The organism is Amycolatopsis halotolerans (genome assembly GCF_042647905.1).
Classification (GTDB): Bacteria; Actinomycetota; Actinomycetes; order Mycobacteriales; family Pseudonocardiaceae; genus Amycolatopsis; species Amycolatopsis halotolerans.
This window is the reverse complement of record NZ_JBHRWI010000012.1, coordinates 55,872-111,786: the sequence shown is the minus strand read 5'-3', so window position 1 is coordinate 111,786 and position 55,915 is coordinate 55,872. Positions and strand designations below refer to the sequence as shown.

The following is a 55,915-nucleotide window of genomic DNA, read 5'->3' as shown; positions in this document are numbered from 1 at the left end:
GGCGATGGCGCTGGCACGCGGCTGTCGGTCGTTGATCAGGGTGACCGAGGCGGCGGGTGGCGACCGGCCGGCGATGGCACCCGCCCGCACGCTCGCCGCAGTCTGGCGCGATGAGGGAGTAGTCGCGGGTGTTTTGCTGCCAAATCACCTGGGTAATCCCATGATCTGCAGCGCTGCCCCAGTCCCCGGCGGCACGATTCCGTGCGTACCTGTGGGGGCGGCTGTGGCAACCATCAGCGACAGGTCGAGGCTTTGCCAGACGCTGCTGCAGCGGGCGGGGCAGGGCGACACCGCAGCGTTCGCCGAACTGTACGACTGCACCGCACCGGCCGTGTACGGGCTGATCCGCAGCATCCTGCCGAACCTGCGACAGGCCGAAGATGTCACCTGCGCGGTGTACCGGCACGCTTGGCAGACGGCCTCCCGCTACGACCCGGGGCGCGACGACGCGTCCACGCTGCTGATGACCATCGCTCGGCGGTATGCGCTCGACCGGCTCCGGACCGTCCTGCCCCGCGATGACGCGTCCGGCCGGCCGGCGCCAGACGATGACGTCGCCGATCTTCTGAGACGGCTGTCGGGCGCTCAGCCGGTCGCTGCGTTGCCTGCCGCGTCGGGTGCGGCGCTGGTCTTGATCTACTTCCGTGGGCAGACCCTGACGGAGGCCGCCGAACTGCTCGGCGTCCCCGCGGACGTGGTGATCTCTCGGTTGAACGACGCCTTCTCATGTCTTCGTCAGCCTCGCCGCAGCCATTCTGCCGATGCACCGACCTGTGCCGGGCAAACACACCTGCCCCGCCAGCGGGACAACGGGCGATGACCGCCGCCTCCCGGCCGACCGGGGCCGCAACGGCAGAACCGCCCTTCCGTTCCGCTCATACGACGTTGCGTTTCGAACGGCGTGCGCTCTCCGCGATCCGCCACGCCGCCCGCTACGGGCTGTTCACCGCGCACGAGGCCGCAGTCCTGACGAACCGCGTTCGCGCCGTGACCGCCGAGACGTTCGCCTTGCTGACCGCACGCACCGAAGACTCGGAAGGCTCCGACGGATGAGTACACCGGAATCCGGCTCCGCGAGCGACCTCGTCGCGACCCGTCCCGCACGCGGCACCGTCCATTCCGGACCGGCGGGATTCGACGGCGCACTGACCGGCGACGCCGATCACCTGGAGCTGACCGATGGCCGCCGCGTCCGCATCGCGGTGCGACGCTGGCACGGCGAGGCCGACCACGGTGACCGGCGCCTGCTGGACTGCTGTCACGGACCCGCCATCGACCTGGGCTGCGGACCCGGGCGGCTCGTGCGTGCGCTGGCGGCGCGCGGCCTCCCCACGCTCGGAGTGGACGTGTCGCCGTGGGCTGTGCGGTACTGCCGGGCCAGGGGAGCGCCCGTCCTTCAGCGCGATGTCTTCGGGCCGCTGCCTGGAGCCGGCTTCTGGCGGCATGTCCTGCTCGCGGACGGCAACATCGGCCTCGGCGGCGACCCGGTGACGCTGTTGCGCCGCTCGGCCGCGCTGCTGCGGCCGGCGGGCACCGTGCTGGTGGAGATCGCCCCCGCCGACAATGGCCTCTGGCGCGGAGCCGCACGCGTGGGCAGCTCGCCGAAGTCCGGAGAATGGTTCCCGTGGGCGATTGTCGGGCTCGACGCGCTCGACGCGGTGGCCTGCGCGGCCGGATTGCGGCTGCGCGAGAGGCACCGATGCCAGCACCGTAATTTCGCCGTACTCCACCGTGAACGCTGGTGAACGCGCATGACGACGCCGAGCCCGCCTCCCGATCCCCTCCAGAAGCAGCACTCCAGTGCGCAATCCCGCGTGGACAGCACTTCCACCGCGGAACAATCTGCGAAGGACAGTCCGGCCGAGCCGTCGTACGGATTCCCCGCCGTGCTGTGGAGGGCATTGGAACGGCATCGGCCGCCGGGTCTGGGCCGGAGCCGGGTGTGGCGCAGCCCGCTGCGCGGGCCCTGGCTGACGTCGGTGTTCGGTGCGGTTCTGCTGGTGTCGCTGCCGATCGTGATCGTCACCGGTCTGTTGTCCTATATCGCCTATGGTCCGCAGTTCGGCCAAGCCATGCCCGCCGGTGTCGGCTGGCTGCGGCTGCCCGGCTTCGACTGGCCTGCCGAGCCGTCCTGGCTCTACCGGCTGAACCAGGGACTGCACGTCGGTCTCGGACTGGTGCTGATCCCCGTCGTGCTGGCCAAGTTGTGGTCCGTGGTGCCGAAACTGTTCAGCTGGCCGCCGGCCCGGTCGATCGCCCAGGCTCTCGAACGGCTGTCGCTGCTGCTGCTGGTCGGCGGGATCCTGTTCGAGATGGCCACCGGCCTGCTCAACATCCAGTACGACTACCTCTTCGGATTCAGCTTCTACACCGCGCACTACTACGGCGGCTGGATCTTCCTCGGCGCGTTCGTCGTGCACGTCGCGATCAAACTGCCGCACCTGATCCGGGCGTTGCGCTCCCGGTCGCTGCGCACCGAACTGCGCACCTCCCGCGCCGAGACCCGCCCGGAACCCGCCGGCAGCAGCGATCTGGTCGCGATCGACCCTGCTCCGGCGACAATCAGCCGTCGTGGCGCTCTGGCCGTGGTCGGCGGCGGCGCGGCCCTGATCGCGGTAATCACCGCCGGGCAAACCGTCGGCGGCTTCACCCGCTACGCCGCGCTGCTGCTGCCCCGAGGCCGCGCGCCTGGGGACGGACCCAACGGCTTTCCCGTCAACCGGACCGCCACCGCGGCGGCGATCGCGCCCGCCGACACCAGGTCCGGGTGGCGGCTGACGCTGACCGGAGGCCCGCGCCCCGTGCTGCTGGACCGGGCAGCGCTCCTGGCGATGCCGCAACACACTGCCGGGCTGCCCATCGCCTGCGTCGAAGGATGGTCCACCACCCAGACCTGGACCGGCGTGCGGCTGGGCGACCTCGCGGCGCTCGCGGGAGTGCCCGCGCCGGGATCCACCCGCGTGCGATCGCTGGAACGAGCCGGCGCGTTCGGCCAAGCCACCTTGCAGGCCAACCAGACGCTGCACCCGGACGCGTTGCTGGCGCTGAAGGTCAACGGAACCGACCTGTCGCCCGACCACGGCTACCCGGCGCGGATCATCGTCCCCGCGTTGCCGGGCGTGCACAACACCAAGTGGGTTCGCTCCCTCGCCTTCCGGAGGGCGTGACATGCGCACCGTTATCTCACGTGTCAAAGGTTTCTACGGGGCGCACCCGCTGCATCTGCTGGCACTGCTGGGTTGTTTCGCCCTGGCCGGATACGCCGCGCTGCAGACCGCCGCCGACCGGCAGTGGCCGCTGATGCTCGTGTGGTTCCTCGCCGCGGTCATCGGCCACGATCTCGTGCTGTTCCCGATCTACGCCCTCGCCGATCGCTCCCTCACCACCGTCCTGCACGCGATCCGCCCCGCCCGGCGCACGGCTCCGCCCGTGCCGGCGGTGAACTACCTGCGGCTGCCCGCGCTCGCCGCGGGCCTGCTGTTCCTGCTGTTCTTCCCCGGCATCATCGAGCAAGGCCAGGACACCTATCTCGCCGCGACCGGCCAAACCCAGCAGCCCTACCTCGCCCGATGGCTCCTGCTCGCCGCGGCGCTGTTCGCGATCAGCGCCATCGCCTACGCCGTCCGTCTCGGCCGCGAGCGCGACCGGAGGACCCGCGGCCGGAAGCGGCCCAACGTCGAGGCACCGCCGAACGAACCACCTGGGAACGCGTCGCATCAGCGCCGCGGCGGCAGCGCATCCGCACGCCCTGGGCGCACCCGGGCACCCGGCCAGTCCGAGGAAGCTCCATGACCCGGCACGCCGAAACTGTCGCGGCCGCCAGCCGGACGGCGACCGCGGCAACGCGCGGTCTCGATTCCCGGCGCCCCTGTGCCGTCCTGCAGGTGCGGCCCGGCGAGGGCATGGCCCACGCCTTGGACCTCTATCTGGCCAGCGGTTACGACATCGAGAGCGCCGCCGACGGCTGGGTGCTGCTGCGCAGCCCCCGCGGTCGTGTCGCTCTCACCACCGGTCGACCGCCGCATACACCGTGAAGCGCCACGGAACGCGCTGGTGGCCCGCACTCGTGAGAGCGCGGGCCACCAGGACGGCACTACGGCGGGTCACCCGGTCTTGAGTTTGCGGGCCAGTCGTTCCGGTTTCGGCCACCGGACCTGGGACGCCCAGCCGAGTTTCTCGAACGCCCAGATGACGCGGGCGGAAATGTCGAGCTGGCCGCGTCGCACCCCGTGGCGGGCACCGGTGGGGTCGGCGTGGTGGGAGTTGTGCCAGGACTCGCCGAAGGACAGGATCGCCAGCGGCCAGAAGTTCGCCGACTTGTCCCGCGCCTCGAACGGCCGGTGACCGATCATGTGGCAGAGCGAGTTGACCGACCAGGTCACGTGGTGCAGCGCGGCGACCCGCACCAGGCCGGCCCAGAAGAACCCGGTCAGCGCGCCCCACCACGACATCGTGATCAGGCCGCCCAGCAGCGCCGGCATGAGCAGCGTCACGACCGTGAGCGCGGGGAAGAGGCGGTCGACCATCGCGATGTCGCGGTCGGCGAGCAGGTCGGGGGCGAACCGGCGGGGGTTGGTCTTGTCCCGGTCGAACAACCAGCCCATGTGCGCGTGCCAGAATCCCTTGGCCAGCGCCGCGGGGGTGGTGCCGAAACGCCACGGTGAATGCGGGTCGCCGTCGCGGTCGGCGAAGGCGTGGTGGCGGCGGTGGTCGGCGACCCAGCTGATGACCGGGCCCTGCATCGCCATGCTGCCCGCAACGGCGAGCGCGACCCGCAGGCCACGGCCCGCCTTGAAAGCGCTGTGGGTGAAGTACCGGTGGAATCCGACCGTCACGCCGAGCCCGGACAGGCAGTAGAAGAACACCGCGAGACCGACGTCGAGCCAGCTCAGGCCCCATCCCCACGCGAGGGGGACGGCGGCTAGGAGAGCGAGCAGGGGCACCACGGCGAACAGCTTGACCAGGAACGTTTCCGTGCCCGACTTGTGTCCTTCGAGAACGGGCTCCGGCGGGCGAGACGGCTGAGATCGGGGAGCCGGGCGCGGGCGCGTCGGCTGGAGTGTGTCGGCCACAAGGTTACCTCCGGTAACTCGGTTGTCCTGCGGATGCCGCCGGGGCCGGGGCGATCGGGTGCCGGACATCGTCTGATCGACGGCCGGGGCGAGAAACCCTCTGCCACGAGGAATACGCACGTGGCAGAGGGCATGCGGTGCGGGCCGGAGACCCGCACAAGGAGAGACGATGACGATCAGACGGGGCGTACAGCGCTGGCCTGGAGGCCCTTGGCGCCCTGGGTCAGCTCGAACTCGACCTGCTGGTTCTCGTCGAGGCTGCGGAAGCCGCCGCCGTCGATCTCGGAGTAGTGCACGAATACGTCCGGGCCGTCCTCGCGGGCGATGAACCCGAACCCTTTTCGGCGTTGAACCATTTCACGGTGCCGTGAGTCATGGGTGGATTTCCTCACTGGAGGTTGGAGAGTCGGAGGCGGGCAGGTGCCCGGGCCTCGCGGCCGTACTGTCAGACGGCTACTTCTCCACCTTGTCCGGCAAGAAAAAGAACCAGCGCCCGCATCGTTCTTCGCGGGGCGTGTCACACACACGTACACACCAAAAATCTACGACCACTCCGTACAACGACCGCGGCGCCAAAATTGTTCCATCGCCGGGTTCTGGTGTGCCGGGTCGCCCGCCCCGGTGTTCAAGCCGGTGAAGCTGTTGCGCGCGGGCGTGCTGGAGGACGGGGCAGCGCGCCGCAGGACGGTCCGGCATTGCCGTTGCCGTGCAACGCATATCCGCGCGAGTGCGGCATCTCACTTGTCCCAATCTTCGGCCGGGCCGGTTCCGAATCCCCGGTGAACGCAAGAAACCCGTGGCAGCGCAAGAGTGTCTGTCACTCTGCCGGCGAATGGAACCCCGATGACCTTCATGCAGTCGATTGTCAACCTGATCATCACGTTCGGGAACATCAGCATCTTCTGACCTCCGCTGAGCGCAGCGGAATCGCAGGGGCCGCGGCCGCCTCGTCACCGACGGCCGCGGCCCTCGGCATGCGGAAAACAAATCCAGTGAGGACTAGCAGCACTACGATCTCGGGTCATCCCATGGTGTGGCATGTCACCCGGACCAGTCCAACCGGACGGGCGACACGAATCCCCGGTGCACCCAGGTCCTCGGTGCGCTCAGGCAGGAGATCACCGCGGCGGCGACGCCGTCGCGGGTCATGCCACTCGACTCCCATTGCCCGGCTGCCACGGCCGCCGCGAACGGGGGGTATCCGATCGGGAAAGTGGGGAACTGTGGTTCTTCGACGCGAGGAACACCTGGAGCTGTCGGCCGCTCAGCGCGGGATCTGGTTCGCGCAGCGGATCGCGCCCGGCAATCCGATGTTCACCATCGCCCAGTACCTCGACATCCGCGGCCTGCTGCGAGCGGACCTGCTGGAGCAGTCCGTCCGGCAAGTGCTGCTGGACACCGAGGCGTTGCGGCTGCGGTTCACCGCGACCGACGAGGAGCCTCGGCAGTCCGTCGCACCGCTGGGCGAATGGTCCCTGCCGGTGATCGACCTGGGCGGCGAGCCGGATCCCGAACGCGCCGCGCGGGCCTGGATGCGCGCGGACCTCTCCGCGCCGGCCGACGTGCATGGTGACCGGCTGTTCTCGGCGACGCTGCTGAAGCTCGGCGCCGGCCGGTCCTTCTTCTACCAGCGCGTCCACCACCTCCTGGTCGACGGATACGGCGCGACGCTCGTGGTACGCCGGATCGCGGAGAACTACCACGCGCTGCGGACCGGCGGGCCGGTCGAGCCTGCCGGGTTCGGCCCGCTCGCCGAAGTGCTGGCCGAGGAAGAGGACTACACCGGCTCCGCACGCCACCGCACCGACGGCGACTACTGGCGCACGCGGTTCGCCGACGTGCCCGAGGCGACGGCGCTTACCGGCTCCGCGGCGGCGACGGACACCCGCTTCCTGCGGCACACCGCCCGGCTCGACGCCGCCGAGGCCCAGAAGCTGCGCGCGACGGCGCGGGGGCTGGGCACCGACTGGTCTCCGTTCGTCATCGCCGCGGCGGCCGCCTATCTGCACCGCAGCACCGGTGACCGGGACATCGTGCTCGGCCTGCCGGTCACCACCCGGCGGACCGCGCTGCTGCGGTCGACCCCGGCGATGGTGTCCAACGTGGTGCCGCTGCGCCTGCGGGTCACGCCCGCGACCACGATGGCCGAGCTGGTGGCGCAGACCTCCCGCGCGGTCCGCGGCGCGCTCAAGCACCAGCGTTACCGCGCCGAGGACCTGCGCCGCGACCTGGGTCTGTCCCGTGCCCGGCGGCTGCACGGCCCGGCGGTCAACATCCTGCCCTTCGACCCGCGGATCGAGTTCGGCGAGCACGACGCGACGCTGCACAACCTGTCCGTCGGTCCGGTCGACGATCTCTCGATCGTCGTCCAGGGCTCGGCCGACCACGGGCTGCGGATCGACTTCGACGCCAACCCGTTGCGCTACAACGAAAAAGATCTCGCCGGCCACCACGAGCGATACCTCCGGCTGCTACGCGCGGCCAGGACCGCCCCGGCCGCTCCGGTGGGCAAGCTCGACCTGCTCGGCGACGACGAGCGCGAGCTGGTCCTGCGCACGTGGAACGCCACAGCCGCCGAGGCCGAGCCGGCCACCTTGCCCGAGCTGTTCGCCCGGCAGGCCGCCCGCACACCGGCGCGTCCGGCGGTGTCCGACGGCACCACTGCGCTGACCTTCGCCGAACTCGGCGATCGCGTGGACCGGCTCGCCCGGATCCTCGCGGGCCGGGGCGCGGGTCCCGGCAAGGTCGTCGCCGTCGCGCTGCCGCGGTCGGCCGACACCATCACGGCGCTGCTCGCGGTCAGCCGGACCGGTGCGGCCTACCTGCCGCTCGACGTCAGCTACCCCGCGGACCGGCTCGCCTACCTGATCCAGGACGCGCGGCCCGCGCTGGTGCTCGCCGACGGCACGACCCGCGGGTTGCTGCCGGGCAGCCCGCTGGTCCTCGACGACCTCGACCTGGCTTCGGCGCCGCCGGTCGAGCTGGCTTCGCCGCGGCCGTCGGATCTGGCGTACCTGATCTACACCTCGGGTTCGACCGGCCGCCCCAAGGGCGTCGCGGTGGAGCACCGGTCGTTGAGCAACCTGTTCGGGAGCCATCGCCGACGGCTGTTCGCGGCGGGACGCGCGGCCACCGGCAAGGACGTGCTGCGCGTGGCGCATCTGTCCGGCGTGGCGTTCGACGCCTCGTGGGATCCGGTGCTCTGGCTGCTCGACGGGCACGAGCTGCGGATGGTGTCCGACGTCGTCCGCCGTGATCCGGAGGCCTGCGCCCGTTATCTGGCCGAGGAACGCATCGACTCCATCGAGACGACGCCCTCCTACGTCCGCCAGCTGCTCGCGGCCGGCGTGCTCGACCAGCCCGGCGGCCACCCGAAGCTGTGGGCACTGGGCGGCGAGTCCGTCGACGCGCGGTTGTGGGCCGAGCTGACCGAAGGCGACCGGCTGGTGGCGGTCAACCTCTACGGCCCCACTGAGTCCACTGTGGACTCCGTGATGGCCGTGCTGCCCTCGCACGCCGAGCCGGTGATCGGCGCGCCGGTCGACAACGCCCGTGCCTACGTGCTCGATGCCGCGCTGCGCCCAGTTTCGCCTGGCGTCACGGGCGAGCTGTACCTCGCCGGCGCGGGGCTGGCTCGCGGCTACCACGACCGGCCCGCGCTGACCGCGCAGCGGTTCGTCGCCAATCCGTTCGACGGTCCCGGCGAGCGGCTGTACCGGACGGGCGATCTCGCGCGCTGGACGCGCCGCGGCGCACTGGCGTTCGCCGGCCGTGCCGACGACCAGGTCAAGATCCGCGGCTTCCGGATCGAACCCGGCGAGGTCGAGGCCGCGCTGACCGCGCTCCCTGGCGTCGCCCAAGCCGTCGTGCTGGTGCACGGCTCCGGCGACGCGGCCCGGCTGGTCGCCTATGCCGTGTCCGGCACGGACGGCGCCGAGCTGCGCTCGCGGCTCGCCCGCGACCTGCCCGAGTACCTCGTGCCGCAGATCGTGGTCGTGGTGCCGGAACTTCCCTTGACGCCTAACGGAAAACTCGACAAGGCGCGCCTGCCCGTACCCGGCGCGTCGGTGTCCGCCCGCGGTCGGGCCCCTCGTACCGAGGACGAGCGGGTCCTGTGCGCGATCTACGCCCAGACGCTCGAGCTGGCCGAGGTCGGGGTGGATGACGACTTCTTCGCACTCGGCGGGCAGTCGTTGCTGGCCACCCGGGTCATCGGCCGCGTCCGCGCCGACCTGGCGGCAGAGGTCGCCATCCGGGACCTGTTCGAGGCACCCACTCCGGCCCTGCTCGCGGGGCGGCTCCGGCACCATGACGCGTCGGACCGTCCCGTGCTCCGGCCGCGCTCGCGCGCCGGGCGCGTGCCGCTCTCGCCGGCCCAGCAGCGGCTCTGGTTCCTCAACCGGCTCAACCCGCTGGCCGCGGACTACACCATGCCCGTCGTGCTGCGCCTGAGCGGCATCGTGGACGAGCCGGCGCTGCGGCTGGCTCTGGCCGACGTGGTGGGCAGGCACGAAAGCTTGCGCACGATCTTCGCCGAGTCCGACGGTGAGCCCGCCCAGCGGATCCTGCCTCCCGAGGCGGCGGGCGCCGGCCTCGACACCGCCGACGTTCCCGCCGCGGAGCTGGACGAGCGGCTGGCCGCCGAAGCGACGCGCGGGTTCGACCTGTCCATCGAGGCGCCGCTGCGCGCCACGCTGCTGCGGGTCTCGGCGACCGAGCACGTGCTGCTGCTGGTGATCCACCACATCGCCGGCGACGGCTGGTCGTTCGTCCCGCTGGCCCGCGACCTCACCGCCGCCTACCAGGCACGGCTCGCCGGCGACACCGCCGGCCTGCCGCCGCTGCGGATCCAGTACGCCGACTACGCGCTCTGGCAGCGGGAACTGCTGGGTTCGGAGAGCGATCCCGCCAGTCGCGCGTCGACGCAGCTGGACTACTGGACCTCGGCCTTGCGTGACCTGCCCGCGGAACCGAACCTGCCGGCCGACCGGCCGCGTCCCGCCGTGCCGAGCGGGGCCGGCGGCAGCGTGCCGGTCACCGTGCCCGCCCGGCTGCACGCCGCGCTGGCCGGGCTGGCCGCCGAGCACGGCAGCAGCCTGTTCATGGCCCTGCACGCCGGGTTCGCGGCCACGCTGGGCAAGTTCGGGGCCGGCCGGGACATCGCGATCGGCACGCCGGTCGCCGGCCGCACCGAATCCGGGCTCGAGGACCTGATCGGCTTCTTCGTCAACACCTTGGTGCTGCGCGCCGATCTCGGCGGCGACCCGAGTTTCACCGGCTTGCTCGGGCAGGTGCGCGACAGCGACCTCGCCGCGTTCGAACACCAGGACCTGCCCTTCGAGCGGATCGTGGAGGAGCTGGCACCGGACCGCGTTCCCGGGCGCAACCCGCTGTTCCAGGTCCTGCTGACGCTGCAGAACAACCCGGCCCCGGTGGCAGAGCTGGCCGGGCTGCGGATCGAGGCCGGAGCCGCCGCGACCACCACGACCGCCAAGTTCGACTTGTCCCTCACCCTGACCGAGAACCACGAGGCCGGTGGCGCACCCGCGGGCATCACCGGAGAGCTGGAGTACAGCCTCGACCTGTTCGACGCACCGACCGCGCAGCGGCTCGCCCAGGGTTTCGTGACGCTGCTGGAGGCAGTGCTGGCCCGGCCTGACGCCCCGCTGCGGACGGCGAGTGTGCTCACCGGCGCCGAGCGCGCGCAGCTGGTGAGCGAGTGGAACGGCGCGCGCAGACCGGTGCCCGCCGCGACACTGCCCGAACTCTTCCGCGCTCAGGCCGCTCGCCGTCCGCACGGGAGAGCCGTGACCGCGGCGGACGGCACGCTCACCTTCGCCGAGTTGGACGAGCGCGCCGACCGGCTGGCCCAGGTCCTCGTCGAGCGGGGCGCCGAGCGCGGACGCCCGATCGCCGTCGCGCTGCCCCGTTCGACCGGCACCGTCGTCGCGCTGCTGGCGGTGCTCAGGTCCGGGGCGGTCTACCTGCCGGTCGACGTCGAGTACCCCGCTGACCGGATCGCGTACCTGCTCGACGACGCGGCACCCGCCCTGCTGGTCAGTACCACGGAGATCGCCGCACGCCTGGCCGCGCCGCTGCCCGCGGTCCTGCTGGACGAGCCGGGCCTGCTCGACGTCGTCGGCCGCGCGGAGCTGCCCGGCCCGCGGGCCCGCGACTTGGCGTACCTGCTCTACACCTCGGGCTCCACCGGACGGCCGAAGGGCGTCGCCGTCGAACACGGCAGCCTGGTGAACCTGCTCTCCAGCCATCGCACCGAGGTCTTCGGACCGGCCGTGGCGGCCACCGGTCGCGACGCACTCCGGATCGCGCACACCGCGGGCGTGTCGTTCGACGCCTCCTGGGACCCGATCCTGTGGCTGGTCGACGGGCACGAACTGCACCTGCTCGACGACGGCACCCGCCGGGACCCCGAAGCTCTGCTGGACTACGTGGCCGGTCAGCGGATCGACGTCATGGAGACCACGCCGACCTACGTGCGGCAGCTGCTCTCGCTCGGCCTGCTGGCCGAGGGCCGCCACCGCCCCGCCGTGCTGGGACTCGGCGGCGAGGCCGTCGATCCGGCGTTGTGGTCGGACCTGGCCGCGCTGCCGGACCTGCTGGCGTTCAACTTCTACGGCCCCACCGAGTCCACAGTGGACTCGGTGGTGGCGCGTATCGCCGACCACCGCGCGCCGGTGATCGGCACCGCCGTGGACAACGTCGGCACGCGCGTGCTCGACGCCGGACTGCAGCCGGTCCCGCCGGGTGTGACCGGCGAGCTGTACCTCTCCGGCGCAGGGCTGGCGCGCGGCTACCTCGGCCGCCCCGGTCTGACCGCGCAACGGTTCGTCGCCAGTCCCTTCGACGATGCCGGTGCGCGGATGTACCGCACCGGAGACCTGGTCCGCCGGAGCACGGCGGGCTTCCTGGAGTTCGTCGGGCGGACCGACGACCAGGTCAAGATCCGCGGTTTCCGGGTCGAACCCGGCGAGGTCGAGGCCGTGCTCGCCGCGGCGGAGGAGGTCTCCGCGGCCGCCGTGGTGGTCCACACCGGACCCGACGGGACCGAACGGCTCGTCGGCTACGTCGTCACCGGCGGCACCGACGTCGCACACCTGCGGGCGCGGGCGGCCCGCGCGTTGCCGGACTACATGGTGCCGCAAGCGATCGTCGCGCTGCCCGCGCTGCCGCTCACCCCCCACGGCAAGCTCGACAAGGCACGCCTGCCCGGACCCGGCGCCGCCGCGGGCACCTCCGGCCGCGCCCCTCGGACGAGGACCGAGGCCGAGCTGTGCACCCTGTTCGCCGACACACTCGGCCTGCCCGATGTCGGCGTGGACGACGACTTCTTCGCCCTCGGCGGCCATTCCCTGCTGGTCACGCGGCTGGTCAGCCGGATGCGCAGCCGTCTCGGCGCGGAGGTCGCGATCCGCACCGTCTTCGAGGCGCCCACCCCCGCGGCGCTCGCCGCGCGCTGGACCGGCACGCACGCGGTGCGCACCCCGCTGCGGAAGCGGACCCGCCCCGACCGCATCCCGCTGTCCTACGCGCAGCGGCGCATGTGGTTCCTCAACGGCTTCGAGGGCACCGGCGCCGGCTACCACATCCCGATGGCGCTCCGGCTGCGCGGCGAACTCGACCGGGAGGCACTGCGGGCGGCATTGGGCGATGTCCTGGCGCGGCACGAAAGCCTGCGGACGGTCTTCCCGGTCGAGGACGGCGTGCCCTGCCAGCGGATCCTGCCGATGGCCGAGGTGACCGCCGAGCTACCGCTGCTGGAGGTCAGCGGTGACGGCCTCGCCGACGCGATCACCGCTCACGCGGCGAAACCCTTCGCCCTCGAAACCGACTTGCCCCTGCGGGCCGCGCTCCTGCGCGTCGCCGACGACGAACACGTGCTGCTGCTCGTCGCGCACCACATCGCCAGCGACGGCTGGTCGACCGCGCCGCTGGCCCGGGACCTCGCCAGCGCGTACTCGGCCCGCCTCGGCGGAACCGACGCCGGCCGGCCGCCGCTTCCGGTGCAGTACGCGGACTATGCGCTGTGGCAGCACGAAGTTCTCGGCGACGAGGACGACACGAGCAGCCTGCTGCGCCGCCAGCTCGACTTCTGGCGCCGGTCACTGGCGGGGCTGCCCGAGGAGCTTTCGCTGCCCTGCGACCACCCGCGTCCCGCCGAGTCGAGCTACACCGGCGGCACGGTGCGTCTCGACCTGACCGAGCGGCTGCACGCGCGGCTGGCCGCGTTCGCCGCTGAGCGTGGCGCGAGCCTGTTCATGGTTCTGCATGCCGGGCTGGCGACGCTGCTCTCGCGCCTCGGCGGCGGCCCGGACGTGCCGATCGGCACGCCGGTCGCGGGCCGCACCGACGAACTGCTCGACGAACTGGTCGGGTTCTTCGTCAACACGCTGGTGCTGCGCGCCGACCTGTCCGGCGAGCCCGGTTTCGCCGAACTGGTCGAGCGGGTCCGCATGAGCGACCTGGCCGCGTTCGACCATCAGGACGTGCCGTTCGAACGGGTCGTCGAGGAGGTCGCGCCCGCCCGCACACTCAGCCGCCACCCGCTGTTCCAGGTGATGCTGACGCTGCAGAACACCCCGCCCGTCGAGCTGGACCTGCCCGGGCTCGACGTCTCGGTCGCCGGGTACGACGACGTCGCCGCGGTGAAATTCGACCTCTCGGTGTCGCTGAGCGAACGACGGCACCTCGACGGCCGCCCGGCCGGACTGTCCGGCACCGTCGAGTACAGCGCCGACCTGTTCGAGCCGGAGACTGTCCAGCGGCTGGGCGGCTGGCTGACCCGGCTGCTCGAGGCCGCGCTGGACGACCCGGCCCGCCCCGTCACGCAGCTGGAACTGCTCTCGGCCGGCGAGGCCGAGGCCGTTCTGGAGACGTGGAACGACACCGCGCGGACATTGCCCGCCGAGACGATCGTCTCGGCCTTCGAACGGCACGCCGCCGGTGCCGCGGCCGAGGACGACGCGGTGGTCGCGGGCGGCCGCAGCGCCTCGGTCGCGGCGCTGAACGCCGATGCGAACCGGCTCGCCCGGCTGCTGCGCTCCCGCGGCATCGGGGCGGGGAAGACCGTCGCCGTCGCGTTGCCCCGGTCGGTCGAGACGATGGTGGCGCTGCTCGGGGTGCTGAAGTCCGGTGCGGCGTACCTGCCGATCGACCTGAGCTACCCGGCCGAGCGGCTCGCTTTCATGCTCGACGACGCCGCACCCGCGCTCGTCCTCACGGCCGTCGCGGCTCAGGCGGAACTCCCGGACACGGCCGCGCTCATGCTGGACGACCCGGCGGTCCGCGCCGAACTGGCCGCACTGCCGGCCGGCGACCTGACGGACGCGGAACGGCTGCGCCCGCTGTCGGCGCGGCACCCCGCGTACGTCATCTACACCTCCGGCTCCACCGGGCGACCGAAGGGCGTGGTCGTCGAGCACAGCTCACTGAGCAACCTCCTGCGCCAGCACGAAGAGAACGTGTTCGCCCCGGCGACGGAGCGCCTGGGCGGCCGCCGGTTGCGGGTCGCGCTGACCGCGGCGGTCGCGTTCGACGCGTCGTGGGACCCGGTGCTGTGGATGATCGCCGGGCACGAGCTGCACATCGTCGACGACGACACCCGCCGGGACGCGAGCGCGCTCGTCGCCTACCTGCACGACCACGCCGTGGACGCCGTCGAGACCACGCCGTCCTACCTGCGGCAGCTGCTGTCCGCGGGGCTGCTGGACGACACCGCGCACCGGCCCGCGGTGCTCGCGCTCGGCGGCGAACAGGTAGACGAGGTGCTCTGGGCACAGCTGCGCGCCGTGACCGGACTGACCGCGTACAACTTCTACGGCCCCACTGAGTCCACAGTGGACTCAGTGGTGGCGGACCTGGCCGACGGCACGCGGCCGGCGATCGGCAAGCCGGTGCACAACACCCGGGCCTACGTGCTCGACGCCCGGCTCCGCCCGGTCCCGGCAGGAGCGCCGGGAGAGCTGTACCTCTCCGGTGCCGGCGTGGCCCGCGGGTACCTCAACCGCACTCGCCTGACCGCCGAACGGTTCGTCGCCGACCCTTACAGCGGCACTGGCGGGCGGATGTACCGCACCGGCGACCTCGCGCGCTGGCGCGACGACGCGAGCCTGCAATTCCTGGGACGCGCCGACGACCAGGTGAAGCTGCGCGGATTCCGGGTCGAGCCCGGCGAGATCGCCGCGCTGCTCGAAGCCGACCCGGCGGTCGCCGGGGCGGCCGTTGTGGTCCACGACGGTCCCGGCGGCCAGCGGCTGGTCGCCTACGTCGTCCCGGCCGCGGGCGCGCCCACCCGGGCAACACTGGCCGCGGCTTTGGCCGGTCAGGTGCCGGACTACATGGTGCCCTCGGCGTTCACGCTGCTGGAGCGGCTGCCCCTGACCCCCAACGGCAAGCTCGACCAGCGTGCGCTGCCCGAGCCGGAGGAAATCGCCACAGCCGCCTTCCGCGGTCCGCGCTCACCGCGGGAAGACCTGCTGTGCAAGCTGTTCGCCGAGGCACTCGGCCTGCCGCGGGTCGGCATCGACGACAGCTTCTTCGAACTCGGCGGCCACTCGCTGCTCGCCAGCGGCCTGATCACCCGGATCCGGTCCGCGCTCGGCGTCGAGCTGCCGATCCGGCGGCTGTTCGAGACCCCGACCGTCGCCGGGCTGGCCGCGCAGCTGGACACCGAATCGTCCGGCAGCGACCTCGACGTGCTGCTTCCCCTGCGCACCACCGGGAACCGGTCGCCGCTGTTCTGTGTGCACCCGGCCAGCGGGCTGTCCTGGACCTACTCGGGGCTGCTCAAGCACCTCGCACCGGATCAACCGCTCTACGGCTTGCAGTCGCGGAAACTGACCGACCCCGGCTACACGCCGGCGGGCATCCCCGAGATCGCCGCCGACTACGTCGAGCACATTCGCTCGGTCCAGCCGCACGGTCCGTACTACCTGCTCGGCTGGTCGTTCGGGGGGAATCTCGCCCAGGAGGTCGCCGCTCAGCTGGAGGCCGAGGGCGAGGAGATCGGGCTGCTGACCCTGCTCGACGCCTACCCTGGCGTCCCCGGCGACGGGCTCGAAGCGGGCAGCGAAGCCGAGATGTTCGCCGCGCTGCTGCGGAATCAGGGTTTCCCGCTTCCGCCGGACGGCGAGCTCGACCGGGCCGCGGTGCTGGCGCACTACCGCGCGATCGGCAACCCGATGGGCAACCTCACCGAAGACGCGCTGGGCGGCATGATCGGCGCCTTCGTCAGCCAGGCCGAATTGATGCGCGAGTTCGCACCCAGCCCGATCCGGGCCGACGTGCTGTTCTTCACCGCCACCCGCGACCGGGACGCCGGCGGCCCCGTGCTCACCGATTGGCTGCCCTACCTGGGCGGGCAGGTCGGCAACCACGACGTCGACGTGCGGCACGCCCAGCTCACCCAGCCCGGCGCACTCGCCCGGCTCGCACCGATCCTCGCCGAGCGCCTCACCCGGCGTCAGGCGCGCCCCACCGACCAGCCACAAGCCAGAACAGGGAATCGACCGTGACCAACCCCTTCGAATCCGCCGACGAGTCCTACCTCGTCCTCGTCAACCACGAGAACCAGCACTCGTTGTGGCCGGCCTTCGCCGACATTCCGGACGGTTGGACCGCGGCGTTCGGACCGGACTTCCGGCTCGCATGCCTCGAGTTCGTCGAGCGCAACTGGACTGACATCACCCCGCGGAGCCTGCTCGACGAGGAGACCCCCCGATGACCGTCGGCCCCGCCATCCGGCTCGAAGGACTACGGAAGTCCTTCGGCGCCAAGAAAGCCCTCGACGGCGTCGACCTCACCATGGCGGCCGGGCAGGTATTCGGCCTGCTCGGCCCCAACGGAGCCGGCAAAACGACGGCCGTGCGCATCATCACCACCCTGCTGCGCCCGGACGGCGGTCGCGCGGTCGTCGCCGGCGCCGACGTCGTGGCCGACCCCGACCGGGTTCGCCGCTCGATCGGGCTTTCCGGGCAGTACGCCGCAGTCGACGACAAGCTGACCGGCTTCGAGAACCTCTACCTCGTCGCGAAGCTCTACGGCATGCGCCGGCGGCGGGCCGCGCGGACCGCGCGGGAACTGCTGGAACGGTTCCGCCTCGACGACGCCGCCGACCGCGGCGCCGGCACCTACTCCGGCGGCATGCGCCGCCGGCTCGACCTGGCCGGCGCCCTCGTCGCGGCCCCGCCCGTGGTCGTGCTCGACGAGCCGACCACCGGCCTGGACCCGCAGAGCCGGCTCAACACCTGGGACGTCGTCGCCGAGCTGGTCCGCGACGGCACCACCGTCCTGCTCACCACCCAGTACCTCGAGGAAGCCGACCAGCTCGCCGACCGGATCGCCGTGCTCGCTGACGGCCGCGTCATCGCCGAGGGCACCAGCGACGAGCTGAAGAGCGCCACCGGCGGGGAACGGCTGGAACTCGTCGCCGCCGACGAGGCCGGACTGGCCGCCGCGCACCGTATCCTGGCCGGTATCGGCGGCGTCCCGCCGACACTGGACCGGCGCGCCCGCCGTCTCGAAGTCGCCGTCGGCGCCACGCAGAGCGGCCAGCACGCCCTCGCCGCCGCGGCCGCGCGGCTCAACGCCGAACACGTACGAGTGCTCGACCTCGGCCTGCGCCGCGCCACCCTCGACGACGTTTTCCTGTCCCTGACCGGCGCCAGCACTCCCACGAGAGACTCCGAGGAGACCGTGATCCTGCCACCGATCACCGACTGGCCCCGCCACTCGGGCCGCCTCGACCGGACCGAGGCCGGCGCGTGACCGCACTGGCCCAGGTGGCCCGCGACAGCAGCGCTCTCGCCTGGCGCAATCTGCTCACCATCCGGCGCACCCCCGGCTCGATCTTCGCCAGCGTGCTGCAGCCCATCATGTTCGTGCTGTTGCTGGGCTACGTTTTCGGCGGCAGCCTCGGCGGCGACGCCTACCGCGAGTTCATCATGGCCGGCATCTTCGCCCAGACCGTGACGTTCAACGCCTCGTTCACCACCATCGGACTGGCCAACGACCTGCAGAAGGGGATCGTCGACCGGTTCCGGTCCCTGCCGATGTCGAGGGTCGCGGTGCTGCTCGGCCGGACCACCTCGGACCTGACCACCAGCGTCGTCAGCCTGCTCATCACCAGCCTGTGCGGGCTGGCCATCGGCTGGCGCATCCGCGGCAACCCGCTCGACGCCGTGCTCGCCTACCTGCTCATCCTGCTGTTCGCGTTCGCCATGTCCTGGGTCGGCGCCTTCATCGGACTGGTCTCCCGCAGCGTCGAAGTCGCCCAGAGCCTCGGCCTGATCTGGCTGTTCCCGGCCACCTTCATCTCCGCGGGCTTCGTCTCCGTGGCCGCCCTGCCGGAGCCGCTCGCCACGATCGCGGAATGGAACCCCATCACCGCACTCGCCAACGCCGCCCGCCGCCTCTTCGCCAACCCCGCCCCGGCCGCCGTGGCCCAACCCCACAGCTGGCCCGCCGAAAACGCCATCTTCTACTCGGTCCTGTGCTCGCTCGGTCTCATCGCCCTGTTCATGAGCCTCGCCGTCGCGCGCTACCGCCGCGTCGCGAGTCGATAAGCCAGATCGGCACCGAGAAATGCGGTCCGCGGCACCGCAATCGCGGCCGCGCAACGACCCGCAGGGCTTCCCGGGGCATGGACCGCTCCGGCGGACGGCACTGCTGTGCCCGAGCACCGCTGGCCGCGGACGGCCTTGGCCGGTGGGCGCGGGCTGGGGGCGGGTTCGGGGGCTTCGGCGCGCTGCGCGGCTTCCTCGAACGCGGCCGACTCGACGGCGGCATGTTCGACCCCGCGGGCCCGCCTGGCACCGGGGCGGCAGCCCGGGCTGGCGAAGTCGCGCGTCCGAGGGGGTCCCACCCTGTGACCAGCCATCGCCGCCTGGTGCCACACCGCGTGCCAGCGGGACGAGGCATCCGGCGAGAGCGCCTGATGTCCGGCCTCTTTCGCGGCGTCGGCGATGTGGGAGCCGATGAATCCGGTGCTTGCGGGTGAGCAGGACCCGCATGATGTCCTTGCCGGATCGGCTTCCGGTCGGCTCACCAATTGGTGAGCACGAGATGATTGACGGCCAGCGCCGTGACCGCTTGTGCGGCCAGCCACCATCGCCGGGAACCGGGCGGCAGCAACGCCGTCCCCGCGATCAGCCAGGTCCCGAAGGGCAGCCAGATGCGCTCGACCTCGGCTTTGGACAGGCCGGACACATCCGAGCAGATCACCGCCAGGAGGGCACCGGTCACCAGCAGGAAAACGGGATCCTCGAGCAAGGAGCGTTTCGGGACCGCCAGCAAGCCCGTCGCCACTGTGCGGCGGGTTCCGGCGAGGACGGCGGGACCGCACGCGATCAGGAAGGCCGCGATGTCGGCCCAGACCCAGTAGGAGTACGGCCTCAGGTTCGCGATGCCCTGGTAGTAGCGCTGAACCACCAGTTGGTAGCCGTCGAACCACCAGAACCCGGCCAGCGCGAAGACCGCGGCCACGAGCAGGGCGGTGGTGATCGCCATCGCCGCGATCTGCCATCGTTTGCCGAGAATCAATGCGGCTACGGCGAGGAAGCCGAACAGAACCAAGCCGTAGGAAAGGAAAACGCCGAAGCCGAGCAGCAGGCCGCCGGCGCAGGAGGCGAACGCCGCGCGAACACGGCTTCGCGTGAACACGGCCGCGGCGAGCGCGAGAAAAGCGATGCCGGTGGCGGTCACCCCGGCGAACAGCCCGTCGGCGGAGGCGCCTATCCAGATCACGCCGGGCGTGAGGACCGCGAACGGCAACGCGGCGCGGGCCGCGTCGCCGCGTCCGAACAAGGACAAGGTCGCGGGAACCGCGACCGCGCTCAGGCAGCCGACGACGACACAGGCGGTCGCCGCCCACGCTCCGCCGCCGAGCCCGATCCGGTTCAGCCAGACGAACACGAGCGTCGCACCGGGCGGGTGCCCGCTGACGTGGGTGGTCCAGTAATGCGGAGTGCCTTCGAGGATGCGTCCGGCGAACGAGCGCAGCATCTCCGGGATGTCGGGAATGTTGGGCACCTCGTGCAGATACTCGTTGTCGGAGGTCAGCCGGGAGGTGAATCCCCGGGTCCAGCCGTCGACCATGACCAGCGCCATCGTCCAGCCCAGCGACAGGACATAGCCGAGGGCGAGCAGTGGACGCCACGCCATCCGTGCGGCGACGGCCGGCCCCCACAGCCCGACCAGCACCGCGATCAGGACCGCGAAGAGGGAGCCGGGACCGACATGCGGCAGCCAGTCGCCGAAGATCGGCGGCGCGTACGCGTAGATGACGACACCGGAACCCGGTTGGTTGTAGTACAACCCGACAACGATGGCCGCGAAGACCAGCCCCAGGGCCAGCGCGACACTGATCAGATCGGCCCGGTGTCCTGACGACGACGCTCGAGGAGGCACCGCGTCCGGCTTGTGCCTGATTCCGCTTTCCTTCATCCGACCGTGCCCACCGCCGCGGCGAACATCGTGCCAGGCATGGTCTCGGCCACCGCCCGCGCGTCGGCCATGGTGTCGACGTCCCGCAGTCCGGGTGCCGTGGCGACGTGCAGGCCGTGGTCGATCAAGGCCTGTCTGGTGCGGAAGCCGGTGTCGGATCGGGACGTGGTCACGCCGCTGACGACCGCCGCTTTGAGCGGATCGCGCAGTCCCAGCAGCCACCAGCCGCCGTCGTCGGCCGGCCCGAGCACAGCCTCGGCCGCAGTTCCGAGCAGCCGGTCGCGGCACTGCTCGAGAAGCTCGGCGCTCACTTGCGGGGTGTCCATTCCGATCTGCAGGACCGGGCGGCCGGGCGCCAGCGCGGCGGCGTCCGCGTGCGCGGCGGCGATCCGCTCGCCCAGCGACGATCCGCGTTGCGGCAAAACGGGAATGTCTGCCGTCACGGCGCACAGCTCCACGGCCGATATCCCGGTTTCGAGATCTCCTTCGAGTGCGACCACCGCGTGCGCTCCGGACACACTGCGCACGGCGCGCACTGTTTCCAGCAGGGCGGCCGCCGCGATGTGCGCCGCCTGTTCGGAGGTCGCGGGCGGGCACAGCCGGGTCTTCACCCGGCCCGGCAAGGGCGCTTTGGCGAGAATGAGGATCGTCGTCGAGGTCATCGGCGGGCCAGCACTGCCGTCATGTCGAAAGCCGCCCGCACCGTTCCCCGCACGGAGCCCGACACCTTGGAGCGTCCGCCGGCGCGCGCCCGGTAGGGCACATCGAACTCGACGATGCGCCACTCCGCCTCCGCGGCTCGCAGCAGCAGTTCGAGCGGATATCCGAAGCCCCGGTCGCCCACTTCGAGGCGGAGCAGTGCGTCCCGGCGCGCGACGCGGATCGCGGCGATGTCGTGCACCGCCGCACCCCGCCTGCGCAGCAGCCAGGCGACTCCCGAGTTGGCGGCGCGCGCGTGCCAGGGCTGAACTCCGCTCCGCACCGGCCGCCGCCGTCCCACCGCGAGGTCGGCCTCGCCTCGGGCGACCGGGTCGAGCAGCATCGGCAGCAGAGCCGGATCCAGCGACCCGTCAGCGTCGAGCACTCCGGCGAAGGTCCGCCGGGCATTGACCAGCCCAGTGTGCACAGCGGCCCCGTAGCCGGGCTTCGGTTCGTGCACGACAAATGCCCCGTGTGCCCGGGCGACCGCGGCGGTCTCGTCGGTCGAGCCGTTGTCCACGACGAGGGGATGGCAGCCTCGAGGAAGCGCCGAGAGCACGTCGGGAAGCGTGCTCGCCTCGTCCCGGCAAGGCAGAATCACATCCAGATCCAGATCGACGACTCCTGACATCTTTCCTCCCGTGACCTCTCGGAATACCGGATACCCGCACAACGAAGCAATTACCCCTCGCCCTCTTGCCCAGTCGATTCGCTCGGTTCTGTTTCCTGCGGGCCGCGATGGACCGTCCGGCAGACATCAACGATGGTGCTGGCGGTGAACAGACTTGCGGTCACCAAAGGCCACCGCGAGTCAGGGGGTCTTCGTTCTGTCCGGTGGCCGCGACGAAGGCGGTGACCTTTGTTCGACAATGCCGGGGAAGAACAGCCCGGCGGCGTACCAGGGAAACAGCATCAGTTCGTGGGCGGAGGCTGGCAGTCGCAGCCGTCCCGACCCAGCACCTCAACGGCTGTCGGGTGAACGGGGCGAGTGCCTGTTACGCAAAAGGTTTCCGGTGTGGACGGCCGGGTAACTCCGGCAGGACGGCGACGGCGCGATCGCGCCGGGACGGAGCGAAGCTGTGATGCGATGGGTGCACTTGTGGCTGGCCGGCCTCCTAGTCGCGGGCTGCTCCGCCCCGGTCGAGGACAAGCCCGCGAAACTCCCCCCTCCAGCGGAACCCGCGGCGGCACCCGCGCTGGCACGGCCGCCGGCCGGGCGCGTGGTTCCGGTCGGAACGGCTCCCGAGGGCATCGTCGCCGACGGCGCCACCCACACGGTCGCTGTCGGAGTCCGGGAGCCCAACGCGCTCGCGCTCGTCGACGCGCGGACGGGGACCGTCGGCAGGCGGGTCCCGTTGCCGGGCTGGCTGCGGCACCTGCAGCTCGCGGGCCCCGGCGGCCCGGTGCTGGTACCCGACGAAACGTCCAATTCTTTCCTGACCGTCGCGCTGCCCGGCGGCGAGGTGACCTCGACGGTCCCGACCGGCGTGGTGCCGCATGACGCGACGCGTGCCGCCAACGGGTCGTACTTCGTGGCGAACGAACTCGGCAAGAGCGTCGTCGTGGTGCGTGGCGGCCGGGTCGTGCACACCTTCGCCGATGTCGCCCAGCCGGCCGGGCTCGCCGCGGTGGGCGATACCGTCGGCCTCGTCGACGTCCGGCGAAACGACCTGACAATTTACGACGTGGCCACCGTCCGGCAGGTCGGGCGAGTGCCTGCCGGTGCCGGGCCCACCCATGTGCTCGCCGACAAACGCGGCCGCCTGGCCGTCGCCGACACCCGCGGGAACGCCATCGTGATCTTCGAACTTTCCCCACGGCTCGAGCAGATCGCCAAGCTGTCACTTCCGGGAACGCCGTACGGGATCACCTACGACGCCGTACGGGATCGGATGTGGGTGACGCTGACCGCCGTCAACGAAGTCGTCGGGCTCGACCTGTCGGCTGGGACGCCGAAGGAGATCGCCCGGTTGCCGACGGTGCGCCAGCCGAACACGGTGGCAGTGGACCCGGGCACCGGACGGGTGTTCGTCACCGGCACCGCGGACGGTGTCGTCCAGTTGATCGATCCCTGACTGGGCCGCTGCACGGTGCGCCGCCACCAGCGCCGTGCAAGGGGCGGCTCGGTGCGTCGCGCCGACACGAGGCAAACGGCTGCCGGCGGGGCAGCGCGTAAATGATCGCCGCGGATCATGCGAGGACGGGGCTACGCCGCCAGTGTGATGAATGGTGTCCGCTGGGCCCGTTGGCGAACGCTGTAGGTACACCGAGTTTTCGCGTCAGGTCTCGTTCAGGTTGGTGGCGATGGCGTGGCGGACGTCCTTGCTGGTGCGGAAAGCATGCGGAAGGTGAAGGGTGTGGATCTGCCCGTCCGCGGTGATCAGGAAGAAGATCGGGGCCCGCACCGCAGCGCGGTGTGCGCGTTGCTGGCCGGCGCCGACCGAGGCGTGGCGGTGCCGTAGGACGTGGCGCTGGTCGGATTCGACGACATTGAAGACGGCCGGTTCAGCGTCCCGGCGCTGACCTGTGGGGCTCGGGAAGTCGTCGCCGCTGGTGGGAGCCTATGTCCGCAGCTCCTCTTCGGCGGCTGAGATGCTGCCCTGATGGTCATTTCGTTGCTGTACCGGACAACTCGTGCGTTGCTGTCCGTCCCGGCGATTCTGCTGCGCCGGGATGCCGGCAAGGACGCTGAGTTGCTCGTTCTCCGGCATCAGAACGCGGTGCTGCGGCGACAGGTTGACGGTCCGTGATGAGTTCGCAGACCGGTTGTGGCTGGCCGCGTTGTGGTCGCTGCTCCCGCGCTGCCGGTGGCGCGGCGTATTCCTGGTCACCCCAGGGACGCTGCTGAGCTGGCACCGCAGGCTGATCGCCAGAAAGCGGGACTGCACCGCTCGACGTCGACGCACTGGGCGTCCACCTGCGGCGGCTGCGTTGAAGAGACTGGTGCTGCGTGTGGCGCAGGAGAACCCACGGTGGGGACACCGCGGAGTCCATGGGCGAGTTGACCCGGCTGGGGCATCGGATCGCGCCGTCCACAGTCTGGGAGATCTTGCATGCGGCCGGCATCGACCCCGCTCCGCGCCGCGCCGTTCCGAGCTGGCGCGGGTTCCTCGCCGAGGGAATCATCGCCGCGGACTTCTTCCGCGTGGACACGATCACCGGCAGACGGTTGTATGCGCTGGCGTTCCTCGAGCATCGCACCCGCAAGCTCCACATCGCCTGCGTCACTGCGCACCCCACCGCGCAATGGGCGACCCGGCAAGCTCGTAACCTCGCCAGCGACCTGGGCCGCCGTGTCGAGTCGCTGCGTTTTGTCCTTCGCGCTCGCGACAGCAGGTACACCGGCTCCTTCGACGCGGTCTTCGAAGCCGAGGAGATGAAAGTGCTCCTCGCTGCGCCCCGGGCTCCGCGGATGAATGCTCACTGCGAAAGAGTGATCGGGACCATTCGCCGCGAGGTCCTCGACCACATTCTGGTCATGTGCGAGGCGCACGCCGGACGGGTCCTCGCCGATTATCAGGAGGATTACAACAGGCACCGACCGCATCAGTCCCGAGGTCAGCTGCCTCCCGATGTCCGGGATCAGCCCGATGTCGTCCAGGACGCCGGGACCCGCAGACTCTTGCGCACCCGGGTCCTCACAGGAGTCATCAACGAGTACCGATACGCCGCCTGAGCTGCAGCGACGACTTTTCAAGCCCCACAGGGTGGTACTGCAACGGGGCCGACGGCGACGGAGGGGAGCGAACGACTGCGCTGGCCCGCTGGTACCGGGAGCTGCCACGAGCGGCTGGTGGCCCGCCGCTGCGCTGGTGCGGATTGTCCGGGCCTGTCCTGTGGTCGGCGGGTTCTTTCGGCTGTGAGCTGATGTCGACGTTGCCGTCGCCGAAGTCCTGCAGCTGCCCGTAGTCGATCTTCAAGCCTTGGCCGGCGGACTTCGCGGTGCCCGCGTAGGTGTTGTACTTGTACTGGTTGATTTTCGCTTCGGTGTCGGTGGTCCGCCAGAACTGTGCCTCGTCCAGGAACGTCCGGTGCGGCGGAGTCTCGGGCATCGGCCGCAGCGACGCCTTCAGCTGGTCGAACCCGTGCGCCAGGCCGCTGGCGTTCTGCGAGTTCGCGGTGAACGTGTGCGACGCGGCCTGCGACACGTCCGCAAGCGGCTTGATCCGCGCCTGCGCGGTGTCCGCTCCGCCGCCGGTCCAGGACGATTCCATGCCCGACATCAGCTGCTGCACGCGGCCGCTGACCTGCGCGTGCTGTTCGGCCAGTTCCGCGGCCTGGTCGGCGCCGCCGTGCCAGTCCGGCGCGCCCTTGCTCGCCATGATCTGCTTGACCAGTTCCGACTGGGGCACGGCCTGCTCGCCGAGGTTGCCCTCGAACAGATCGCCGAACCATCCGCCGACGTCGCTGGCCCGGTCTCCGACCCACTCGACGGCGCCTTCGACGGCGTGCCCGACGGCTTTCGCCGCGTCGCCCAGAACATCGAAGATCGACATCACGAACCCGCTTTGTGCTTCAGATTCGTCATCACCCGCTGGGCGGCGACGTTCGCGACGTAGCAGGGTCGACGGTGCCCTTCTTCGCCGAGCTGAGGCCGATGGAGACGTCCCACGGTCCGCTGGTCGTTGATCCCGAAGGTGACCTGGCAGGACTCGTCAGGTGATTCGCTGCTCTGCGTGTCGTGGTCGTGTGTCGCCGCAATGGGTGAACTCACGCTTGCTCTTAGCGCGGGGTAAGGATCGGACCCAGCAAAGGAGACGCAGTTCGTTCAGAGGGTCGGGCGAAGCAGCCACGACTTGAGGAGGAACTGCGATGAGTTCACAACATGCAGATGGAATCCGGGAAAGCCCGTTGACGGCATTGCAGAGCCGTCTTCGTCACCCGCGCGTGATCGGGAGGTTCGACCGGGCCTTGGAGGCGTGGTCGCGGTCAGATCTCGCGTTGGTCGAGACATCGAGTCGAGACCGTCTTGCACGGGTGCTGGCGACGCGAGAGTACGAGACTCACGACCGGGTCTTGCACGCGTTGCTTGAGCGCGCTGCGGTGTCTGGACGAGACGGTGCGACGGCAGCGGAGATCGTGCTCTCGGCGATGTTGCCAGCGGTCCCGGGCGTGACTGGCCGGGTGATCCGGGCGGCGCGGGCTTCGACCGGCGGGGGAGGTGCGCGGAGGGGCGTAACCGGCGGGGGAGCCTCGGCAGACGAGGCGAACGCTGACGTGCAGGCCACGGTGATCGGACACCTGTGGGAGCAGGTCCGGTGTTTCCCGTTGCGCCGCCGGCATCACGTGGCGGCGAATCTGGTCCGGGAAACGCAGCGGGCGGCGTTGCGCTCGTTCGGGGTGGACCATGTTCAGGCCGCGGCTGAGGTGTCGAGTGTGGACGACGACGCGTTCCGCGGCGCGTTGGCACAGCCGGAGCGCGAGGTTGCCGCGTCAGAGGAGTTGCTTTCAGTGCTGTCGTGGGCGGTGGCGCGTGGCTTGCTCGACGAGCGGGGCCAGGCGGTGCTGACGCGCCGGTTCTTCGGTGACCGGGCCGGTCGGGACGGAGTGGCCACGGATCGCCAGGTCGGTGAAGAATTGGGGGTGAGCCAGCCGACGGTAACCCGGTGGCGCAATCGGGCGATCGCTGCGCTTGCGGACGCCGCGGAGGAGTACCCGGGCGGAGACCTGCCGTGGGCGAGTTGAACAGGGCCGCATCAAGCCGAACCGCAAGAGCCATGCCTGGGAGGCCAATGTCCGGTGGGAGGCGGGAGAGGGCCATGGCGCATAGCTCGAAGCCTGTCGGTCCGGCTGTGCGTAAGCCGGGCGAACGACGGAATCGCGCGTTGGCAAGGGTGTTGCCGGACGCCGCGGTCGAGCCCGCACTCCGCGCGATGACCGGCAGGGCCGGACGAACGGTGGCGTGGTTGGTCGTCGTGGCCAGCCCGTTGGCGACGGTCGGAGGGCTGGTCGTGTTGCGCTCCGGTGCAGCTCCGAATCCGGTGACTGCGGCTGAGAGAGTCCAGCGGGGTCCGCAGGGGTGGGCGGAGATGTATGTGCGGTCGTGGTTGTCGGCCAGCCGCGACGATTCCGCGGCCCTGATGGCTTTCTATCCCGATGGGATGCGGTCGGAGCGAGAGGTCGGGTCGCAGATCCCGGTGGCCACTGCCACCGTCTCGGCCGTCTCGCCCGAGCCGGGGGTGTGGTCGGTGGTCGTCGCGGCGAACCTGCTTACCCTGCAGCCGGACGGCACGCGTCCCGCAAAGATCACCTGCGAGCAAGTCAGCTTCGTCGGGGACGGCAGCTCGTACGCGGCGACGTCGCTTCCGTCCCCAGTGACCTGCCCCGCGACGGCAGTGCAGCCCGAACTCGCCTACGGCCAGCCTGCTGATCCGGCGGGCCCGGTCGGGCAATCGGTGATCGGGTTCCTGACCGCTTATGTGGTGGGGCAGGGGCAGCTTGACCGGTATGTCAGTCCGGGGACCGGCGTCGCACCCGTGTCGCCGCCGCCGTTCGCTTCGGTCCGGCTGCAGGACTTGAGGACCCACGAGACGTTCGAGCCGGGCCAGGCCGCGCGGCCGTTGGACGGGACGCAGGTCCGGGTGCTGGCGCGGGCGAAGTGTTTCGACGCGACCGGGCAGAGCACGCTCGCTGACTACCCGCTCACTCTGACCGCGCGGTCAGGCCGGTGGGAGCTGACCCGGATCGACCCGGTCCCGCTGCGGGAACCGACTCCAGGGAGGCGTTGAGGATGGGAATGCTGCTGGCAGCGGATGTGAAGTCCTGGCTTGACGCGAATCTCGCCTGGGGCGGCGAGGCGGTCCGGCGGCTGATCCTGCTGGTCGCTGTGGTCGGCGGGATCAGTCTGCTGATCGGCACCCGCGGTAATTTCACCAGGGCGATCAAGTACGGGGTGATCGCGGCGGTGTTCCTCGGGATCCTGCTGAACCTCGATGCCGTGTCGGGGATGTTCGGTTCCTGGTTCACCCACTAGCCGTGCCCGCACCGAAACCCCGCAGCGAAACGCTGATCGGCCGATCCTACACGCGGTCGCGGCGGTATCCGCGGATGTTCGGCCGGATGCCCGGCCGCGACGGCGGGTATCTGCCGGGCGGGCCCTATACCCTGACCCAGGGCGTCGTGTTCCTCCTCCTGTTGCTCGTGGTGTGGAAGCTGCCGCTGCTGGACTGGCTGGGTGCGGCGCGCTGGTGTGTGCCGCTGTCGGCGGTGTTCCTGCGCCGCGCCCGGATCGAATCGCGCACCCCGCTCGGCTGGTTGTGCGGCTTGATCTCGCACGTTCTGGCACCAGCGTCCGGGATGCTCGGCCGTCGGCCGTATCGGCCCGCCCGTCCTGTGTGGACACAGCACCGGATCCATCTCCATCTCGGTGCGCTGAAGGACGAGTCACGGACTGCGGTGGAGACGAAGGAGCCGAGATGGAGCAGATCCTCGACCTGAGCGGAAACCTCGTGTTCTGCGCGGACGGCTCGACTTGGGCCGTGTGGCGGGTACTGCCGGGGGAGAGCGCGCGTTCGAGCGGACGGCAGTTGCGCACCTTGTACGAGCGCACGGTGACCTTCATGAAGTCCCTGCGCGGCGAAGCGCTGATCGTGTCGCTGTGCGAACAGGCCCAGCCGCACTCGATCGTCCGCCGCTGCCTGGCCGGGATCGACGTCGAGACGAACCCGCACTGGGCCGAAACCGTGCACAACGCCTGGGATCAACTCGACGCCCTCGACCTGCTCGGCCGGACCTACTGGATCGCGCTCCCGCTGACGGGCCACGGCTGGCGGGACACCGCCGGCGGCCTGCTGCGTGCGACCGGTGCCGCGCTGGCGGCCAGTCTCGGTCTCCCCACGAGACCAGCGACAACCGCAGCCGTAACGCAGGCCAAGGAACGGGCCCGAGTCGCGGGACAGGAACTCGGCGGAGCGTTGCCGCTGCGGCCGGTGACGGAAGCCGAACTGCTGTGGTGGCTGGGCCGCGCACCGGTTCGCGGCGTGAACGAGCCGCAACTCGAGACCAGCGAGACCGTCCACAACACGCGAGTCTCAGTCTCGCACCAACGGAGAACTGCTTTCGCGACATTCCCGGCGACCGTCCTCGACGAAGGCGGCCGCACTGACCACAACGGCCGCGGGCTCGTCGCGCCGCTCGCGACCCTGAATCGCCGGTTCCTCAAATGCCTGACCCCGTCCGACGACGGCGTCCTCGCGAGCTACCAGGCCTACCTCGTCCTCGCCGAGATGCCGCGAGCCTTCACCTTCCCCGGTCACGAAATCCTCGCGCGGCTGGCCGATCTCGGGTTCGGCATCGACTACGCCCTTCGGTTGACCGCAAAAACCAACGAGGAAGCCCGAGCCGCCAACCGCCGCCGCACCCGTGACCTGATGGGACAGGACGAGGAGCATGCTGCCGACAGCGCCGGCGTGCCCGCCGACGTGCATTCCGCGCAGGAGGAGATCCAGCACAAGAACGCCCGCCTAGGTGCCAGTTCCACCGAGGTCGACCTCGAGGTCGGCGTCATCGCCTGTGTTTGGGGCCAGACCGCGGACGAGTGCGACGTTGCTGCGAAAACGCTGCGGCAAACGTTCCTCGGCGGCGAATATCGATGGGAACGCCCGCTCGGCGGACAACGCCAGCTCTACCAAGCGATGCTGCCTGGCTACCGCACCCCGATGGTCGTGCGCGAATGCAGCCAGAATCTCCTCGCGACCGACGCCGCCATGCTCCTGCCCTTCTCCGCCACCGACTTCGGCGACCCGACCGGCGCGCTGTTCGGGCTTGCCCTTGACGGCGGGGCACTTGCCCCGTTCCTGCTCGACCCGACCTACGGGCCGACCCACGACTCCTCCGGCGGGATCGCGGTGGTGGGGGAGCTGGGTGCTGGGAAGTCGGTGGTGCTCAAGAACGTCGCCGCCATCGTCCGGCTCATGCTCGACGGACGGGTCATCGCCATCGACCGCACCCGCAGCCGGGAATGGGTCCCGGTCGCCGATGCCTTGCCCGGCAACACCCAGGTCGTCGACATCGTCGACCCCGCGCTCGACGGCGAACGCGTCACCAGTGCCGAACTCCGCTACTCCTGTGACCCGCTGCGCGTGTTCCGCGGCAAGACCAGCACCGGCATCGCCGAAATCTTCTTCGCCGCCTGGCTCGACCTCGAATCCACCTCACCTGAACGAGACGCGCTCGGCCGCGGACTCGACACCGTGACCTCCACAGCCGAGGCCTCCAGCAACCGGCTTATCGACGTCCTTGCGGTGCAAGGCAAACAAGACGTTGCCGCGCGTGCGTTGGCGTCGCGATTGGACCGGCTCCGGCGCGACCCGATCACCCGCACGATCTTCGACCCCGACCTCCCTCCGGTCGATCTGCACACTGCGGACTTCGTCGCGTTCTGCACCCACGAAGTCCCGCTGCCCACCACACTGGAAATGAGCAGCGAACGCATGGCCGCCCGCATTCCGCCGCGGAAACTGTTCGGCCGAGCCTTCCACCTGCTCATCGCCGCTATCGCCAAAGAAGTCTGCTTCGGGACCACCCGCTGGGGCGAGTTCATCTGCGACGAGGCTTACAACGTCACCGGCACACCGGAAGGCCAGCAGATCGCCCTGGAATTCGTCCGCGACGGCCGCAAACACGGTGCCGACGCCGCATTCGGGTCGCATGCGCCGCAAGACCTCGGCGACGATGTCCTGCGCGGCTTGATTGCCGTTCGCCTGGTCGGCCGTCACCGCGACGACAGTCTTGCGCGGCAGAGCCTGGCCTGGCTCGGCGTCGACCCGGCCGACCCGCGCTACCACGACGCTGTCACCAAGGATCTCTCGCCGCTCAATCCCGCCGGAGGGGAAGCGGAGCGCAAGGCCCGTGCGGGGGAGTTCCTCGTGCGGGACCACTTTGGACGGATCGGCAAGATCAAGGTACTTCCGCAGCCATACCGGACTTTCCCGAAAGCCGTCCTGACCACGCCCACGGTCACGCGCAGCGCGAAAACCCCGCATTCCTGAATCGGACGCGCCGGGGCGTGTGCGTGTCCAGGATGTGCCCCGTCCCAATGTCACGGTCGTGTGTACGGCTGTTCTCCTGGTGCTGCTGACTGCGGCACTGGCGGGTGCACCACGTGCGGCTGCTCAACAATCGTCGCCGAAGCCGCATTCCTGCGAACCGTATCCGTACTGCGTCACCAACCCGGACGTTGTCGCACCATCTCCGGCTCTGCCGCCGGGCAAGCCCGCGTCGCCGACCGAACCGCCGCCGCTTCCGCTGCTCGACCAGCAAGGGCACGAAGGGCACGGCAACGGGCTGTTCAGCATCGACGACGGCTACGGCCGCGATCTGCACAACTACGATCTCTTTGCGAACCTCCCGTCGCTGCTGAGCGATCCGATGCCCACGATCTGGTTGTGGCTGGGGAACATGGGTTTCGCGGTCGGCAAGTACTCGGTGGGTTTCTCGGTGTGGTTCACCGAATGGTCGATGACCGCGGGCGTCGTGGACTGGGTGAAAGCCCCGGCCGAAAGCCTCGAACAAGTCTGGCAGACCTCGATCATCGGAGACCTCCACCTGCGGCAGATCGCCTTGCTGATCGCGGTGTGCTACCTCGGTTTCCTGTTCGTGCGCGGGTTCACCACCCGGGCGTGGCGCGAGATGCTTTCGACGATCGTGATCAACGCGCTCGCCGTCTCGGTTATCACACACCCCGTCGGGTTCCTGGTGGGAGATGACGGGGTGTTGAGTCTCAGCCGCGCGCTCGGCACGGACGTCAGTGCCATAGTGCTGGGCCAGCAGCCGGGCGGAACGGGGAACCCCGCGGCACCGATCGGACAGGCGCTGATCGACAACCTTCTCGTCACGCCGTGGGAACTCCTGAATTACGGCTCCGCGATCACGGGCGACCACAAAGTGGACGGAGCCTGCCGGTATTCGGTGAAGAAGGTGCTCGACGACGGCCCGTGGTCGGGCAAGGACGACAGCACCAAGGCCCGCGAGCTGGACGGCTGCCCCGACCGATACGGCAAGTACAACGAGGTCGCCGACGCCGACCGCGCGTTTGGCGCGTGGGGCTACGCGATCGCGATGGTGCTGTTCGCCATCCTGACCGTCTGCCTGAACGCGATCCAGGTGCTGGCCCCGTATCTCTTGTTGTTTGAAGGACTCCTGCTGGCGCTGGCGCTCGTCGTCGCGGTGGTCCCGGCCTGGCAGCACCAGCTCGCCTACCGGGTCAGCTCGATCGCGGCGACTGTTGCCAAAGTCTTGATGGGCATGCTGTTCCTGGCTGTGATGACGGTGATCGTGCGGTCGTTGATGACCGCTGACCTCGGCCCCGCGCTGGTGCGGTTCTCGGTGATCGACCTGGTCGTGTTCTCCGGTTTCCTGTTCCGCAAACGACTTGCCGCCAATGTCGCGCGCGTGCGGTCGCGGGTGAGCGCGGGCGTGCAGCGGATCGGGCAACCGCGCACCGCGCCGAAATCACTGCCGGAACCCATCGTGGCACCCGGACCGCATCGGATCTCCCGGACGGTCAAAGCGGGGACAGACGCGTTCGCCGAGGCCGTTGCTCCGGTCGGGGAGCTGAAGAACCGGCTTGTGACAGCGGGAAAAGCGGGCGGCAAGGCAGGAAGCAAAGTGCTGTCCTACACGATCGGCGCGCCGGTGTCGTGGCCGCGAGCCGCGCACCGGGCCAGCACGGCGCTGACCTCGAAGGGCAATGCCGCGAAAGCCGCGCTCGGACGGCAGGCCGCCGCAGCCAAGGCTTACGGCGTCCGCTACGCCAGCGGGCTCGGCACGATGTCGGGTGCGAGACCGGCTTGGCACGCCGTTACGACAGCGGCGGCTGCGGTGCAGGCGAGACACGGCGAGGCGGGGGAGAAGCCATACCTGGCCGACGAAGTCGCTGCCCACTTCCCCGCGCGCATCGCGGCGGCACCGACGTTCACCGGCACCAACCACGCAGCACCGGCCGAGCCGAAATTGCCTCCTGACGCGACGTCGTTGCCGCCGGGCATGCTCTCGCCACCCGTGTCCTGGAGCCAACGCCTGCGCGACCGCATGAACCAGATCAAGGGGGCATGACATGAATCCGTTGCTGGCGCTACGCGTTGCCGAATACGCGCGCGACGCCTACCGGCAACATCCGTGGCGATGGCGCATCCTGGCCGCGTTGCCTCTGGCCGCGCCGCTGCTCGCTGCGCTTCTGCTCGCCGGGGTCCTGATCGCGATCGCCGACGATTCGAGCGGGTCACCCGAGACCCCCGCAGACGTGCCGGGAATCCCCGCTGTCATGCTCGCCGCCTACACCCGCGCCGCACAGCGGGTCGCGCAGCTCCGGCCAGACTGCCGCGGGATGCACTGGGCCGTCTTGGCCGGCATCGCGCAAGAGGAATCCCACCACGCCACCGGCCGGGCGATCGCACCGAACGGCGACATCACGCCGCCGATCCTCGGCCCGCTCCTTGACGGCAGCGGAACCGGCGGAAACCGCACGCCGATCCGCAACCTCGACGGCACCTTCGCCCGCGCCGAAGGACCCTTCCAATTCCTCTCGACCACCTGGAGCACCGTCGCCCAAGACGGCAACGACGACGGCATCCGCAACCCGCAGAACGCCTTCGACGCAGCATTGACCGCTGCGCTCTACCTCTGCGGTCGCGGACCCCTCGACCTCGGCAAGGAATCCGACCTGCGCGACGCGATCTACTCCTACAACGCCAGCCAGGTATACGTCGACCAAGTGCTGGCCGACATCCGCAACTACGACGCGCTCCAACTCCACCCCGCAGCGGCGCACTCCCCGGCGAGCGGGCAAGCGAAGCAAGTCATCGACGCGGCGATGTCCCAGCTCGGCGTCACCTACGCCTGGGGCGGCGGCACCGCGGCCGGGCCAAGCCGCGGCATCCGCGACGGCGGCGAGGCCGACCGGCATGGCGACTACGACAAGATCGGCTTCGACTGCAGCGGACTGACCCTCTACGCGTACGCCCGCGTCGGGATCACCCTGCCGCACCAAAGCGGAGCCCAGTTCGCCCTCGGCACTCGCCTGTCGCGGGCCGCGGGCTTGGCCGCGCTACGTCCAGGCGACCTTGTCTTCTACAGCCCCGGCATCATCCACCACGTCGGGATCTACCTCGGCTACGGCCAGATGGTCAACGCTTTCGCCTCAGGCACTTTTGTCCGCAAAGACCCCGTCAACCTCCACGAGTACGCCGGCGGCGTGCATCTGCTCCCGTAGCGCCATGTCGAAACGCGGAACTGTCATGCTCTGCCTCGGCGGAGTCGTCGCGACCGGAAGCATTGTCGTTTTGGTCCTCGGATTGACCGCTTCCACTGGCAATCCATCTCGTCCCGTCGCTTCGCCAATCGCCCCTTCTTCCCGTCCTTCGTCGTCACTTCCAGCACGTGATCTCCCCGTCGGCCAACTGAGCGACGAGTCCCTCAACCGGGCTTTGCGCACGGCCAGCCCGAGCAACCTCGATCCGCAGCTCGAAAAGCCACTTCTCGTGCTCGCGACAGCGGCGCTGCTGGCGGATCTGACGGGTGCCGGCAGAGAACGCTTTTCAGACTATCTCCCGGGCGAGCCGCTGACCTGGATCTATCGAGACGTCCGCGTTCAAGGTGCCGTCGCGTGCCGTATCGACGACGTCAGGGTCGAGACGCACCTGCTCTGGGCTGGGGTGAGCCCGGATGGTCAGCACCTGGAGCGTCAAACTGCGCTGATTCGGTTGCGCTACTTCAGACAATCATGGAGACCACTGCGCTCTTGAGCGGGCTGGTGACGACTGCGCTGTCGACTCCGAGCGCCGCTCCGCGCAGATAAGGTGCGGCGCTCGGTCTCGAAAAGAGTCGGTCGCGGAATTTCCTGCCGTGGCGGTCTCGCGAAAGCTCGGCAGGTTTTGCTAGGTCAGCAGCTTGGTGAGCCGCTGTTCGACGAATCCTGAACCGGCGAGACCGTCTTCGGGCAGTGTCGCTGCGTCCTCGGCGCTGATCCGTTGTTGGGTCGAGTGGATGCCGGGGTCTTCGTTCGGGTATTCGCGGCGCACATAGCGGTCCGGGATGAGCGCGTCCTTGTGCGCGAAGGCTGGCATCGGCCAGTCGGCCCGGTCCCAGCCGGGAGACTGGCCGAGAACCGGCCAGGTCCCGTCGTGGAGGCCGATGTCTCCGAACTGGCTGAGCCAGATCGCGTCGTCCGGTCGCAACCCTTCGATGTCGGAGAGCGAGGGAACCGCAGCGCGGGCTGGGCCGAAGAAGTACCCGAAAAAGATCGAATGTGACTTCTTGGTGCTTCGGGCGATCAGGCCGACCGCGTACTTGCCGCTCTCGAGCGGTACTGCGAACCAGTCTCCCTCGCGGTACTTCTGTTTCGCGCCTCGCCGCGTCATCCGAGCTCCCCGATGAATTTGCAGGCCGCTTCCAAGTATCTTTCGATGTTGCCGTTCCTCAGGCTGATGGGGCGGATCTCGTTGAGGATCGGGCTGTGGACATCGTACAGGTACTGCTCGAGTCCTCGGACGGTCTCGTAGTCCTGTGTCTCGAATTCTGGTTGGAGCCTCAGATTCTCCTTGCCGGGTGTGCGGGAGTGAGCTGACTTCCTCTTGTCGAAGTTGTTGGTTCGTCCGATGTACTGCACGTTGCCGTCGCGTAGGCGGTGAATCGAGCCGCGTCGTTCTTTGGCCTGTCTCCCGCGTCCGTTTGAAGAGGGGAGCCGCGCGTGTCGATCTTTGCCGTCGGGGCCGACATTGGCCCGGTCGTTGGCCATTCGCCGGACTTGATCCCGAAATCAGCGGAATCGGCAGGTCGGTGGCAGTGGGGCAGGGTTGCCCATAAAGCCGACATGTTCTCCCGCACGCATGGCCGTCAGGCCATGCAGGAGAACGGTGCGCCGCAGGCGCTCGATACGGACCACCTGCTCACTAGCGCCGCGCTGTGGTGGGTGACCGCAGCGGTGGTCGCGAGCTTGATCGCGGTCTTTGCCCTCCACCGACACATCCGTTCCCGCCACCTCCGCTCTCGTGTCCGCTACGACCTGCTGCCGACAGCCGCCTTCGACCCGTCGCTGCCTGCCGTTCTGGCTTTCGCGCACCAGTTGGGCCGGGCGCGCCCGGTGCACGGCTGGGTGCCGCGCTCAGTGGTCGGCGTCCGGGTCCGGTTCGGCACCGATCCGGAATTCGGGAAGATGATCATGAGCATCGAAGGGCGGGAGTCCATCGCCGGTGTGCTGAACAAGCTCAGCTATCCGCAGGTGGAGATTCGGCGCGCGACGGCGTCCGGTGATGGAGAAACCACCCCCGTCGACGGGGGAGAAGCCACCCCGGGCGGCGTGCCGGAGAAATGACCTCGACGGCCGCCGCCCCTGGCTTGCCGAGGGGCTATTTCGCGGCTGCTTTTTTCGCGGTGCGCTTGCGGCGGGGCTTATCGTCCTGCTTCAGGCTCTCTTCGTAGGCGGCGACGACGTTGGTCGGGATGCGCCCGCGTTCGGAGACGGCCCAGTTGTTCTCGATGGCCCACGCCCGGATGGCTTTGGAGCGCTCGCGGTCCTCAGCAGTGGGTGCGGTCGAGGTGGGGCCGGCGGTCTTGCGGCCCCCGGTGCGGCGGGCGGCGGCGATGAACGAGGCGAGCTGGTCGCGCAGGGCGGCGGCGTTGTCGTCGGAGAGGTCGATTTCGTAGTGGGCGCCGTCGAGTCCGAAGGGGACGGTCTGGCTGGCTTCGGTGCCGTCAAGGTCGTCGATCATCTCGACGAGGACTTTCTGTGCCATGGCGGTGTTTTCTCCTGAGATCGGGAAGCAAGCGACCCAGACCATAACAAGCGGCCCACTGTGGCTGGTCCGCGGCAAGAATTATTGCGGCCGGTTGCAGCCTTGTCTCCTCAGCGAACCCGCGCCGGTGGAGGGACTTGACATGGCTGAGGGAGCGTTGTGAGTACGGCATGAGCCGGGACGACGTACACGTCGCGCGTGCTGAGTTGGTGCTGGCGCGACCGCCGCAATTCGCGTTGAAGGCGTTGCCGGTCCGGCCGGATGATCCGTTGCAGTCGCTGGCGAATGCGCTGGGCGACGTCCGCCCGGATCTCGGCGAGTCCGTCGACGTGTGCCTGGACTTGGTGCCGCTGACCCCGGCGCGGATCCGGCATGTCTCACGGAAGCACCAGCCGTCGGACGATTCCGCAGGTGTGTTGCGCGCGGTTGGTGAGGGGCTCGCGGAGATTGTCGGCGAGTTCCTTCCGGCAGCACGCGGGCAGGGACGGTTCTCCTCCCGGCAACCGGCGCGGAAGCCGTTGCAGCAGAACAAGTTCCATACTGACGAGCCGGTGTTCGCGATTCAGCTGCTATTGCGGTGCACGTCGGAGATTCCCGGGCGGGCTGAGGCGCACCTGCGCAGCGTGATCGGCGCGTTCGACGTCTACCGGGGCGAGAACTACTGGCGTTTGCGCGGTATTCGGTTCCTCGGTCGGCATCTGGGTGCGGACCTGCCGGTGGTGAGGTGGTTGTTCGACTGGCGGTTCACAAGCGGACTGGCGAAGCCGCGATCGGGCGCACTGGTCACGGCGAGCGAAATCGCCGCGTTGCTCAAGCCGCCGTCGGGCCGGTGCTTGTCGCCGGTGATAGCACGGAGCCGGGGCTGGGTGCTGCCTGCACCGCGTGAGGTACCGACGTACCGGCCGGACGCCGGTCTGGTGCGGCTGGGCTACGTGACCGACGTCAACGGCGAGGAGCGGCTGGTCGGCATCCCGAAGCGAGAGCTGTTGTTCTCCGCGCGGTTCGGCAAGGCAGGGTTCGGCAAGACGGAGGAGGCACTGGCGCAGGCGATCGAGATCGCCCGTGCAGGCGGCGGAATGTGGTTTCTCGACCCCCACGCGGACGGCTGGCAGCGCGCGAAGCCGTATCTGTCCGACCCCGGGCTGCGGAATCGGCTCTGGGAGATCAACCTCGACGTCCGCGGGCGCGGGAAGCGGTTGCCGGGCTGGAACCCGTTGAGCATGCAGGGCTACGACGAAACCGACATCGAAGACCGCGTCGACGCCGTGGTCACGTCGTTCGCCGCGGCGTTGAGCTGGGGCGATGCGGCTCCGCGGGCGAAGTCGATCCTGACGAAGGCATGCGAGGCGCTCTGCTACGTAGCGATGAGGGTGCCGTCTGAATGCGCACCGACGATCTTCCAAATCCCCACATTGCTGGACGACGCAGAATGGCGCGAGGAGATCCTGGGGTGCCTGCGGCCGAGCGTACGGCGGTACTGGACCGATTCCTTCACCAGACTTACTCCGGACGCGACGACGGTGGTCACGAACATCATCAACCGGCTCCGGACCAGCCCGACCCTGTCGGCATTCCTGGGCTCGTCGGTCACCACGTACGAGGTGCGCAAGGCGATGGACGCGAGCCGGATCGTGTTCGTGTGCACTAGCGGGGCCGGTGAGACGAGCAAGCTGATCACCTCGTTCATGATCTACGACCTGTTCCGGGCCGGACGGTCCCGCGCGGACATCCCGGTGGAGAAGCGCCGCCGGTTCGATGCGTTCATCGACGAGTTGGCCGCGGTGGACGGCGCGGCCAAGGGCTATGTCGCGGCGATCCTCGAGCAGATGCGGAAGTTCCAGGTCCGGCTGCACGTGATGAACCAGATGCCCGACCGTCTCGCCGCCGAGACCCGTCGCGCATTGCTGCAGAACCAGTCGCTCCTGATGACCAGCGCTGCGGCGATCGACGGTGCCCGTACGGTCGCGCGCGAGTTCGGCGGTCTCGTTCAACCGTCCACGATCACCGAACTGGAGCAGTTCCACCACGTGGCGACTGTGACGCTGGGCGGGCAGCGGACGACGCCGTTCAAAATCCGCGGCCTGCACGTGGAGGATGAGTTCGCGGAGCACTTTCACCCGGAGTGGAACGACAAGGTCGACGAATGCCTGGATCGGAATCTTCGCCGCCGTTCGGTCGGCGAGGTCCTGGACGAACTCGAAACCCTCGACGAACGCATCATCGCAGCCCTGCACGGTGGCGAACCGCCGCGATCGAGACGTGGAAGGCCGCCGGGACGGGGGAGCGGAGCCACTGCCAATCCCGGCAGCGGTGAGATCGAGTCCAGTGTGGAGTGACGGATGCTGCTCGATCCATTTCAGTTGCAGGCGCTGTTGCTCGCGTATTGGCACCGGCTCGTATCGACCGACCAGTTGGGGCGGCTGATCGCGCCGGGAATGCCCTTGCGCACGGTCCGGCACAAGCTGGCGGTCCTGCGTCGCGCAGGCCTGCTGGACGCGGTGACCCGCGAGCACAGCCCGCGCGCCTGGTACATCACCGCAGAAGGTGCTGCGATGGCTGAGGTGTCCGATGCGGTCGAGAAGCGGCAGTACCGGGTCGCGGACCCTGAGGTCGCGCAAGTGCTGCTCGCGCACAGTCTCGACGTGGTCGAGACTGGTCTCGCTTTCGTCGAGACCGCCCGCGCCCATGGGCACGACTGCGGCCCGTTGTCGTGGACTCCGGAAGTCGCGCATCACCGCGACGGTCGACGCGCGACAGTCATCGCGGACGCTGTCTTGCACTACGTCCTCGACGAAGGACACCGTTCTCAGCGAATTTTCTTCGTCGAACTCGACCGGTCGACCATGCCGGTCGCGCGCCTGGCGCAGAAGCTTGTCGCGTACGTGCGCTACCACGACTATGTGCCGCGGCGTCCTGGCGCGAGTCCGGTATGGCGATCGCGGTACCCGAGGTTTCCCCGCGTCGTGATCGTCCTCTCGGGTGCTGCGGAGCACGTGCTCGAACGCCGGCTCGCGGATCTGCGCGCTCACGCGCAGGCAATGGCAGCCGTCGCGACGGCTGGTGACCGGGTGGATCTCATCGTGACGACCTTGCGGCGGCTCCAGAACGACGGGGTGCTTGCCGATGTCGCCGTACCCATCCTCGGCACGGACACGCGCCGCCGGTCGCTGTTCGCGTCGCTTCGCGACAACACGCGGTGAGGCAGTAGAGACCCACCCGGCTTCAGAAAGGAAGCGCCCCTGCCGACAACGAAGATCGTCAGGGGCTTTCCACGTGCGCAGATGATGTGCGTTACGTCAGGTCGAACTCGCCGTCCTTGACACCGCGCAGGAATGCATCCCATTCGCTGGGGTCGAAGGCCAGGATCGGGCTCGCGGCACCGAGTTTGGTGTCGCGGACTCCGACCAGGCCGGGAACGAATCCGACTTCCACGCAGGCGTTTTCCTTGCTGTATGAGGCTTTGTGCCAGTTGGTCGCGCCGGCGAGGGCGGTGACGGCGTCCTCGTGCTTCATAGCGGTCACAGGTCCTTTGCTAGCTGACGGAACAGGGCCGAAGTCTTCTCCGGCTTGGTGGCCTTGACCCGGAGCTCGGTCAAGGCGTTGCGGTACTTCCTGATCTGCTCCAGCTCCTCGTAGTAGTAGGGCTTGACCAGCGTCTCCGCGTACACGCAGCCGGGGTAGTCCTCCAGTTCCGGCGGCGCGGACAGGATGGTGAAGGTCCCTTCCGCACCAGTGTGCGCGCCGACCGTGGCGGGCAGCACCTGGATTTTGATGCCGGGCCGGTCGGCGAGGTCGGCCAGGTGGAGCAGCTGTTCGCGAAGCACGTCCTTGCCGCCGACCTCCCATTCCAGTGCGGTGGCGGCCATGACCCGCCAGACGAGCGGCTGCTCGCCGTCGTCGAAAATCATGCGCTGGCGGGCCATCCGCAGGTCGACACGCTTGATCACCTCGTCGTCTTTCAGCTCCGGCTCGGCTCCGCGGATGGTTGCCTCGGCGTAGCGGCGGGTCTGGAACGCTCCGGCGACGACGTTGGCGTCCCAGCCTTCCAGTTGGCTTGCGGAGGACTCCATGCCCAGGAATAGGCCGAAGTCTTCGGGGAAGTCGTGCTGGCCGCCGTCGGCGAACCAGTCCTTGCCCTTGCGGGCGCGATCCCGCAAGCGCAGGAACGCCTCGATCCGGTGGGCGACGCCGTAAAGCGTGAGCAGGCGTTCGAGTTCGAGCGGTTTCGGCAGCGAGCGGCCGTTCTCGATGTGGGCGATGGCGGACACGCTGCCCCGGATCGCTTCAGCGGCGTCGGACCGCTCGAGACCGGCGGTCTCGCGCAGGTGCCGCATCGCCACGGCGAACCACCACTTCAGCGCGGTCGGGCTGGTCGTCGCCACGCGTCGCTCCTCTTCTGCCTGGTCAGTGCCGTTCGCGCTCGCCGTAAGCACAGCATGCGCAAGCACACCCGATCGGACGATCTCATTTTGACGATCGTCAGTTGTACTGTCATCAGTATGACCCACGTCACGCTGATAGCCGACACGCTACCGCTTGGCGTGCACTTGCCCCGCGACGGCGCTCCGGCGACTGCCCCCGCTGTCGAGCACCGCCGCGGGGCCTTCGACGGCAGCGGCCCCGGCGCTGACCCCCGACCAGTCCGGGGCCGCTGCCTCTCACCTGCGAAGGAGCGACCACACGATGACTGCGATCTTGTCCGCGCCGAAGGCGTACCTGGTCGAGTTCGTGCACGCCGTGACGCGGATGTTCAAGAGCAAGGATCCGGGAGACCAGCTGGTCGAGGCGTTGCAGACCGCACAGTTGGTCCCGGCGGTCTTCGTGCCAGGCATCGAGCATCAGGCGGCAGCCGCCATCGTGGCGGTGGACCTGCCGAGCGTGGTTTACCGGCGGCGAACTCTGCACCGGTGCCTGGACGAGCACTTGTTTCTGGACGCCGACGCCGGGTCTGGGGTGCGGGCAATGGCCTGTTGGGACAGTCGTGCGCACCGCGTCCGGATGCATATCGCCGAGGTCGGACTGCCAGGGCTATGGGATCGGATCGTCTTGCACTTCACCGAATGGGAGCTCTCTGGTCGTCCGGTTCCTCCGTCCACCGGAGCGACGTCGTGATGGAGGTGCGTGCCGCAGGTCTTCGGCCCGCCGGCATCGCCCCTGACGAAGGGGACGATCGTGGATGAGGTCCTGAACCTGACGCTGCGCGCGGCGGTACACGACCGCCTTGACTATCTGGACACTCTGGTGGGCAAGGCCGACGAGCTATCGAAATCCAGGTTGGCAGACACCGTGATCACCCAGCTGACCAGTGCGTGGCGGGAGCTTCTGGCCGCGCACGAGCCTGATGAGCACGGCCGCTGCCCTGCCTGCTCCGCGCCGCGGTTGTTCGGCCGGTCGCGCTGCACGGTATGGCGGACTGCGCACAGCTGCCTGATCGCCGATACAGCCGGACGTTCCCGCAGCGGACGTCACCACTTCCGGAGGCGCGGTCAGACCCCCTGACCCACTGCGGCCGAAAGCCGTTCACGAACGGCTCCAGGTTCACCTTGGCGCGGCTGTCTGCCGCTGACCGGGTGTGCAAGGAAGGAAGAGCGCGACGAAAGCCGTGCGAGATAAGGAAAAGGGAGGGGAAGCATGGAGAACGCGGCCGATCAGGCAGAACAAGGCCGAGCGATAGACGAACCGGTGTTGCTGGTCAGTCTCGGCGAGGTTTCCGCAGCGACTCAAGGCCAGGGACAGGGTCACTCGGAGGACAAGCGGCGGGCCTACAACTGATCCGTCACGCTGGTGCCCGGCCTCCGGACCGGGCACCAGCGTCGTGACAGCAGACAGGAAGGGGAGGACATGCGCTGGTTCGGAGGTTTCGCTGCGGCAGTCGCACCGCCGCGCAGCCCGGTGGGGCACGCGAGGATCTGGCCCACGGTGCCGGGATGCTGGACGTGCGGCCAGTGGGCAGGGCACGAGGTGCGTGCGGCGTGGTCCGGGCCGCGGTTCGTCGCGGTCGCCGGCACCTGCGGGATCACTGCGGCCGAATTGGCTCGGCTCGCCGAGCGTGGCGTGCCGGATGACGCGGCGTGGCGGTGGCCGGGCAGTTACACGACGGTTGAGGTCACCCGGACCGGGACTCGGGTCTGGACCGATCTCGGCGGCGCGTGGCCGATCTACACCGCGACGGCGGACGGAGGGACTTACTGGGCGTCCAGTTCCCGTGCCCTGGCCGGGCTCGCCGGGGCGCGTCCGGACGTGGACCGGCTCGCCGCTTGCCTGCTCGCGCCGTTCGTGCCGGTGCTGCTGGCTGAGCGGTCCGCGTTCGAAGGCATCGCGCTCGCCCCGCCTGGACACCGGCTCACCATGGATGGCGACGGGGCGCGCGTGGACCGGGTGTGGCACCCCCGACCGCGGGCGGGTTCACTACCCGGGCAGTTGCGCAAGGAGTTGGCCTCGGCGACGAAGGTGCGCATTGATACCGCGGAGTCGCTGACGTCGGACTTGTCCGGCGGGTTCGACTCCACGGCGCTGGCGCTGCTGGCAGGGAGCCAGGCGAGGCCGGGGCAGGTCGTGACCGGGGTGACGGTGCATCCTGCCGGACGCGCCAGCGGCGGAGACCTGGACTACGCGCGGCTCGCCGCCCAGCACACGGGTCTCACGCATCGCTTGCTGCCGTTGACCGGTGAGCACGCCCCCTACAGTGGACTGGCGGAGGTACCAGCGACCGACGAGCCCGCGCCCTCGACCGTCGCGCACGCCCGCTTCGCGGGGCAGTTGCGCTGGATCCGCGACACTATCGGCACCGACTGCCATCTCACCGGCGACGGTGGCGACAGCCTGCTGTGCACGCCGCCGATCATGCTCGCCGACCTCGTTGCCGCCGGCCGTCGCCGGCGGGTCGTCGTCGAGACAATGCGGTGGGCACGGCTGCGGCGGTTGCCCGCATGGCCCCTCCTGGCCGCCGCGCGCCGGACCGCGCGCACTCGTCGCGCCGACGCGCTGGCGGCATTGGCGCGAGAGCTGCGCACCGGTGGGGCATCGACGACACCGGACGGCCACATCGGTTGGCACGCAACGGAACCGGTGCCTCCGTGGGCGACGGCCGACGCACGCGAACGCGCCGACGCCACGGCACACCGGGCCGCCACACGAGCTGTCGACGTTCCGGCCGGGATGTTCGCCACGACCCTGGCCGCCGAGAGCATGGCCGAGGTCGGCCGGTCCGCCCGCGCCGACATCCAGCTTGCTGAACACGTCGGCGTGCCGTTGGCGAACCCGTTCACCGACGCCCGCGTCGTCGACGCCTACCTGTCGGTCCCGCTCGTCGAACGTCCTGGCCCGGCCAGCTACAAGCCCGTGCTGGCCGCTGCCATGGGCAGCCTGTTCCCGCCACGACTGGCAGCTCGGACCACGAAGGGCGACTTCAATCCGGACCACTATGGTGGCATGCGCGCCAACCTGCCCGCCTTGCACGATCTCGCCGACGGCCACCTCGCTGCCCTCGGCCTCATCAAGCCGGATGCGCTGCGCCGCAGTCTGACCCTCACCGCAGCCGGACTTCCGGTGCCGGGCTCGACCGTCGAACCCGCCATCGCCGCCGAAGTCTGGCTGCGCGCCCTCGACCGCGAGCCCCGTGTTGCGTGGACGTCGCCCAGCAAGGCAAAAGGAGCAGCATGAGCCCCCGTTACCTCACCGCCCCAGGCCATGTTCGAGCTGTCGACGTCGGCCCCGCCACAGTGATCGTGAACTACCGAACCGGCCAGGCGGAGACCCTGATCGGCCCGGCGGCACAGTGGTGGGCCGAACTCGCCGCCGGCGGCGATCCCACCGCGACGACCGTGCTGCACGAGGTCACCGCACGCACGCTGCGCGGCCAGCTTCTCGACGCCGGTTTGCTCGTGCCGTCGCCGCGACCGGAACCCTGGGCGCCTCCGCCGACCGGACCAGCGTGGGAGCCGAGCTGGGGCACCCAGGAACTCGCCGCCGGGCGACCCGAACCGGTTCCCGTACCGCTGGCCGTCACCGTTCTCGCCGGGATGGCGCTGGCGTTAGTGCTCGTCGTCCTGACAGCCGGTCCTCGCGGCGGTCGCCTTGCCCGGCTGAGCTGGCTGCTGGCTCGGGCGGCGCGGCGGACGACTCGTCCGGCCGCTGTGAACGACGCCCGCCGGGCTGTGCACGCAGTCCGGAAGGCCGGGCTGCTAGCGCCGGGCAGGGTGGCGTGCCTGGAGGAATCCGCGGCCGTGCTGATGCTGCTGGCTGTGTCGCGCCAACGGGTGACGTGGTGTCATGGCGTGGCGGCTGACCCCGTCCGGCTGCACGCATGGGTGGAGACTGACGATAACGAACGGATAGCGGAACCGCCGTCGACCGCGCGGTTCGCAGTGCTGCGCACCATCCCGGCGCGCTACAACGGAGGGGACAAGCGATGAACGAACCGCGTATCTGGATCCGCGGTGAACGAGCCGGGCTCGGCCCGTTCACCGAAGACCTCGTCGACCAGTACTGGCAGTGGGAACAAGACCCCGGCACGCTCGTCGGCTACGGCCGCCAAACCCCCGACTCGCTCGCGAATCGGCGCGAAGGATTCCAGCACCAGGCCCGCGGCACCGACGATCAGCTCCGCTTCACCGTCTACGACGTCGCCGCCGTCCCGCCGACTCCGGTCGGCGCCACTGCGGTGCTGATCGACCACCACGTCCGCACCGGCGAGTTCATCATCCAGCTCGGCCCGGACCACCGCGGCAACGGCCTGGGAACCGAGGCCACCCGGCTTACCTTGGACTACGCCTTCCACATCACCAACCTGCGCTGCGTCTACCTCTCTGTGCTCTCCCCGAACAAAGCCGCCATCACCGCTTACGAACACGCCGGATTCCGTGTCATCGGGGAGAAACGCAACTCGGGGTATTGGCTCGGCCAACCCGCCAACGAGACGCTGATGGACGCCATTCCCGATGACTTCGTCGGTCCCTCCGCGGTCCGCCAGCTGATAGCTCCAGATCGGTGAACCCGCAGCAGCGTGGGCAAGCGCGCGGATGGGGCCGTGCTCCGCCCGTTTGAGGCAGCGGCACGCACTCCTCCTGCAGAAGTCGCGTATCGGGTCGCGGATTCCCGGACATGTCTCCCATGTCGCTGTGTGCGATCAAGGGGAGGGCGCGGTGGAGTTGCTTCGATCTGTCGGGTGGGTCACCAACCACGACGAGGCACACGGCCAGTTGCTCGTCCGCGGAGCGGATCTCGCTGGGGTGATCGACCGTGCACGCGCCTCGCTTGCCCAGCAGTTTCCCTGCAACTGTTCGCTGGGACGGCTGCACATCCTCCGGGTGGGTTGGTGGACGAGCGCGCCGTGCCGTTGTCGCCGGACGATCGCCTCCTCCAATCATCCGCGCTGGCACTACCGGCCTGCGCGTAGCGAAGACGACGACGCCTGGTACGGCGCGGAGGTGCGGATCGAGGTCCGCCGTGACGGCTAACCTGTGGTTCTTGCGAGCTGTGGTTGCGGCCTTCTCCGGTGTCGCCGGGATTGTCGTGCTCCGACGAGTCGGAGTGACCTCCCGTCGGCGGGAACTCGCCTTGATCGGCGCTGTGCCAGCCATTGCTGGCTGCTCGCCACCGCTTCTGTTGCCGACCGCGGTACCTCTCGTCCTTTTCGGAGTATCTGCTGCCATCGTCGACTTCGCTGAATATCGCGTTCCGAATCGGCTGAGTGCAACGTTTTTCGTGTCCTTGATGGCATTGATCGCTTGCACTGCAATGTTTTCGGGAACGCCGGAGATGTTGCTCCGTGGTGTGGTCGGCGGCGTGGCTTGGGCCGTGCTGTTGTTGGCCTCTTTCGTCCTCAGCAGGCATCCCGGGCCTGGCGACGTGAAACTGGCACCGTCTCTGGGGTTGCTTGCGGGTGCCGCAGGCTGGCCGGCGATTGGTGCTGCGATCGTCTTCAGCTACCTGATCGCAGGGATCCAGGCACTGGCAATCGTCGTGCTTCGGCCCGAGCAGCGCAGGATCCCGCTTGCGCCAGCGATGGTCGGCGGCACGGTGCTGGCAATAGCGCTCACGCCGTTGGCCGACTGAATAGAGCTGTGCAGTCGCGACCGTGTCTCGCGTTGTACTGCCCCCGGAGAAGGAGTCGTCGTGAACGATCAGCCATGGCCGGAAGACATGCTCGACTACGCGGCAGCGAACGCAGCCGACCGGTTCGACCTCGATCAGGACCAGGCTCGGGACCTCGTCGGGTTGGTGTCCGAAGCATTGGAGGACGGCGGTGACGCCGTGGACGACGTCGCTTGGGACGTGCATCAGCAGGATGATTCTCTTCCTGGCGAGGACTTCGTCGAGGATGTGGCTGACAGTCTGGGCTACGACCTGGGGTAAGCCGTCTACAGTGGACGGTACCCCGAGAGATCGAACGGTCGGAACGCGGCCGGCCTGGATGTGGCGCGGGCGGAGTCCGGCCGCGGAACGACTGTTCGAACCAGCCTGGGACGTAATCCTTGTTGGGCTTCGCGGGTCATCGGCCGGCCTTCAGGCCGCAGAGCGCTGTCTCGATCGTAGCGGCTGTCAGCGCGGGGGAGAGCGCTTCGCTGGCGAATCGACGGACTGCGCGGATATAGGCAGCGGTAGCCAGTTCGGCTGTCAGATAGATGGAGCAGCCTGCATGTCGCAACGCGACCGTCGGTGTCCTGCCCTCAGTGCGGTAGACGGTGAAAGCCGGGAGATCTCCTACGTCATCTGTTACCAGGCGGACACTTCTGTTCTCCTGCCGGTGGAGCCGCAGCAGCAGTTCGTTCTGCTCGATCATCGTGTCGCGGTTCGTATCCGGATTTCGACAAGATCGAGCGCCGACAAACAGGTCTCGAATCGCCGATGCGTCCCCAGCGAGAGCAGGCTCGTTCAAACCCGGGCTCTTCCCTACGTTCTCGGCCTGCTGTTCTCGACCGTGCAAGCGCAGCGGTGCCCACTCGATGATGTGCGACGACAGCCGTTCGTAAACAGCGGTGAGTCGCGCCGCGGCGTCTTGCCTCGGCTCAATGTAGTTCTCTTGGCGTGCGTCCGCGGCGAGTTGCCGGAGGTGATCGAGTTTGGCTTTGGTCAGCCTCAACACTCCCGCTACAAAGGAGACCATGTCAGGCGGGGGAATCCGCTCTCCCAACTCCCAACTGCTCACCCGAGCCGGGTTCATCGAGACTCTGCGGGCCAATTCGCGGACTCCCCACTTGGCGTCCAACCTAGCCGCGCGAAGCTCGACTCCGACGGCGACAGCAGCAGGCGGAGCGGCGCGAACACAGGCGTTCATGGTGTGCTCGGCTTGCCCTGGTTGTCCGCGCTGCCGAACGCGGCGGAGCTCTCGGTGGCTCGCAGCTGCGCTGTGTCTCGCGCGCTGGCCGCGTGCTCACACACCAACTCCGCGGCCTCCGCGAGCAAGTCGCCGAACTCTCGAAGCTCGTCCGCCGTCAGCTGCCCGGCGATGAGTTCGACGAGAACCCGAGGCAATCGTCGGTACACGGCCGCGAGCCCGGTCAAGGTGTCGATGATCGAGAGTTTCACGGGATCACCCGTCTGGTCATTGCAGGTCCTCCACGGCTTGGTGCAGCGTGCTTGGAACGACTGTGGATCTTCTGACCTGACCGGACCAGGGCGGGATCGGGGCAGGCGGGGGCGTTTTGGGGGCGTTCCGTCCGCTGGCCACGGATTAGCAGGCCATGGAACATGAATGCGCCGCGGGAAAAGCTGAAGCGTGCGCGCGAAGCCGCTGGATATACCCAAGAGTCGTTCGCCTACACGCTGGGGATCGACCCGAGCACCGTCAAACGTTGGGAGCGCGGCGTTTGGGCACCGAGCATGCACCGGCGCGCAAAGATCGCAAAGCTTTTAGGGATCAGCCTTCGCGAGCTTGGCGAACTGCTTGTCCAAGAAACATCAGCCGAGGCCGGTGACCCCGAAGATTCCCTCTCGTCTGCGGTGGATTATGAGTTGTGGTCGGACGACCTGGACCGTGCGCTGGTGCACTTTGGACGACCAGACTTTCGCGCGTGCACTGCCTTGATCGACCGATCGCTGCGGCAATTCTCGCCGGACAGCAACGACACGCTCGGCATGTCGCTGTACGCCCGAACCCTGCGGCTCCAAGGGGACCTGCTCCAAGATCAGGGCTTGCTTCGTGGCCCGTTGTCGGCGAGGCAGAGCTACTCGCTCGCGCGTGCGGTCTTCGCCGAACTCGGCAGGCCGCGACGGGTGGCCCAGGTCGAGTTGCAACTGGCGGTGAACGAGGAGATGACCGGTGCATACGGCACCGCGGCGGAGCGGTATCTCGAATTGGCTGACGACGCGCGTTTGTCGGCTCGCGAGCGCGCGAGATCGCAGCTTTGGGTCGGGACTGCGCTGAGCAAGGCGGGTAAGCCTCAGGAGGCAGTCCGGTTCATCGAACCGGCGATCGTCGAGTTCGAGAGATTGGAGGAACCGATCGACTGGTCGACCGCCCATCAAAAGCTCGCGCTCGCGCACCGGAGCGCGGGCGACCTCCACCACGCGACTGCTGCGATCGGCGTAGCGCTGGACGCACAGGGGACTGGAGCCCCGATGCAACAGGTGCGGCTGGGCACGGCCTACGGCCACGTCCTGTTGTCCGATCCGAGGACAGAGACGGCGGGGCAGCGCCGACTCGAGGAAGCTGCCACGGTTGCGGAGCGATACGGCATGATGCACCAGTTGCGAAGCATCCGGAGTCTTCTTGGCTCAGGGACAACGGGCATGACCGCGAGGAGTTGACTGGTTACGTGGAGCGGGAGCTGACGACGCAGGACTGGGCAGATGCTGAGGTCGTCTGGGATTTCCATCAGCTCCACCATGAGCTCGTTCCGTGCTCGGCCGCGCTGGTTCTGGGCGGCAACGACATCGGGGTCGCGTCCTTCGCGGCTGACCTGTACCACCGAAGCCTGTTCCCGGTGATGGTCGTCAGCGGCGGGAAGAATCCCGCGACCGAGAAGATCTTCCCGCGCGGCGAGGCCGAGCATTTTCGGGAGGTCGCGCTCGCGTGCGGCGTTCCGGACGAGGCGATTCTGCTGGAGCCGAACGCGCGGAACACCGGCGACAACATCGTCCTGTCACGCGAGGTCTTCGCTGCGGCAGGGGTCCGGCCGACATCGCTGTTGCTGATCGCGATGCCTTACATGGAACGTCGTGCCTACGCGACCTGCCGACGGCAATGGCCTGAGGTCGATCCTCGCTGCGCGTCCGCGCCCGTGGTCCTGAGCGAGTATGTCAAGACGATCGGGCCCGCGGCTGAGGTAGTCGACATGATGATCGGCGACATGGAACGGGTCATGCGCTATCCGGAGCTGAGATTCGCTATCGCGCAGGACGTCCCGGAGGCCGCTCTGGCTGCGTATTCGCGACTTGTCGAGCGCGGATTCACCAGTCGCATGCTGAGGGCTTAACGCAGGTGAAACCGAGCCTTAGCTGAGTAGAATTACTCTCTGTCCTCTCGGTACTACGTTCAGGTGAACCCCCGCTGTTTGCCTCCGTCCGCCGACACTCCAGGCATACAGTTGATCACTCGACGCAGTCTTCGTGCTGATGTCGTTGGGTTCGTCGGACGGCAGGGGAGGCCGGATGAAGGACACCAAGCACGCGCCAATTAGGGATGCGTTGCGGGTCAGAGAGTTTCGCGTCCTGTGGCTGACGGAAGCGTTGTCGGTCTTCGGGGACCAGTTGGCGCGAGTCGCGCTCGCGTTGCTGGTGTACGCGCGAACGAATTCCGCACTGCTGACAGCTTTGACCTACGCGTTGACGTTCGTGCCAGCCGTTCTCGGCGGATTCCTCTTGTCCGGCTTGGCGGACCGGTTTCCGCGTCGCACGGTGATCGTGGTGACGGACGCGATTCGAGGGTGCTTGGCCGCGGCGATGGCGATTCCCGGAGTGCCTCTGCCGGTCCTGTGGGTCCTGGTCGGCTTGCTCACTCTGGCGGGAGCGCCGTTCAAGGGAGCCCAGCTAGCGCTTCTCTCCGATGTGCTTCCCGAGCAGACTCTGCAGGCAGGCCTGGGATTGCGGCAGATGACCTCGCAGATCGCGCAGGTCGCTGGCTTCGGCCTCGGCGGTGTTCTGGTCACGGCGTGGAGCGCCAGCGCCTCGTTGGTGCTGAATGCCGCGACCTTCTTCCTCAGCGCGGTGCTGGTGCTCGTCTTCATCCAGCAACGCCGTGCTGCAGCGGCCGAGGCAGGCAGTGCTGAGCACAGCGGGCAAGGGAAGCTGGATGGCCGGATCGTCGCAGTAGCACTGTTGGCCGGGCTGACCGGGTTGCTCGTGGTTCCCGAAGGTTTAGCTGCGCCCTTCGCGAGCGCCGCTGGGGTGGGATCCTTCGGCGTCGGGCTGCTGATGGCCTCGGACCCGATCGGCAGCGTCGTTGGCGGGTGGTGGGCTGCGCGCCGGCAGGCAAACGACGTGCTGTCTGCGAAGGCGGTTGTCCTCCCGGCCGTCTTGGCCGGTGTGCCGCTGATCCTGTGCGCGTGGTTGCCAGGCGTCTGGTGGGCAGCAGCGTTGTGGGCAGTGACCGGGATGTTGTCGACGGTTTACATCGTCCGGATGGTCGCCGCGGTCCGCGAGCTTGTCCCTGATTCGCGTCGAGCCACGGTCATGGGGCGATTGACGACGGTGCTGTACAGCTCCCAGGGCGTCGCGATCCTGCTCGGCGGCGTCGTCGCGGAGCAAGTCGGCCCGGTCGGTGCGGTCGCGCTGTCCGGCGGTGCTGCGGTGATCGCCGCGGCTAGCACCGGGCTGGTGTGGCAGGCGGCCCGCCCGCGGAGAGCGAGAAGCGCCGCGGACGAGCCTGCGCCGGTCATTGCGGCGTGATCACAGGTCCTTGTTGCGCATGGAGGCCCCCTCCCAGGTGTCCGGCTTGAGGAGGGGCAAGTGGCCGGCAGCCCCTCCCTTGGGAACGGAAGGACTTCAGTATGCCTGGCGTGATCGGCCCGTGGTGGGCTAGCAGACGAAGCTGGGCGATCTGGGCTATCCCGCGTGCGGCCATCGTGTTTCTGCTGCTCGTGGACGGCGCGGCCATCGCCGTGACGACCAGCTCCGCGTTCGCGCCGACGACGGCGCGTGACGCGCTTGAGTGGGTTGTGCTGGTGGCGCTGGGGCTGGTCGCGGCCGAGATGACCCGTCAGGTCGAACGGCGCAGACGCCGATTCTCGAATACGCCGCACGTGAACTTCTCGTCGGTCTGGACGTTGTCGGCGGCGCTGATCCTGCCTCCGGCACTGGCTTCGGCATTGGTGGCGGTGTTGTACCTGCACCTGTGGTTCCGCAGCTGGCGCGGAGTCTCGGGCATTCACGCGTACCGAGTGGTCTTCAGCGCGTGCAACGTTGTCTTGTCTTGCCAGGTCGCGGGCTGGGCTGGCCGTCAGCTGGATCTCGTACCGCCCGGAGCGGAGCGCGACGCGGTGACGGCAGCTGGGCTCGTCGGCGTGATCGCGCTCTACTTCCTGGTGAACTCGACGGTCGTCGCCATCGCAATCGTCTTGATCAAGGGGCGGATGAGCCTGGCTGGCTTGCTCGGCCCCGTCAACGAGAACCTGCTCGAGCTGGCGACCTTGTGCATGGGTGCGCTCACAGCGCTGCTGCTGGTCTGGTGGCCCTGGCTGGTCGTCGTGATCTTCCTGCCGTTGTATGCGCTGCACCGCACGGTGCTGATCCGGCAGTTCGAGCAAGCAGCGACGACTGATGCGAAAACCGGCCTGCTCAATGCGGCGAGCTGGACCGCGATCGGAGAAGCCGAGATCGAGCGGTCCCGGGAGTACGGCACCGAAGCCGCTTTGCTGCTCATCGATGTCGAATATCTGGTCGAAGGCCGCTACCAGGAGGACTGTCTGGTGCCGGACCGGGTTCTTCGGCAGGTTGGCGACGCTCTCCGGGATGAGGTTCGCGGCGATGACTTGTGCGGACGCCTCGGGGGTGCCGAGTTCGCGGCAGTTCTCCCTGGCACCCGACCCGACGTACTTGTCGCCGTCGCGAGGCGAATTCGGCAGCGAATCATCGACGTATGTTCGGATTCTGCTGAATCATTAGCTCGAATCTGTGTTTCAGTTGGTGCGGCGTCGTTCCCCGGAGTCGGGCGGACACTGCAGGAGTTGATGACTGCTGCCGACAACGCTCTGTTCACGGCGAAAGACGGTGGACGGCGGAATCAGGTGCTGGTCGTCGAAGCGACCGACGATGGGCTGGGTGGCTCGTGAGCCACCAACAGCAGTACGGAAGCGGAGCGCGGTACTTCACGGGTGATCGCCGGGAGCGGTGTGACCGAATGCGCGCTGCGACGGATGCGTCGAGCCTCACGTCCGATGCGGCGCGCAAACTCAGGTCCGCTCAAGGGTGACATGGTTACTGGCGATTGCGAGGTGCCATCCGTCGGGCCAGGCGCTGGCCGCCGCGTCGGCTTCCGGACTGGTCGTTTCGGGGTTCTCAATGACCGTGCTCTTAAGCTCGACTGATGCGGCTCCGCCGAGCCAGTTGACTTCTCGGAAATCGGCGCTGCCGGAGAATGCTGCGCCCTCGAAACATGCCTTCCTGTGGAAGGCACTTGCCCGGAATGAGACGTGTCGGCCGAACTTCGCCGGACGGTAGAACTGATCGCCGTCGAACCTGACGTCGTCTGCGAAGACCGAGGACGTGAACCACGCCGAGTTTGTGAACTCGGTGCCGCGGAAATCCGCAAGACCCTTGAAGTTTGTGTGCTGCATGAACGCCAGCTCGCACGTTGTTCCGCTGAAGACCGTCTCACCTGCGAGGGTTGCGTCATTCAGATTGATGGAGACCAGCCGGGCTTCGGCCAGGGCGAAGTCAAGGAGGTGTGCTCCGGTCAGGTCCAGATCGATGCCTGCCCAGAAAGTGTTTGGTGAACTCGGCGGTTGGGCGCGGTCGGCGAGCGGCTCGTCGCGCAGATGGTCTGCAAGTATGCGTTGTGCTGTGGTGCGTACCTGCAGCTCCTCTCGTTGTTGACGCTCTGTGGGTTCGTTGAGGTCAGCTTGTTCGTCAGGTGGTGTATACGGCATCCGCAGGTACGCGCAGACAACGTTTGTTACGGTCTGGCGGTGGCCGGGGTTGCCCTGACCCAGCCGCTCAAGCGCGTATAATCCCGCCAGTCGAACCGGGGCCTTGTCTGAGCCGAGCTGGTCGGCTGCTTTGGTATAGAGCTCGGTGACTCGACGTTCGACCGCATCTTGGCGAGTGTCCTCGGCGACTTTCTCTGCGTGGACTTGCACGCGATCACGTTGGGCGAGCTCGATCTGGCGAACCTGCAGTTCCAATTCCTGGGTGCGCTGCCGTCGCGCCGCCAAGTACAGCGCGAAGAGGCCGCCTCCTCCGACTATGACCCCGGAGGCAACTTTGACTGCCTCGATCTGCGCCAAGGTCCTCTTATCCACGTCATTGAGGGCCCGATCGTCGATCCAGCGCCACAGAGCGATCAGCACGGCTACGCCACCCAGGACGGCGAGTACTGCGACAAGCGGCACAGTCCAGCGCGTCAACGGGACTCGTCGCGCGGCACTGGCTGGAGCATCTGTATCCCTGCGATCCAAAGAACTGCCCCTCCTGGTGCAGCGCGCCGCAACTCGGTGCAACGCACGCTGCAGACAACTATGCCGTCCGATCCTCTCGTGACAGCAGGGGCGCGGTGCGGTCGCCCCATCGCCTGGCCGTCGACCAGCCATTTCGCCGGTTACGCCCTTAACTGAGCCCCATCCGGCGCGAATCCGACACAGGGGCCGTTCAGGCGCTTACCTGGGCCTACTGACCTGCCGCATGGTCACGGTTCTGAGCTGGCCCTGCCTGTGGTTGATTCCGAGTTCCTCCGGTGCTGCCGCGCCCAGTTCGCGAGCGGTCGAAGAGCCCGGAGCAAAGAGCGTCCGTCATGGGTCAGGCGGTACCAGACTGCGGAGAACTGGTTGCCGTTCGAGCGCCGATCGACGAGTTGGTGTCCCTGGAGGCGGCGAAGCGTGTCCGTCAGGACCCGCGCCGTGAGCGGGCGCGGATGCGACGTCCAGCCGATGTGCTCCTCGATGAGGTTGACGTCGGCGAGCAAGTCGTTGAACTGACGCTCGCCCAGGGCAAGGCTGGCGAGGACGGCCACGGTCCATTGCCCCTTCAGGAGCTCCAGCACCTCGTGCACGCTCTGCCGGTCCGGCACCTCATGGACATCCACTCACAGTGAGTACCACGATCAACTTGGCCTTCGCTCCATTACCTGTTCCGTTTTGCCGACACCTTCGGCCGAACGGGTGAAGAATCGTCGGGTGAGCCGAGACTCAGCGGTCGACTCACCTTGCCCTCAGTCGGATTCGCCGCGCTAAACCAGGACGTGCCCCAGCATCCGGCGTTGGGGAACGGAAGAGGAAGCGGCCGGTCCCGAACGCGGTGAGAACGCACGGGGCCGGTCGCCTCACCACCTGAGCGGAGGCATTGTGATCGACCTCGGAATCCTCGTCGCCTGAAACATCAGCGGCCCGATCACCTCGCTTCCACCATTCGGTTGTGAAGCATTTTCATTTTTATTTGGGGAGGAACTGTGTCCATTTCCGGAACGATCAGACGTGTCGCCGTGATGGGGCTGACGGTGCTCGCGCTAGGCGCGGGCGTCGCAACGGAGGCGTCGGCCGCCCCAGTGAGCGGTCGCATGCCGTGCGGCTACATCGATCCCGGGATGTACCGGCACTGCGACGGCGGATCGGGTTCGACCGTGATGCTCGACGTGCAGGACATTTTCCGGAATCTCTTCCACTACTGCGTCGGACCAGGCATTACAAACGTGCAGCCGGTGGTCCATTGGCGGGTGATCGACGCCTGGTGGAACGGCGGCGTCGGATGCCAACCCGGCTACTACGGCCCGGCCTGACCTTGTCCGCCGCGGTGTGGCAGGCCGATCGGGCTCGCCACACCGCCTGTCCCATGGAGACCCTGATGACTCAGCTCAGGTATCCG

General features: G+C 68.8%; 56 protein-coding genes and 1 pseudogene (2 of these 57 only partly in view). 39 read left to right on the top strand and 18 right to left on the bottom strand.

The window, feature by feature from the left end:
• Positions 1-148: the 5' portion of an Asp23/Gls24 family envelope stress response protein gene (locus tag ACFORO_RS08665; protein ID WP_377868189.1), read on the bottom strand. The gene continues 395 nt to the left of window position 1, outside the view; the window shows 148 of its 543 coding nt (coding positions 1-148); the start codon lies at positions 146-148; its stop codon lies beyond the left edge, outside the window.
• A 75-nt stretch (positions 149-223) separates the two neighbouring features.
• Here ACFORO_RS08665 and ACFORO_RS08660 point away from each other — a divergent pair, with 75 nt between their 5' ends.
• From ACFORO_RS08660 to ACFORO_RS08635, 6 genes are read left to right on the top strand one after another with little or no spacing between them, the layout of a single operon-like run.
• Positions 224-820: a sigma factor gene (locus ACFORO_RS08660; protein ID WP_377868190.1), complete on the top strand. Its 597-nt coding sequence runs from the start codon at positions 224-226 to the stop codon at positions 818-820.
• Positions 817-1,053: a hypothetical protein gene (locus ACFORO_RS08655; protein ID WP_377868191.1), complete on the top strand. Its 237-nt coding sequence runs from the start codon at positions 817-819 to the stop codon at positions 1,051-1,053. The genes ACFORO_RS08660 and ACFORO_RS08655 overlap by 4 nt, the downstream gene beginning before the upstream one ends.
• On the top strand, positions 1,050-1,745 hold the full coding sequence (locus tag ACFORO_RS08650; RefSeq protein ID WP_377868192.1) for a class I SAM-dependent methyltransferase: 696 nt from the start codon (positions 1,050-1,052) through the stop codon (positions 1,743-1,745). Before ACFORO_RS08655 ends, ACFORO_RS08650 begins: the two co-directional genes overlap by 4 nt.
• A 6-nt stretch (positions 1,746-1,751) precedes the next feature.
• The gene (locus ACFORO_RS08645; protein WP_377868193.1) at positions 1,752-3,167 is read left to right on the top strand and encodes a molybdopterin-dependent oxidoreductase; all 1,416 of its coding nucleotides are present in this window, start codon (positions 1,752-1,754) and stop codon (positions 3,165-3,167) included.
• Between the two features lies 1 nt (position 3,168).
• Entirely contained in the window at positions 3,169-3,792 is a 624-nt protein-coding gene (locus ACFORO_RS08640; RefSeq protein ID WP_377868194.1) for a hypothetical protein, read from the top strand.
• Complete coding sequence (locus ACFORO_RS08635) at positions 3,789-4,034, top strand: hypothetical protein (protein ID WP_377868195.1); 246 nt, start codon at positions 3,789-3,791, stop codon at positions 4,032-4,034. Before ACFORO_RS08640 ends, ACFORO_RS08635 begins: the two co-directional genes overlap by 4 nt.
• A gap of 69 nt (positions 4,035-4,103) precedes the next feature.
• Here the strand turns inward: ACFORO_RS08635 and ACFORO_RS08630 are convergent, their stop codons facing one another.
• Together ACFORO_RS08630 and ACFORO_RS08625 are read right to left on the bottom strand one after the other, a co-directional pair.
• Positions 4,104-4,964: an acyl-CoA desaturase gene (locus ACFORO_RS08630; RefSeq protein WP_377868386.1), complete on the bottom strand. Its 861-nt coding sequence runs from the start codon at positions 4,962-4,964 to the stop codon at positions 4,104-4,106.
• 284 nt (positions 4,965-5,248) lie between these two features.
• Positions 5,249-5,448: pseudogene (locus ACFORO_RS08625) on the bottom strand (cold-shock protein).
• An 847-nt stretch (positions 5,449-6,295) separates the two neighbouring features.
• On the opposite strand from ACFORO_RS08625, the gene ACFORO_RS08620 reads away from it, so the two are divergent.
• From ACFORO_RS08620 to ACFORO_RS08605, 4 genes are read left to right on the top strand one after another with little or no spacing between them, the layout of a single operon-like run.
• Positions 6,296-16,603: an amino acid adenylation domain-containing protein gene (locus ACFORO_RS08620; RefSeq protein ID WP_377868196.1), complete on the top strand. Its 10,308-nt coding sequence runs from the start codon at positions 6,296-6,298 to the stop codon at positions 16,601-16,603.
• On the top strand, positions 16,600-16,812 hold the full coding sequence (locus tag ACFORO_RS08615; protein ID WP_377868197.1) for an MbtH family protein: 213 nt from the start codon (positions 16,600-16,602) through the stop codon (positions 16,810-16,812). Before ACFORO_RS08620 ends, ACFORO_RS08615 begins: the two co-directional genes overlap by 4 nt.
• On the top strand, positions 16,809-17,855 hold the full coding sequence (locus ACFORO_RS08610) for an ATP-binding cassette domain-containing protein (protein WP_377896514.1): 1,047 nt from the start codon (positions 16,809-16,811) through the stop codon (positions 17,853-17,855). The genes ACFORO_RS08615 and ACFORO_RS08610 overlap by 4 nt, the downstream gene beginning before the upstream one ends.
• A complete protein-coding gene (locus ACFORO_RS08605) occupies positions 17,852-18,652 on the top strand; it encodes an ABC transporter permease (RefSeq protein WP_377868198.1) in 801 nt (266 codons plus the stop codon). The genes ACFORO_RS08610 and ACFORO_RS08605 overlap by 4 nt, the downstream gene beginning before the upstream one ends.
• A 478-nt stretch (positions 18,653-19,130) precedes the next feature.
• On the opposite strand, the gene ACFORO_RS08600 is transcribed toward ACFORO_RS08605, so the two are convergent.
• Genes ACFORO_RS08600 through ACFORO_RS08590 form a run of 3 tightly spaced genes read right to left on the bottom strand, consistent with a single transcriptional unit; the run spans position 19,131 to position 21,861 of the window.
• Complete coding sequence (locus ACFORO_RS08600) at positions 19,131-20,531, bottom strand: hypothetical protein (protein WP_377868199.1); 1,401 nt, start codon at positions 20,529-20,531, stop codon at positions 19,131-19,133.
• Complete coding sequence (locus ACFORO_RS08595) at positions 20,528-21,193, bottom strand: TIGR04282 family arsenosugar biosynthesis glycosyltransferase (protein ID WP_377868200.1); 666 nt, start codon at positions 21,191-21,193, stop codon at positions 20,528-20,530. Before ACFORO_RS08595 ends, ACFORO_RS08600 begins: the two co-directional genes overlap by 4 nt.
• Positions 21,190-21,861 carry a glycosyltransferase family 2 protein gene (locus tag ACFORO_RS08590; protein WP_377868201.1) on the bottom strand — a complete coding sequence of 224 codons (672 nt, stop codon included), beginning with the start codon at positions 21,859-21,861 and terminating at the stop codon, positions 21,190-21,192. The genes ACFORO_RS08595 and ACFORO_RS08590 overlap by 4 nt, the downstream gene beginning before the upstream one ends.
• Before the next feature lie 451 nt (positions 21,862-22,312).
• On the opposite strand from ACFORO_RS08590, the gene ACFORO_RS08585 reads away from it, so the two are divergent.
• A complete protein-coding gene (locus ACFORO_RS08585) occupies positions 22,313-23,305 on the top strand; it encodes a YncE family protein (RefSeq protein WP_377868203.1) in 993 nt (330 codons plus the stop codon).
• Positions 23,306-23,509: 204 nt separating this feature from the next.
• On the opposite strand, the gene ACFORO_RS08580 is transcribed toward ACFORO_RS08585, so the two are convergent.
• The gene (locus tag ACFORO_RS08580; protein WP_377868204.1) at positions 23,510-23,635 is read right to left on the bottom strand and encodes a hypothetical protein; all 126 of its coding nucleotides are present in this window, start codon (positions 23,633-23,635) and stop codon (positions 23,510-23,512) included.
• A 198-nt stretch (positions 23,636-23,833) separates the two neighbouring features.
• Here ACFORO_RS08580 and ACFORO_RS08575 point away from each other — a divergent pair, with 198 nt between their 5' ends.
• Positions 23,834-23,980: a hypothetical protein gene (locus ACFORO_RS08575; protein WP_377868205.1), complete on the top strand. Its 147-nt coding sequence runs from the start codon at positions 23,834-23,836 to the stop codon at positions 23,978-23,980.
• 242 nt (positions 23,981-24,222) lie between these two features.
• Positions 24,223-24,906 carry an integrase core domain-containing protein gene (locus tag ACFORO_RS08570; RefSeq protein WP_377868206.1) on the top strand — a complete coding sequence of 228 codons (684 nt, stop codon included), beginning with the start codon at positions 24,223-24,225 and terminating at the stop codon, positions 24,904-24,906.
• On the opposite strand, the gene ACFORO_RS08565 is transcribed toward ACFORO_RS08570, so the two are convergent.
• Positions 24,881-25,726: a hypothetical protein gene (locus tag ACFORO_RS08565; RefSeq protein WP_377868207.1), complete on the bottom strand. Its 846-nt coding sequence runs from the start codon at positions 25,724-25,726 to the stop codon at positions 24,881-24,883. The two genes, ACFORO_RS08570 and ACFORO_RS08565, sit on opposite strands and share 26 nt — an antisense overlap.
• A complete protein-coding gene (locus ACFORO_RS08560; protein ID WP_377868208.1) occupies positions 25,726-25,944 on the bottom strand; it encodes a hypothetical protein in 219 nt (72 codons plus the stop codon). Before ACFORO_RS08560 ends, ACFORO_RS08565 begins: the two co-directional genes overlap by 1 nt.
• Positions 25,945-26,207: 263 nt before the next feature.
• On the opposite strand from ACFORO_RS08560, the gene ACFORO_RS08555 reads away from it, so the two are divergent.
• The 8 genes from ACFORO_RS08555 to ACFORO_RS08520 are packed head-to-tail and all read left to right on the top strand — an operon-like array spanning position 26,208 to position 34,972.
• Positions 26,208-26,915, top strand: coding sequence for a hypothetical protein (locus tag ACFORO_RS08555; protein WP_377868209.1), 708 nt, complete (start codon positions 26,208-26,210; stop codon positions 26,913-26,915).
• 32 nt (positions 26,916-26,947) lie between these two features.
• Positions 26,948-27,958, top strand: coding sequence for a conjugal transfer protein (locus tag ACFORO_RS08550; protein WP_377896513.1), 1,011 nt, complete (start codon positions 26,948-26,950; stop codon positions 27,956-27,958).
• A 2-nt stretch (positions 27,959-27,960) separates the two neighbouring features.
• Positions 27,961-28,203 carry a hypothetical protein gene (locus ACFORO_RS08545; RefSeq protein WP_377868210.1) on the top strand — a complete coding sequence of 81 codons (243 nt, stop codon included), beginning with the start codon at positions 27,961-27,963 and terminating at the stop codon, positions 28,201-28,203.
• Positions 28,204-28,205: 2 nt separating this feature from the next.
• Entirely contained in the window at positions 28,206-28,667 is a 462-nt protein-coding gene (locus ACFORO_RS08540; protein WP_377868211.1) for a hypothetical protein, read from the top strand.
• Entirely contained in the window at positions 28,646-31,219 is a 2,574-nt protein-coding gene (locus ACFORO_RS08535) for an ATP-binding protein (protein ID WP_377868212.1), read from the top strand. The genes ACFORO_RS08540 and ACFORO_RS08535 overlap by 22 nt, the downstream gene beginning before the upstream one ends.
• Before the next feature lie 58 nt (positions 31,220-31,277).
• Positions 31,278-33,284, top strand: a complete 2,007-nt coding sequence (locus tag ACFORO_RS08530) for a hypothetical protein (RefSeq protein ID WP_377868213.1) — start codon at positions 31,278-31,280, stop codon at positions 33,282-33,284.
• A 1-nt stretch (position 33,285) separates the two neighbouring features.
• On the top strand, positions 33,286-34,440 hold the full coding sequence (locus ACFORO_RS08525; protein ID WP_377868214.1) for a C40 family peptidase: 1,155 nt from the start codon (positions 33,286-33,288) through the stop codon (positions 34,438-34,440).
• Positions 34,441-34,444: 4 nt separating this feature from the next.
• Positions 34,445-34,972: a hypothetical protein gene (locus tag ACFORO_RS08520; RefSeq protein WP_377868215.1), complete on the top strand. Its 528-nt coding sequence runs from the start codon at positions 34,445-34,447 to the stop codon at positions 34,970-34,972.
• Between the two features lie 132 nt (positions 34,973-35,104).
• Here ACFORO_RS08520 and ACFORO_RS08515 read toward each other — a convergent pair whose 3' ends face one another.
• The gene (locus ACFORO_RS08515) at positions 35,105-35,587 is read right to left on the bottom strand and encodes an Imm26 family immunity protein (RefSeq protein WP_377868217.1); all 483 of its coding nucleotides are present in this window, start codon (positions 35,585-35,587) and stop codon (positions 35,105-35,107) included.
• Positions 35,584-35,835: a hypothetical protein gene (locus ACFORO_RS08510; RefSeq protein WP_377868219.1), complete on the bottom strand. Its 252-nt coding sequence runs from the start codon at positions 35,833-35,835 to the stop codon at positions 35,584-35,586. The genes ACFORO_RS08515 and ACFORO_RS08510 overlap by 4 nt, the downstream gene beginning before the upstream one ends.
• A gap of 81 nt (positions 35,836-35,916) precedes the next feature.
• On the opposite strand from ACFORO_RS08510, the gene ACFORO_RS08505 reads away from it, so the two are divergent.
• Positions 35,917-36,540, top strand: coding sequence for a hypothetical protein (locus tag ACFORO_RS08505; protein ID WP_377868220.1), 624 nt, complete (start codon positions 35,917-35,919; stop codon positions 36,538-36,540).
• 34 nt (positions 36,541-36,574) lie between these two features.
• Here the strand turns inward: ACFORO_RS08505 and ACFORO_RS08500 are convergent, their stop codons facing one another.
• The gene (locus ACFORO_RS08500; RefSeq protein ID WP_377868221.1) at positions 36,575-36,961 is read right to left on the bottom strand and encodes a histone-like nucleoid-structuring protein Lsr2; all 387 of its coding nucleotides are present in this window, start codon (positions 36,959-36,961) and stop codon (positions 36,575-36,577) included.
• Between the two features lie 170 nt (positions 36,962-37,131).
• On the opposite strand from ACFORO_RS08500, the gene ACFORO_RS08495 reads away from it, so the two are divergent.
• Complete coding sequence (locus tag ACFORO_RS08495; RefSeq protein ID WP_377868222.1) at positions 37,132-39,297, top strand: ATP-binding protein; 2,166 nt, start codon at positions 37,132-37,134, stop codon at positions 39,295-39,297.
• Positions 39,298-39,300: 3 nt separating this feature from the next.
• Positions 39,301-40,161, top strand: coding sequence for a replication-relaxation family protein (locus tag ACFORO_RS08490; RefSeq protein WP_377868223.1), 861 nt, complete (start codon positions 39,301-39,303; stop codon positions 40,159-40,161).
• 91 nt (positions 40,162-40,252) lie between these two features.
• On the opposite strand, the gene ACFORO_RS08485 is transcribed toward ACFORO_RS08490, so the two are convergent.
• Entirely contained in the window at positions 40,253-40,474 is a 222-nt protein-coding gene (locus tag ACFORO_RS08485; protein ID WP_377868224.1) for a DUF397 domain-containing protein, read from the bottom strand.
• A gap of 5 nt (positions 40,475-40,479) precedes the next feature.
• Positions 40,480-41,343, bottom strand: coding sequence for a helix-turn-helix domain-containing protein (locus ACFORO_RS08480; protein WP_377868225.1), 864 nt, complete (start codon positions 41,341-41,343; stop codon positions 40,480-40,482).
• 301 nt (positions 41,344-41,644) lie between these two features.
• Here ACFORO_RS08480 and ACFORO_RS08475 point away from each other — a divergent pair, with 301 nt between their 5' ends.
• The 9 genes from ACFORO_RS08475 to ACFORO_RS08435 all read left to right on the top strand — a co-directional run bounded on the left by ACFORO_RS08475 (position 41,645) and on the right by ACFORO_RS08435 (position 47,317).
• Entirely contained in the window at positions 41,645-42,073 is a 429-nt protein-coding gene (locus tag ACFORO_RS08475) for a hypothetical protein (RefSeq protein WP_377868226.1), read from the top strand.
• Between the two features lie 9 nt (positions 42,074-42,082).
• Positions 42,083-42,460 carry a hypothetical protein gene (locus ACFORO_RS08470; RefSeq protein WP_377868227.1) on the top strand — a complete coding sequence of 126 codons (378 nt, stop codon included), beginning with the start codon at positions 42,083-42,085 and terminating at the stop codon, positions 42,458-42,460.
• 132 nt (positions 42,461-42,592) lie between these two features.
• Entirely contained in the window at positions 42,593-42,733 is a 141-nt protein-coding gene (locus tag ACFORO_RS08465) for an albusnodin family lasso peptide (protein WP_377868228.1), read from the top strand.
• 69 nt (positions 42,734-42,802) lie between these two features.
• Positions 42,803-44,623, top strand: coding sequence for an albusnodin/ikarugamycin family macrolactam cyclase (locus ACFORO_RS08460; protein WP_377868229.1), 1,821 nt, complete (start codon positions 42,803-42,805; stop codon positions 44,621-44,623).
• The gene (locus ACFORO_RS08455) at positions 44,620-45,375 is read left to right on the top strand and encodes a lasso peptide biosynthesis B2 protein (RefSeq protein WP_377868230.1); all 756 of its coding nucleotides are present in this window, start codon (positions 44,620-44,622) and stop codon (positions 45,373-45,375) included. The genes ACFORO_RS08460 and ACFORO_RS08455 overlap by 4 nt, the downstream gene beginning before the upstream one ends.
• Positions 45,372-45,953, top strand: coding sequence for a GNAT family N-acetyltransferase (locus ACFORO_RS08450; RefSeq protein WP_377868231.1), 582 nt, complete (start codon positions 45,372-45,374; stop codon positions 45,951-45,953). Before ACFORO_RS08455 ends, ACFORO_RS08450 begins: the two co-directional genes overlap by 4 nt.
• 151 nt (positions 45,954-46,104) lie before the next feature.
• Positions 46,105-46,419 (top strand): hypothetical protein, encoded by a 315-nt coding sequence (locus tag ACFORO_RS08445; protein ID WP_377868232.1) that lies wholly within the window; start codon positions 46,105-46,107, stop codon positions 46,417-46,419.
• 19 nt (positions 46,420-46,438) lie between these two features.
• On the top strand, positions 46,439-47,017 hold the full coding sequence (locus ACFORO_RS08440) for a prepilin peptidase (protein ID WP_377868388.1): 579 nt from the start codon (positions 46,439-46,441) through the stop codon (positions 47,015-47,017).
• Between the two features lie 60 nt (positions 47,018-47,077).
• The gene (locus ACFORO_RS08435; RefSeq protein ID WP_377868233.1) at positions 47,078-47,317 is read left to right on the top strand and encodes a hypothetical protein; all 240 of its coding nucleotides are present in this window, start codon (positions 47,078-47,080) and stop codon (positions 47,315-47,317) included.
• A gap of 136 nt (positions 47,318-47,453) precedes the next feature.
• On the opposite strand, the gene ACFORO_RS08430 is transcribed toward ACFORO_RS08435, so the two are convergent.
• Both ACFORO_RS08430 and ACFORO_RS08425 read right to left on the bottom strand, forming a co-directional pair.
• On the bottom strand, positions 47,454-48,239 hold the full coding sequence (locus ACFORO_RS08430) for a helix-turn-helix domain-containing protein (protein ID WP_377868234.1): 786 nt from the start codon (positions 48,237-48,239) through the stop codon (positions 47,454-47,456).
• On the bottom strand, positions 48,236-48,490 hold the full coding sequence (locus ACFORO_RS08425; RefSeq protein WP_377868235.1) for a hypothetical protein: 255 nt from the start codon (positions 48,488-48,490) through the stop codon (positions 48,236-48,238). Before ACFORO_RS08425 ends, ACFORO_RS08430 begins: the two co-directional genes overlap by 4 nt.
• Before the next feature lie 162 nt (positions 48,491-48,652).
• On the opposite strand from ACFORO_RS08425, the gene ACFORO_RS08420 reads away from it, so the two are divergent.
• The 4 genes from ACFORO_RS08420 to ACFORO_RS08405 all read left to right on the top strand — a co-directional run bounded on the left by ACFORO_RS08420 (position 48,653) and on the right by ACFORO_RS08405 (position 53,172).
• Complete coding sequence (locus ACFORO_RS08420; protein ID WP_377868236.1) at positions 48,653-49,711, top strand: helix-turn-helix domain-containing protein; 1,059 nt, start codon at positions 48,653-48,655, stop codon at positions 49,709-49,711.
• An 8-nt stretch (positions 49,712-49,719) separates the two neighbouring features.
• Positions 49,720-50,379 carry a YdcF family protein gene (locus ACFORO_RS08415; RefSeq protein ID WP_377868237.1) on the top strand — a complete coding sequence of 220 codons (660 nt, stop codon included), beginning with the start codon at positions 49,720-49,722 and terminating at the stop codon, positions 50,377-50,379.
• A 175-nt stretch (positions 50,380-50,554) separates the two neighbouring features.
• Positions 50,555-51,790, top strand: coding sequence for an MFS transporter (locus ACFORO_RS08410; protein WP_377868238.1), 1,236 nt, complete (start codon positions 50,555-50,557; stop codon positions 51,788-51,790).
• A gap of 101 nt (positions 51,791-51,891) precedes the next feature.
• A complete protein-coding gene (locus ACFORO_RS08405; RefSeq protein ID WP_377868239.1) occupies positions 51,892-53,172 on the top strand; it encodes a GGDEF domain-containing protein in 1,281 nt (426 codons plus the stop codon).
• 120 nt (positions 53,173-53,292) lie between these two features.
• Here the strand turns inward: ACFORO_RS08405 and ACFORO_RS08400 are convergent, their stop codons facing one another.
• Both ACFORO_RS08400 and ACFORO_RS08395 read right to left on the bottom strand, forming a co-directional pair.
• Positions 53,293-54,408 carry a pentapeptide repeat-containing protein gene (locus ACFORO_RS08400; protein ID WP_377868240.1) on the bottom strand — a complete coding sequence of 372 codons (1,116 nt, stop codon included), beginning with the start codon at positions 54,406-54,408 and terminating at the stop codon, positions 53,293-53,295.
• Positions 54,409-54,743: 335 nt separating this feature from the next.
• The gene (locus tag ACFORO_RS08395) at positions 54,744-55,124 is read right to left on the bottom strand and encodes a winged helix-turn-helix transcriptional regulator (protein WP_377868241.1); all 381 of its coding nucleotides are present in this window, start codon (positions 55,122-55,124) and stop codon (positions 54,744-54,746) included.
• A gap of 378 nt (positions 55,125-55,502) precedes the next feature.
• On the opposite strand from ACFORO_RS08395, the gene ACFORO_RS08390 reads away from it, so the two are divergent.
• Both ACFORO_RS08390 and ACFORO_RS08385 read left to right on the top strand, forming a co-directional pair.
• Complete coding sequence (locus tag ACFORO_RS08390; protein WP_377868242.1) at positions 55,503-55,829, top strand: DUF6355 family natural product biosynthesis protein; 327 nt, start codon at positions 55,503-55,505, stop codon at positions 55,827-55,829.
• Between the two features lie 65 nt (positions 55,830-55,894).
• Positions 55,895-55,915: the 5' portion of a hypothetical protein gene (locus tag ACFORO_RS08385; protein ID WP_377868243.1), read on the top strand. Its footprint extends 552 nt past the window's final position; the window shows 21 of its 573 coding nt (coding positions 1-21); its start codon is at positions 55,895-55,897; the stop codon falls past the right edge of the window.

Bases quoted from the DNA above. Each gene is read 5' to 3' on its own strand.
- ACFORO_RS08655 (WP_377868191.1), top strand. From the start codon at position 817: ATGACCGCCGCCTCCCGGCCGACCGGGGCCGCAACGGCAGAACCGCCC.
- ACFORO_RS08650 (WP_377868192.1), top strand. From the start codon at position 1,050: ATGAGTACACCGGAATCCGGCTCCGCGAGCGACCTCGTCGCGACCCGT.
- ACFORO_RS08645 (WP_377868193.1), top strand. From the start codon at position 1,752: ATGACGACGCCGAGCCCGCCTCCCGATCCCCTCCAGAAGCAGCACTCC.
- ACFORO_RS08640 (WP_377868194.1), top strand. From the start codon at position 3,169: ATGCGCACCGTTATCTCACGTGTCAAAGGTTTCTACGGGGCGCACCCG.
- ACFORO_RS08635 (WP_377868195.1), top strand. From the start codon at position 3,789: ATGACCCGGCACGCCGAAACTGTCGCGGCCGCCAGCCGGACGGCGACC.
- ACFORO_RS08610 (WP_377896514.1), top strand. From the start codon at position 16,809: ATGACCGTCGGCCCCGCCATCCGGCTCGAAGGACTACGGAAGTCCTTC.
- ACFORO_RS08600 (WP_377868199.1), bottom strand. From the start codon at position 20,531: ATGAAGGAAAGCGGAATCAGGCACAAGCCGGACGCGGTGCCTCCTCGA.
- ACFORO_RS08595 (WP_377868200.1), bottom strand. From the start codon at position 21,193: ATGACCTCGACGACGATCCTCATTCTCGCCAAAGCGCCCTTGCCGGGC.
- ACFORO_RS08590 (WP_377868201.1), bottom strand. From the start codon at position 21,861: ATGTCAGGAGTCGTCGATCTGGATCTGGATGTGATTCTGCCTTGCCGG.
- ACFORO_RS08585 (WP_377868203.1), top strand. From the start codon at position 22,313: ATGCGATGGGTGCACTTGTGGCTGGCCGGCCTCCTAGTCGCGGGCTGC.
- ACFORO_RS08575 (WP_377868205.1), top strand. From the start codon at position 23,834: ATGGTCATTTCGTTGCTGTACCGGACAACTCGTGCGTTGCTGTCCGTC.
- ACFORO_RS08570 (WP_377868206.1), top strand. From the start codon at position 24,223: ATGGGCGAGTTGACCCGGCTGGGGCATCGGATCGCGCCGTCCACAGTC.
- ACFORO_RS08565 (WP_377868207.1), bottom strand. From the start codon at position 25,726: ATGTCGATCTTCGATGTTCTGGGCGACGCGGCGAAAGCCGTCGGGCAC.
- ACFORO_RS08550 (WP_377896513.1), top strand. From the start codon at position 26,948: ATGCCTGGGAGGCCAATGTCCGGTGGGAGGCGGGAGAGGGCCATGGCG.
- ACFORO_RS08545 (WP_377868210.1), top strand. From the start codon at position 27,961: ATGGGAATGCTGCTGGCAGCGGATGTGAAGTCCTGGCTTGACGCGAAT.
- ACFORO_RS08535 (WP_377868212.1), top strand. From the start codon at position 28,646: ATGGAGCAGATCCTCGACCTGAGCGGAAACCTCGTGTTCTGCGCGGAC.
- ACFORO_RS08525 (WP_377868214.1), top strand. From the start codon at position 33,286: ATGAATCCGTTGCTGGCGCTACGCGTTGCCGAATACGCGCGCGACGCC.
- ACFORO_RS08520 (WP_377868215.1), top strand. From the start codon at position 34,445: ATGTCGAAACGCGGAACTGTCATGCTCTGCCTCGGCGGAGTCGTCGCG.
- ACFORO_RS08515 (WP_377868217.1), bottom strand. From the start codon at position 35,587: ATGACGCGGCGAGGCGCGAAACAGAAGTACCGCGAGGGAGACTGGTTC.
- ACFORO_RS08500 (WP_377868221.1), bottom strand. From the start codon at position 36,961: ATGGCACAGAAAGTCCTCGTCGAGATGATCGACGACCTTGACGGCACC.
- ACFORO_RS08495 (WP_377868222.1), top strand. From the start codon at position 37,132: ATGAGCCGGGACGACGTACACGTCGCGCGTGCTGAGTTGGTGCTGGCG.
- ACFORO_RS08490 (WP_377868223.1), top strand. From the start codon at position 39,301: ATGCTGCTCGATCCATTTCAGTTGCAGGCGCTGTTGCTCGCGTATTGG.
- ACFORO_RS08485 (WP_377868224.1), bottom strand. From the start codon at position 40,474: ATGAAGCACGAGGACGCCGTCACCGCCCTCGCCGGCGCGACCAACTGG.
- ACFORO_RS08475 (WP_377868226.1), top strand. From the start codon at position 41,645: ATGACTGCGATCTTGTCCGCGCCGAAGGCGTACCTGGTCGAGTTCGTG.
- ACFORO_RS08465 (WP_377868228.1), top strand. From the start codon at position 42,593: ATGGAGAACGCGGCCGATCAGGCAGAACAAGGCCGAGCGATAGACGAA.
- ACFORO_RS08460 (WP_377868229.1), top strand. From the start codon at position 42,803: ATGCGCTGGTTCGGAGGTTTCGCTGCGGCAGTCGCACCGCCGCGCAGC.
- ACFORO_RS08455 (WP_377868230.1), top strand. From the start codon at position 44,620: ATGAGCCCCCGTTACCTCACCGCCCCAGGCCATGTTCGAGCTGTCGAC.
- ACFORO_RS08450 (WP_377868231.1), top strand. From the start codon at position 45,372: ATGAACGAACCGCGTATCTGGATCCGCGGTGAACGAGCCGGGCTCGGC.
- ACFORO_RS08430 (WP_377868234.1), bottom strand. From the start codon at position 48,239: ATGAACGCCTGTGTTCGCGCCGCTCCGCCTGCTGCTGTCGCCGTCGGA.
- ACFORO_RS08420 (WP_377868236.1), top strand. From the start codon at position 48,653: ATGAATGCGCCGCGGGAAAAGCTGAAGCGTGCGCGCGAAGCCGCTGGA.
- ACFORO_RS08410 (WP_377868238.1), top strand. From the start codon at position 50,555: ATGAAGGACACCAAGCACGCGCCAATTAGGGATGCGTTGCGGGTCAGA.
- ACFORO_RS08405 (WP_377868239.1), top strand. From the start codon at position 51,892: ATGCCTGGCGTGATCGGCCCGTGGTGGGCTAGCAGACGAAGCTGGGCG.